This window comes from Armatimonadota bacterium, assembly GCA_036504095.1.
GTDB lineage: Bacteria > Armatimonadota > DTGP01 > JAKQQT01 > JAKQQT01 > DASXUL01.
Genome location: DASXVS010000026.1, coordinates 57,672 through 115,342, shown reverse-complemented (window position 1 = coordinate 115,342; position 57,671 = coordinate 57,672). Strand labels below are relative to the sequence as shown.

46 protein-coding genes and 2 pseudogenes (2 of these 48 cut by a window edge) are annotated in these 57,671 nt (G+C 62.0%); 22 read left to right on the top strand and 26 right to left on the bottom strand.

Annotated features, from left to right (window positions below; translation table 11 throughout):
* The 3 genes from gltB to VGM51_05710 all read left to right on the top strand — a co-directional run.
* On the top strand, positions 1-225 hold the end of the coding sequence (gltB, locus tag VGM51_05720; GenBank protein ID HEY3412545.1) for a glutamate synthase large subunit. Its footprint begins 4,368 nt before the window's first position; the window shows 225 of its 4,593 coding nt (coding positions 4,369-4,593); its start codon lies off the left edge, out of view; it ends in the stop codon at positions 223-225.
* A gap of 80 nt (positions 226-305) precedes the next feature.
* Positions 306-1,787, top strand: coding sequence for a glutamate synthase subunit beta (locus VGM51_05715; GenBank protein HEY3412544.1), 1,482 nt, complete (start codon positions 306-308; stop codon positions 1,785-1,787).
* Between the two features lie 141 nt (positions 1,788-1,928).
* A complete protein-coding gene (locus tag VGM51_05710; GenBank protein HEY3412543.1) occupies positions 1,929-2,462 on the top strand; it encodes a hypothetical protein in 534 nt (177 codons plus the stop codon).
* Here VGM51_05710 and VGM51_05705 read toward each other — a convergent pair.
* On the bottom strand, positions 2,422-2,967 hold the full coding sequence (locus tag VGM51_05705) for a GNAT family N-acetyltransferase (GenBank protein ID HEY3412542.1): 546 nt from the start codon (positions 2,965-2,967) through the stop codon (positions 2,422-2,424). The genes VGM51_05710 and VGM51_05705 overlap by 41 nt on opposite strands.
* A 95-nt stretch (positions 2,968-3,062) precedes the next feature.
* Here VGM51_05705 and VGM51_05700 point away from each other — a divergent pair, with 95 nt between their 5' ends.
* Together VGM51_05700 and VGM51_05695 are read left to right on the top strand one after the other, a co-directional pair.
* Entirely contained in the window at positions 3,063-3,590 is a 528-nt protein-coding gene (locus VGM51_05700) for a tail fiber protein (protein HEY3412541.1), read from the top strand.
* Between the two features lie 45 nt (positions 3,591-3,635).
* Positions 3,636-5,339, top strand: a complete 1,704-nt coding sequence (locus VGM51_05695) for a choice-of-anchor Q domain-containing protein (protein ID HEY3412540.1) — start codon at positions 3,636-3,638, stop codon at positions 5,337-5,339.
* Positions 5,340-5,369: 30 nt separating this feature from the next.
* Here VGM51_05695 and VGM51_05690 read toward each other — a convergent pair whose 3' ends face one another.
* From VGM51_05690 to VGM51_05675, 4 genes are read right to left on the bottom strand one after another with little or no spacing between them, the layout of a single operon-like run.
* Positions 5,370-6,800 carry a TolC family protein gene (locus VGM51_05690; GenBank protein HEY3412539.1) on the bottom strand — a complete coding sequence of 477 codons (1,431 nt, stop codon included), beginning with the start codon at positions 6,798-6,800 and terminating at the stop codon, positions 5,370-5,372.
* Between the two features lie 8 nt (positions 6,801-6,808).
* On the bottom strand, positions 6,809-7,300 hold the full coding sequence (locus VGM51_05685) for a MarR family transcriptional regulator (GenBank protein ID HEY3412538.1): 492 nt from the start codon (positions 7,298-7,300) through the stop codon (positions 6,809-6,811).
* Between the two features lie 11 nt (positions 7,301-7,311).
* Positions 7,312-10,494: an efflux RND transporter permease subunit gene (locus VGM51_05680; protein HEY3412537.1), complete on the bottom strand. Its 3,183-nt coding sequence runs from the start codon at positions 10,492-10,494 to the stop codon at positions 7,312-7,314.
* A 12-nt stretch (positions 10,495-10,506) separates the two neighbouring features.
* Positions 10,507-12,123, bottom strand: coding sequence for an efflux RND transporter periplasmic adaptor subunit (locus VGM51_05675; GenBank protein ID HEY3412536.1), 1,617 nt, complete (start codon positions 12,121-12,123; stop codon positions 10,507-10,509).
* Positions 12,124-12,311: 188 nt separating this feature from the next.
* Here VGM51_05675 and manA point away from each other — a divergent pair, with 188 nt between their 5' ends.
* Positions 12,312-13,616, top strand: a complete 1,305-nt coding sequence (gene manA / locus VGM51_05670; protein HEY3412535.1) for a mannose-6-phosphate isomerase, class I — start codon at positions 12,312-12,314, stop codon at positions 13,614-13,616.
* Positions 13,617-13,689: 73 nt separating this feature from the next.
* Positions 13,690-14,385: a hypothetical protein gene (locus VGM51_05665; protein ID HEY3412534.1), complete on the top strand. Its 696-nt coding sequence runs from the start codon at positions 13,690-13,692 to the stop codon at positions 14,383-14,385.
* Positions 14,386-14,568: 183 nt separating this feature from the next.
* Here the strand turns inward: VGM51_05665 and VGM51_05660 are convergent, their stop codons facing one another.
* A complete protein-coding gene (locus tag VGM51_05660; GenBank protein HEY3412533.1) occupies positions 14,569-15,342 on the bottom strand; it encodes an ankyrin repeat domain-containing protein in 774 nt (257 codons plus the stop codon).
* 64 nt (positions 15,343-15,406) lie between these two features.
* Positions 15,407-16,588, bottom strand: a complete 1,182-nt coding sequence (locus VGM51_05655; protein HEY3412532.1) for an enolase C-terminal domain-like protein — start codon at positions 16,586-16,588, stop codon at positions 15,407-15,409.
* A 206-nt stretch (positions 16,589-16,794) separates the two neighbouring features.
* Between VGM51_05655 and ilvD the strand changes: the two genes are divergently transcribed.
* Positions 16,795-18,471: a dihydroxy-acid dehydratase gene (gene ilvD / locus VGM51_05650; protein ID HEY3412531.1), complete on the top strand. Its 1,677-nt coding sequence runs from the start codon at positions 16,795-16,797 to the stop codon at positions 18,469-18,471.
* Positions 18,472-18,500: 29 nt separating this feature from the next.
* Here the strand turns inward: ilvD and VGM51_05645 are convergent, their stop codons facing one another.
* Genes VGM51_05645 through VGM51_05635 form a run of 3 tightly spaced genes read right to left on the bottom strand, consistent with a single transcriptional unit; the run spans position 18,501 to position 19,600 of the window.
* Positions 18,501-18,917 (bottom strand): DUF3788 domain-containing protein, encoded by a 417-nt coding sequence (locus VGM51_05645; GenBank protein ID HEY3412530.1) that lies wholly within the window; start codon positions 18,915-18,917, stop codon positions 18,501-18,503.
* Position 18,918: 1 nt separating this feature from the next.
* On the bottom strand, positions 18,919-19,356 hold the full coding sequence (locus tag VGM51_05640; GenBank protein ID HEY3412529.1) for a PIN domain-containing protein: 438 nt from the start codon (positions 19,354-19,356) through the stop codon (positions 18,919-18,921).
* Complete coding sequence (locus tag VGM51_05635) at positions 19,343-19,600, bottom strand: AbrB/MazE/SpoVT family DNA-binding domain-containing protein (GenBank protein HEY3412528.1); 258 nt, start codon at positions 19,598-19,600, stop codon at positions 19,343-19,345. The genes VGM51_05640 and VGM51_05635 overlap by 14 nt, the downstream gene beginning before the upstream one ends.
* A gap of 293 nt (positions 19,601-19,893) precedes the next feature.
* On the opposite strand from VGM51_05635, the gene VGM51_05630 reads away from it, so the two are divergent.
* Positions 19,894-21,033 carry a citrate/2-methylcitrate synthase gene (locus VGM51_05630; GenBank protein HEY3412527.1) on the top strand — a complete coding sequence of 380 codons (1,140 nt, stop codon included), beginning with the start codon at positions 19,894-19,896 and terminating at the stop codon, positions 21,031-21,033.
* Between the two features lie 270 nt (positions 21,034-21,303).
* Here VGM51_05630 and VGM51_05625 read toward each other — a convergent pair whose 3' ends face one another.
* The 3 genes from VGM51_05625 to VGM51_05615 are packed head-to-tail and all read right to left on the bottom strand — an operon-like array spanning position 21,304 to position 24,594.
* On the bottom strand, positions 21,304-22,266 hold the full coding sequence (locus tag VGM51_05625) for a glycosyltransferase family 2 protein (protein ID HEY3412526.1): 963 nt from the start codon (positions 22,264-22,266) through the stop codon (positions 21,304-21,306).
* A complete protein-coding gene (locus tag VGM51_05620; protein HEY3412525.1) occupies positions 22,263-23,093 on the bottom strand; it encodes a class I SAM-dependent methyltransferase in 831 nt (276 codons plus the stop codon). The genes VGM51_05625 and VGM51_05620 overlap by 4 nt, the downstream gene beginning before the upstream one ends.
* Complete coding sequence (locus VGM51_05615) at positions 23,083-24,594, bottom strand: hypothetical protein (protein HEY3412524.1); 1,512 nt, start codon at positions 24,592-24,594, stop codon at positions 23,083-23,085. Before VGM51_05615 ends, VGM51_05620 begins: the two co-directional genes overlap by 11 nt.
* A 935-nt stretch (positions 24,595-25,529) precedes the next feature.
* Between VGM51_05615 and VGM51_05610 the strand changes: the two genes are divergently transcribed.
* From VGM51_05610 to VGM51_05575, 8 genes are all read left to right on the top strand, one after another.
* The gene (locus tag VGM51_05610) at positions 25,530-25,691 is read left to right on the top strand and encodes a Flp family type IVb pilin (GenBank protein HEY3412523.1); all 162 of its coding nucleotides are present in this window, start codon (positions 25,530-25,532) and stop codon (positions 25,689-25,691) included.
* Positions 25,692-25,781: 90 nt separating this feature from the next.
* Positions 25,782-25,943, top strand: a complete 162-nt coding sequence (locus VGM51_05605; protein HEY3412522.1) for a Flp family type IVb pilin — start codon at positions 25,782-25,784, stop codon at positions 25,941-25,943.
* Between the two features lie 78 nt (positions 25,944-26,021).
* Complete coding sequence (locus VGM51_05600) at positions 26,022-26,183, top strand: Flp family type IVb pilin (protein ID HEY3412521.1); 162 nt, start codon at positions 26,022-26,024, stop codon at positions 26,181-26,183.
* A 44-nt stretch (positions 26,184-26,227) separates the two neighbouring features.
* Positions 26,228-26,398, top strand: a complete 171-nt coding sequence (locus tag VGM51_05595; GenBank protein ID HEY3412520.1) for a Flp family type IVb pilin — start codon at positions 26,228-26,230, stop codon at positions 26,396-26,398.
* Positions 26,399-26,438: 40 nt separating this feature from the next.
* The gene (locus VGM51_05590; GenBank protein HEY3412519.1) at positions 26,439-26,972 is read left to right on the top strand and encodes an A24 family peptidase; all 534 of its coding nucleotides are present in this window, start codon (positions 26,439-26,441) and stop codon (positions 26,970-26,972) included.
* Positions 26,969-27,469: a TadE family protein gene (locus VGM51_05585; protein HEY3412518.1), complete on the top strand. Its 501-nt coding sequence runs from the start codon at positions 26,969-26,971 to the stop codon at positions 27,467-27,469. The genes VGM51_05590 and VGM51_05585 overlap by 4 nt, the downstream gene beginning before the upstream one ends.
* Positions 27,470-27,495: 26 nt before the next feature.
* On the top strand, positions 27,496-28,644 hold the full coding sequence (locus tag VGM51_05580; protein ID HEY3412517.1) for a Tad domain-containing protein: 1,149 nt from the start codon (positions 27,496-27,498) through the stop codon (positions 28,642-28,644).
* Between the two features lie 140 nt (positions 28,645-28,784).
* Positions 28,785-30,110, top strand: a complete 1,326-nt coding sequence (locus VGM51_05575; protein HEY3412516.1) for an AAA family ATPase — start codon at positions 28,785-28,787, stop codon at positions 30,108-30,110.
* Positions 30,111-30,223: 113 nt separating this feature from the next.
* Here the strand turns inward: VGM51_05575 and VGM51_05570 are convergent, their stop codons facing one another.
* The 12 genes and pseudogenes from VGM51_05570 to VGM51_05515 form a co-directional block, all read right to left on the bottom strand.
* A complete protein-coding gene (locus tag VGM51_05570; GenBank protein HEY3412515.1) occupies positions 30,224-31,243 on the bottom strand; it encodes an arabinose ABC transporter substrate-binding protein in 1,020 nt (339 codons plus the stop codon).
* A gap of 51 nt (positions 31,244-31,294) precedes the next feature.
* A complete protein-coding gene (araH, locus tag VGM51_05565; GenBank protein HEY3412514.1) occupies positions 31,295-32,281 on the bottom strand; it encodes an L-arabinose ABC transporter permease AraH in 987 nt (328 codons plus the stop codon).
* Complete coding sequence (araG, locus tag VGM51_05560) at positions 32,278-33,792, bottom strand: L-arabinose ABC transporter ATP-binding protein AraG (GenBank protein ID HEY3412513.1); 1,515 nt, start codon at positions 33,790-33,792, stop codon at positions 32,278-32,280. The genes araH and araG overlap by 4 nt, the downstream gene beginning before the upstream one ends.
* Before the next feature lie 151 nt (positions 33,793-33,943).
* Complete coding sequence (locus VGM51_05555; protein ID HEY3412512.1) at positions 33,944-35,593, bottom strand: hypothetical protein; 1,650 nt, start codon at positions 35,591-35,593, stop codon at positions 33,944-33,946.
* A complete protein-coding gene (locus VGM51_05550) occupies positions 35,590-37,188 on the bottom strand; it encodes a hypothetical protein (GenBank protein ID HEY3412511.1) in 1,599 nt (532 codons plus the stop codon). Before VGM51_05550 ends, VGM51_05555 begins: the two co-directional genes overlap by 4 nt.
* A 136-nt stretch (positions 37,189-37,324) precedes the next feature.
* Positions 37,325-38,716, bottom strand: a complete 1,392-nt coding sequence (locus VGM51_05545) for a hypothetical protein (protein ID HEY3412510.1) — start codon at positions 38,714-38,716, stop codon at positions 37,325-37,327.
* A gap of 321 nt (positions 38,717-39,037) precedes the next feature.
* Positions 39,038-39,124, bottom strand: a pseudogene (locus VGM51_05540) (S-layer homology domain-containing protein).
* 264 nt (positions 39,125-39,388) lie between these two features.
* Positions 39,389-39,580: pseudogene (locus VGM51_05535) on the bottom strand (S-layer homology domain-containing protein).
* Positions 39,581-39,720: 140 nt separating this feature from the next.
* Entirely contained in the window at positions 39,721-40,521 is an 801-nt protein-coding gene (locus tag VGM51_05530) for an STN domain-containing protein (protein HEY3412509.1), read from the bottom strand.
* A 289-nt stretch (positions 40,522-40,810) separates the two neighbouring features.
* Complete coding sequence (locus VGM51_05525; protein HEY3412508.1) at positions 40,811-41,065, bottom strand: carbon storage regulator; 255 nt, start codon at positions 41,063-41,065, stop codon at positions 40,811-40,813.
* Between the two features lie 178 nt (positions 41,066-41,243).
* Positions 41,244-41,633: a hypothetical protein gene (locus VGM51_05520; protein ID HEY3412507.1), complete on the bottom strand. Its 390-nt coding sequence runs from the start codon at positions 41,631-41,633 to the stop codon at positions 41,244-41,246.
* Between the two features lie 113 nt (positions 41,634-41,746).
* Entirely contained in the window at positions 41,747-44,359 is a 2,613-nt protein-coding gene (locus VGM51_05515) for a family 78 glycoside hydrolase catalytic domain (GenBank protein HEY3412506.1), read from the bottom strand.
* Positions 44,360-44,478: 119 nt separating this feature from the next.
* Here VGM51_05515 and VGM51_05510 point away from each other — a divergent pair, with 119 nt between their 5' ends.
* The 5 genes from VGM51_05510 (at position 44,479) to VGM51_05490 (ending at position 52,876) form a co-directional block, all read left to right on the top strand.
* Positions 44,479-47,832: a PA14 domain-containing protein gene (locus VGM51_05510; GenBank protein ID HEY3412505.1), complete on the top strand. Its 3,354-nt coding sequence runs from the start codon at positions 44,479-44,481 to the stop codon at positions 47,830-47,832.
* A 9-nt stretch (positions 47,833-47,841) separates the two neighbouring features.
* On the top strand, positions 47,842-48,267 hold the full coding sequence (cdd, locus tag VGM51_05505; protein ID HEY3412504.1) for a cytidine deaminase: 426 nt from the start codon (positions 47,842-47,844) through the stop codon (positions 48,265-48,267).
* Positions 48,264-49,574 (top strand): thymidine phosphorylase, encoded by a 1,311-nt coding sequence (locus VGM51_05500; GenBank protein HEY3412503.1) that lies wholly within the window; start codon positions 48,264-48,266, stop codon positions 49,572-49,574. The genes cdd and VGM51_05500 overlap by 4 nt, the downstream gene beginning before the upstream one ends.
* A 90-nt stretch (positions 49,575-49,664) precedes the next feature.
* Positions 49,665-52,226, top strand: coding sequence for a DUF3376 domain-containing protein (locus tag VGM51_05495; GenBank protein ID HEY3412502.1), 2,562 nt, complete (start codon positions 49,665-49,667; stop codon positions 52,224-52,226).
* Positions 52,223-52,876 (top strand): hypothetical protein, encoded by a 654-nt coding sequence (locus VGM51_05490; protein ID HEY3412501.1) that lies wholly within the window; start codon positions 52,223-52,225, stop codon positions 52,874-52,876. Before VGM51_05495 ends, VGM51_05490 begins: the two co-directional genes overlap by 4 nt.
* Before the next feature lie 78 nt (positions 52,877-52,954).
* Here VGM51_05490 and VGM51_05485 read toward each other — a convergent pair whose 3' ends face one another.
* A protein-coding gene (locus VGM51_05485; GenBank protein HEY3412500.1) for a right-handed parallel beta-helix repeat-containing protein crosses the window boundary here: on the bottom strand, positions 52,955-57,671 show its 3' portion. It continues 3,734 nt past the right edge of the window; 4,717 of the gene's 8,451 nt are visible here — the last part of the coding sequence; its start codon lies beyond the right edge, outside the window; it ends in the stop codon at positions 52,955-52,957.

Here is a 57,671-nt window from a genome sequence, read left to right as displayed (position 1 = left end):
ATCATCCGCCGCCACGTCGAAAACACCTGCAGCGCGAGAGGCGCGGCTGTACTTGAAAAGTGGGACGAGATGTGCCCGCGTTTCGTGAAGGTCCTGCCAAACGACTACCGCCGAATGGTCGACGCGATCGAGCGCGCCGAGGCGTCCGGTTTGAGCGGCGACGAAGCAATCATGGCGGCGTTTGAAGAGAACAAGCGCGATCTGGCGCGCGTCGGTGGTAACTAGCCCGGCGAACAGATACCATGCGCGCGCCGCCGGACGGCGCGCGCGAGGGTTGAGAAACACTTCCTGGAGATACTAAGCAGATGGCAAAGCCAACCGGCTTTCTTGAATTCAATCGCGAACTCCCGATTTACCGCTCACCGGCCGAACGGGTGAAGGACTGGAACGAGTTCACGTCGCACCACTCGGACGAGATACTGCAAGAGCAGGGTGCGCGGTGTATGGACTGCGGCACCCCATTTTGCCATACCGGCGCCATGCTGAAAGGCATGGCTACCGGCTGCCCCATCCGGAACATCATCCCGGAATGGAACGATCTGGTCTACCGTGGCCTGTGGCAACAGGCTCTGGAGCGGCTCGAGAGGACAAACAATTTCCCGGAGTTCACGGGGCGCGTTTGTCCGGCCCCCTGTGAGGCTGGGTGCGTCCTGGGGATCAACAATCCGCCGGTGACCATCAAGAACATCGAAGCCACTCTGGCTGACCGGGGATGGGAGAAGGGCTGGATTACCCCGGCTCCCCCGGCGCACCGCACCGGCAAGAAGGTGGCCGTGGTAGGATCCGGGCCGGCGGGCCTGTCATGCGCCGCGCAGTTGAATAAAGTGGGTCACCTGGTGACCGTTTATGAGCGTGCGGATCGCATTGGCGGCCTGCTGATGTACGGCATCCCGAACATGAAACTGGACAAGTCAGTCGTTCAGCGCCGGGTGGATCTGCTTGCCGAAGAGGGGGTGACGTTCATTACGGGCACCGAAGTCGGCAAGGACATCTCCGCGAAGCAGCTCACGGATGAATTCGATGCCGTCGTGCTGTGCGGCGGCGCGACAAAAGCGAGGGACCTGCCGACAGAAGGCCGCGAACTGGGCGGCATCCACCTGGCCGTGGACTTTCTGCGGGCCAACACCCAGCGCGTGCTCAATGGCGAGCCGCCCGCGGATTACACCTCGGCGGAAGGCAAAGACGTGATCGTGATCGGGGGCGGTGACACAGGCACGGACTGCGTCGGAACGTCCCTTCGTCAGGGCTGCCGCAGCGTGACCCAGTTCGAGATTCTGCCGCAACCTCCGTCGGAGCGGGCGCCCAACAACCCCTGGCCTGAGTGGCCGAAGGTGCTCACCACCGATTATGGCCAGGAAGAGGCCGCCGCACTTTTTGGCCACGACCCCCGTGTGTTCTGTATTCAGACCGAACGCTTCGTCGGGGACAAGAGCGGCAGCGTCTCAGAACTCCACACCGTTCAGGTTGAGTGGCAAAAGGACGAGACCGATCGGTTTTCGCCACGCCCCATTGCCGGATCCGAGCGCGTTTGGCCCGCGCAACTGGTGCTGCTGGCGATGGGATTCCTCGGGCCGGAAGGCGCCGCGCTCGATGAGCTCGGCATCGACCGGGATGCGCGTTCTAACGCCAAGGCGGAGCACGACTGTTTCGCCACGAACGTGCCGGGCGTGTTCGCGGCTGGTGACATGCGGCGGGGCCAGAGCCTCGTGGTATGGGCGATCAATGAGGGCCGGGGCGCCGCCCGTGAATGCGATCGGTACCTCATGGGCACCACCGAACTGCCGTAAGCGGGGCGACGCCGTCGGTGAATCCGGTGCAGGCGGGTTTCCGGAACTATCGATTATGGCAAGGGTTTGACAGACACAAGGCCGCTGTGTCGCCTTCGGCTCGAATTGTTATAATCGAACTGCGGAGGTACGGAACCAACCATGATTGACGATGAGGAAACTCAAGGCGAGAGCCGTCAAACCGTCACCGATCGGCGCGCGTTCCTGCGGAGAGCCGGGGGCCTGATGGCCGCTGGGCTGGGGGCCTATGCTACGGGACTGCCCCGCGCCCTCGCGGCCGTGACCATGGCGAAGCCCGCGTCGTCCGCTAATGTTGTGACCATCCCGCAACAGAGGAGGGCAAACCTGGAAACTCTGAGCCTGGACGCGTTCGCGCGCCACCTGAACACACATTTCTCGTTTCAAACTGGAGACGGAGTGGTTGAGACAGTGCTCGTTGAAGCGAAAGACCTCCTCGGCGGTGGACCTGGGCACGAGGTCATCAGGGACTGCTTCTCAGTGCTTTTCCGGGGTTCTCTCAGTCGACCGCTGCCACAGGGGATGTATCCAACGCGGCATCGGACCCTCGGCGCTTTCGATCTATTCATCGTTCCAGTTCGCGCGGACGCGCGGTACCTTTACTACGAGGCGGTATTCAACCATCTTCGGGAACGCGTAGACCCGTCGCGCCTGTAGCGTTGGGGGGATATTCCATCAGCAAGTGGGAACCGGCGTCCGCGATGGTCATGAAGCCCAGGCGTTCGTAAAGCCGGATCGCACGGGTGTTGGTGACGGCGACCATGTGGCGAAGGGGCACTGATGCCTCCGCGGCTTCGGCCTGCAACCGGAGCATCAACGCGGTGCCTATGCCTGTGTTCCGACGGGCTGCTGCAACGATGAAATCGAGAAGCCGGATCTGGTCTTCGGAGCGCCAGACCCATAGCAGCGCGACCGGCGTACCCTCCAGAAGCGCGAGGCGCTGCTCTGATCCGGGAAATCGCTGGTCGTAATCGGAACGTTGAGCGTCGAACTGACCACGGAGCAAGGCATCGAGGCGCTGGGCGTCCCAGTCCAGGGAAGCGAAATCGGTGGCGCGGGCGTCTCGGAACAGCGCGTAGAGCTGTTCGTTGTCCAGAACCGGATCGGCAATCCGCACGGTCAGTTCGTGGGCCGTGGCACTGGAATGGTTGGTACCGGGCATATATCTAGTGTCGCACGATGTTGACGCGTGCTGCAACTACCGGAAGAAGAGAGGCGCGCCGCCGGCGCGCATCGCGTAAGGGGGAGGTCAGGATCATGGCGGAACCGTTTATCGGCGAGATAAAGATGGTGGGGTTCAACTTCCCGCCGTTGGGCTGGGCAGGGTGCGATGGCGCAACCCTCTCGATCTCTCAAAACACGGCGTTGTTTTCCTTACTGGGAACCCAGTTCGGCGGAGACGGCAGGACCACATTCCAACTCCCGGATATGCGCGGGCGCGTTCCGATTCACCAGGGATCGGCGCCGGGACTGTCGCCGTTCGTCATTGGACAGACAGGCGGCGCCGAGGCTGTTGCACTGAACGCCGTTCAGATGCCACAGCACTCCCACAGTCTGCAAGGCACTTCGGCTGCCGGCAACACGCGGACGGTTTCCGGTGCGGCACTGGCCAGGGAGGCGGCGGGACAAACCGCGGTCTATAACAACGCCCCGACGATTGACAGCACGCTGAATCCTTCAAGCATAGGTATTTCGGGAGGAGGCCAGCCGCACGAAAACCATCAGCCGTTCCTCACGGTGAACTTCATCATCGCGCTGCAGGGCATCTTCCCGGCACGCGGATGAGTGAATTGTCCGGATCATGATTTCGCTGCAGGAGGGATGTGGGTTGTGAGCCAGAGCAATCGAATCGGAAGACGTGCCGCCAATCTTCTCGCGATCGCGGCCATATCCATTGCGCCGGCGACTGCCGCCACATTCACCGTCAACACCGTTGCGGACACCGTGGCGGTGAGCCCTGCAACGTCGCCGAACGATAGCACGGGCAACGTGTCGCTGCGATCCGCGATTATGGCCGCTAACGCTCAGTCCGGCGCCGACATCATTGAGCTCCAGCCGGGACTCACTTACCGGCTCACAATCGCTCCCCCTATCAGCGACGTGGATATGCACAACGATGCCAACGGCGACCTGGACATCAGAGGTCCTCTTACGATCAACGGCCATGGCGCGGTGGTGGACGCGGCCGGCATCGACCGCGTTTTCGCCATTGAGAGCATCGACGACGTCAACTTCGTCGTGTCTTTCAACGACCTGACCATAACGGGCGGCAGCCCGAAGGGCTTTGAGAGGGCGGGTGGCGGAATCAGCGTCCGGGCCGCAACGCTCAACCTGACGAACTGCGTAGTCAAAGGCAATACGACCCTGTCAACGACCGCCCCCAGCAACGGCGGTGGTATCGCGGCAAACGGCGTTGGCGTTCCCATTGCGGTGCCGGCAACCCTGAACCTGACGTCCTGCACCGTGTTCGGAAACAGCGCGAACAATGGCGGCGGTATCGCGGCAGCGAACTGCGTTCTGACGCTCGACTCTTCGACAGTGAGCACCAACACGGCCTCCGGCCTTGACGCCGGCACCGGCGGTGGCGGCATTTTCCTCGCGGGAAGCATCTCTACCGGTGTGGTCAGGAACGGCTCGGTGATCGTCGGGAACACGGGGTCGGCGGACGGTGGGGGCATATCGGTCCTGGCGTCAACCCTTTCAGTAGTGAACAGCAGCATATCGGGGAATACCTGTACGCTCAACGGCGGCGGTGTCTACAGCAGCGCGATCAGCGCGGAGAGCCTTACGTTCACCGCCTCCACGATCAGCGGCAACGCCGCCGACAAAACGCTTAACAGTAAAGGGGCCGGCGGTGGGGTCTTCTCGGCGGGTTCCTGCACTCTGGTCAACTCCACCGTGAGCGGCAATAAGGCATACGTTGGGGGAGGAATCTCGGGTACTGCGATTGTCGTCAGCAGCACCATCGCCGCCAATTCGGCGACTCAGGGCGGAGGTGTCTCCGCCAGCCCTGGAACGCTCAGCTTGTCCGGCAGCATCCTGGGCGGCAATACAGCAGCCACGGGACCGGACGGTCTCGGCGTGGTGGTATCCCAGGGCTACAACATCGTCAGCAACTCAGCGGCTCTTGTCTTGACGGGTGTGACCACCGGGAACCTCCTGGATGTGAACCCCCAGATCGGGCCCCTTGCGGGCAACGGCGGCCCTACGTATACCCACGCTTTGCTCTCGGGCAGCCCGGCCATCGACGCCGGACCGCTGACGGGTTTCCCCGCAACGGACCAGCGTGGCGTCGCGCGGCCGCAGGACGGCCGGAACACGGGCACTCCCAGATGCGACATGGGATCGTACGAATACGTAGCGGCGTTCAGCGTGGCTGATGTGGGCCGCGCGCTTCGCATCGCCGGCGGCATCCTGACCGCGACGCCAAACGACGCCGTCCGCCTCGATATCGCGGGCGCCGACGGCCGCATCACCTTGACGGATGCGACGAGGATCCTGCGCAAAGTGGCGGGCATCGAGCCCAACCCATAGTGGGGCCTGGCGCGTCCAGGTCGGCTTCGTCTACCTGAGGTTTGAGCCAATCGCGTGAGCCATCGTTGCACGCGCGACATCCACCGCCGCCTGTGCATTGACCTTGTTAGTCTGCGCGGCCAGGAGAGCCGATTGGGCGTCGGTCACCTCGATGAACGTGCCCAAGCCTGACCGGTATCTCCCCTCAGCCAGCCGGACGCCTTCCAAAGCGTTGGCGACTTCGGCATCCGCCGTAACGACACGTTGTTCAGCGGATCGCAGATTGAGGTATGCCTGTGTGACATCGACCGTAACGTTCTGGCGGGCGGTCACCGCAAGCGCCTGGGCAGTCTGCACATTTCCTTCCGCCTCTCGCGTCCTCCCGGACGTTGCGCCGGCATCAAACACGCTCCATTGTACCGTGGCGCCCACAGTCAGTGAATCGTTGTGCGGGAAGAAATTCGTATCGCGGCCAACCAGGCCAAGAGTGCCCACCACGCTCGGCGCGTTGGTGCTCCGGGAGGCGCGCAATGCCGCCAGTGCCGCATCCAGGTTGGCCTGCACCCCCTGGACTTCCGGACGGTCACGCAGCGCCGTATCAACCAGCGCATTGACGTCATCCACCGCGACGGTCGGTTCGCCTGAGTCGGCGGCTGTCAGCGGGGTTCGCACGTCAATGCCCATGGCGTTCGCCAGGGTTACGGCGGCAAGGGAAGACGCGTTTTGCGCAAGGTTCAACGCCAGCGCCGCCTCCGATATCGCCGTTTCGGCGCGGACAACATCGGACGGTAGGCCCATGCCGGCATCGAGTCGCGCCTTCGCCAGGGCAAGATGATCGTTAGCATTCCGGAGGTTCGCTTCGTTCACGGAGACGAGGCGCGCCGACTGAGCGAGCGCATAGAACGCCTGCTTCACCTGCAGCACGAGATCTGCCTGTACCTTTGTCAGATTGCTGAACGCGGCACGTTCCTCGGCGCGCGCCTGCCGGGCCAGGTTGCGCGTGTGCTGAAAGTCGAACAGCAACTGCCGTGCGGTCGCATTGGCCTGATACCCGGTCGACGTCGTCGAGGTAACGGTACCGGTCCCGCCGGTTGAGCCCCCGGAACCGGATGCACCGGTCCCGGATATTGTGTCCGCCTTTGTGTAGCCCATTGACAGGCCCAACGTTGGGAGGAGCCCGGCGTTTGCCTGCTGCGAGCGCCCGCGCGATGCATTCAGGACGCCACGAGCCGCCTCGACGGTCGCCTGGTGCCGAAGTGCTATTCCCACCGCTTCCGCGGCGGTCAAGGGCCCCGAAGGCGATTCAGGCGCAGCAACGGGCGGCGGTGGGAGAACCACCGCTGCCGGCAGCGGCGTCTCGGTGACCCTGGGGGCAATTGGAGGGGTTCGGTCTGCCTGGGCGAACGCTCCAGCCTGCGCCAGCGTGCAGAGTCCGAGCGCCACACCCCGCGCGACGCCGCGATTGATTCCGCTAGTTGTCATTTGTACCTTCATTTGCTCGATTGCGGCGAACCGCAGTCATCCTTCTGCGCTTCCTGTACGGCGAGCGCGGCTTCCGCTAGAATACCCAACGATTTCAGGAGCGCTTCCCGCTGTTTGCAATCGAGACGCGACAGCGCGAGGCACGCGCGGTGTTTTCGATGCTCGCGCCGGACTGCCATCATCTCCTCGCCGAGCGGGGTAAGCCCGAGAAAGCGAACGCGCCGATCATCCGCTTCCATCGTCCGCGCCACATACCCTGCGCGTTCCAGCCGGTCCGCAATCTGCGACATGGCGCTGGAACTGATGCTGAGAATCTCGCCGACCGCGGATAGCGTGAGGGGCCCGTTTTGAAGAATAGAGCATACGCGTATCTGCCCAACCGGCAATTCCGACGCCGGGTGTTCAGGCGTCAGTGTGAAGAGGCGCCGCGCGATCTCGGGCAGCACTTGCTCCAGCCTGCCCGCCTGCTCGTCCAGAGTGCAACATATAGGTTGATTCATGATTGTTCTCTTCAATCCTCCGTCCCTTCGATGGCTCCGACGGTTGGCTCAACAAGAATCGGCGCCGCGAGGTCCAGGTCATCCTTTCGGAAGAACCGGGCCGCGTCGTCGAACAGCGTGTAAACCGAAGGGACAACGAAGAGCGTCAGCAGGGTAGATGTGATCAATCCGCCGCAAACGGCCGTCGCCATCGGCGCCTGCGTCTCCGAACCTTCGCCAAGGCCCAAGGCCAGCGGAAGCATGCCCAGCACGGCAGCGCTGGCGGTCATCAGGATGGGCCGAAGACGGGTGGGTCCGGCGTTCAGGACGGCCTCATCCCGGGTCATCCCGCGGCTGCGAAGGAGGTTCGTGTAATCGACCAGCAGGATACCGTTCTTCACCACGATGCCCACCAGCATCAGCAGGCCGACAAAGGCGGTCAAGCCGAACGCTCGGCCGGTCAGGAACAGGGCCAGGATGACACCCACCGCGCAGAGCGGTACGCTGAGCAGAACTGTCAGCGGGTGCACAAACGATTCGAACTGGCTGGCGAGCAGCATATATATCAGCCCAACCGCAAGCACGACTGCCAGAAGCATGCCCGAGAATTCGTCCTGCTGGCGTTTCTGATTGGCGCCCCAGTCCCAGTAGTAGCCCTGCGGGAATTGCATGCCCGCAAGCGCCGTCTTGATGTCCGCCTGAACATCGCCCAGCGCGCGACCCTGCGGCTGGCCGGTAACGGAGATGTAACGTCGGCGGTCCTGCCGTGTGATCTGGCTCGGTCCAACCTCGTAACTCGGAGTGGCTACCTGGCTGAGCAGCACGTCATGGCCGGTCGCCGCTCCACTGGGGCTCACCACCAGGCCGGAGAGTTCCGCGATCGTTTTGCGCGTGTTCTCGGCGGTCTGAACGATGATGGGGTACTGGAAGCCGCCTTCGTGGTAGTAACTCGCGATGGTCCCGTTCGTCGCCGTGCTGATGGTGCCCGCCACGTCCGAGAAGGTAACGCCTTGTTGCAGCGCTTTCTGGCGGTCGACCTTCCACTGGATTTCCGGAGTGGCGTCCTGCCAGTTTACATCCACATTCTCGTACCCGGCAACGCCTCGGACCCGCGACATCACCTCCTTGGAGAGGCGCGTGAGCGTGTTGAGATCGTCGCCGAAGATCGTCACATCGATGCTCTGGTTGCCACCGGTCATGATCTGGGAAACGACGTCATACTGATCGACGCGTGGCTTGACTCCGGGAAGCCTGGAAAGCTGCTTCCGGATGTCCGCCATGACCAGCAATGTGGACGCCTTGCGATCCGGCTTCAGTTTCACGGTTACAGAGCCCTGATTGGGGTTCAACGCCGTCGTGTTACCCCGGTTCGAGAGTGTGGTGCCCGCGGCCGAGAACGCGATTTGAACGTTAGGGTTGCTGAGCACGATCCCCTCGACCTGGCGCATGACTTTATCCGTCTGCGAAAGGGCTGTCCCGATCGGCAGCTTTATGGACACGCGGAAGTCGCCGCTGTCTGTCTGCGGCATGAGCTCGCTGCCTACGAAAGGCAGTAGGGCGAAGCTGGCGGCCGAGAGGCCCACCGCCCCGGCGATGACCCACCAACGATGGCGCAGCGTCCAGTTGAGCGCGCGACGGTAGTTCGCATCCAATGCTTCCAGCCAGAGGCCAAACGTGAAGAACCGGCGGTCCAGCCAATTGCGCTCCCGATCCACTTCCAGCGCCTCGCGATGGGCTTCGCCGCTGATCAGTCGGCTGGCGAGCATCGGCACAACGGTCATTGCGTCCAGCCAGGAGACAGCCATCGCGAAGATAACGACCAGGGCGAATTGTGTATACATCTGCCCGGCCTGCCCCTTAATGAGCAGCAGCGGGAGGAAGACCACCATGATTGTGAGCGTCGAGGAGAAAACGGCCGTGGCGATTTCGTTCGTCGCGGACACAGCAGCCTCCGCCGACCGCTTCTTGTCTCGCTCAATATGCCGGAAGATATTCTCCAGAACGACGACGGCGTCGTCCACGATGAGGCCGGTCGCGAGCGCCAGCCCCCCGAGCGACATCGTGTTTAATGAGAATCCGCATGCGTACAACAGGGCGAATGTCGAGATGATCGAGATCGGGATCGAGAGCGCCACCACCAGCGTGCTGCGAATATTGCGGAGGAAGAACAGAAGGATCAGGACGGCCAGGATGCCGCCGAGCAGCGCGTTGTTCTTCACGTCTCTCACCGACGCCGCGATGAACCGGCTTTGGTCGTATGCGAGGTCGAACTTCAGTTCAGGGTAGAGCTTCTGGACTTGCTTCAGCTTCTCCTGAACGGACTGCGCGGCCTCGACCGTGTTGCCGCCGCTCTGCTTCGAGATCACGATCCCGGCTGCGGGCTCTTTGTTCAAACGCGTGTACAAACGCGTGTCGGAGTGGGAGTCGCGGACGTTGGCAACCTGGCCAAGGGAAACAAGCTGGCCGTTGAAAGACCCAACAGGCGTTGCGGCGATTTCTTCAGGGCTCCTGAACCAACCGAGGCTCCGGATCGTGTATTCGGTCTGGCTTTGTTTGGCGATCCCGGCCGGCAGGTTCGCGTTTTCCTGGGCGATCCGTTTCACCACGTCGTTGAGAGACAGATGAACGGATTGGAGCCGGATGGGGTCGACGTCGATGATGACGGCTCGCTGCTGGCCGCCGGTCACGACGGCCGAGGCTACCCCGTCCGCGCTTTCCAGAAGCGGCGACACCTCATTGTCCAGAAGCGATCGCAGTTTCACTGGGTCCTTGATTCCGGAAACGCCGTAGATCAGGATCGGAAGCTGGGATGGGTCAAACTTGAACACCAGCGGGGTCTGAATTGTGGGGTCGCTGGGGAAGCGGCTGGTGGCGCGCTGAACGAGTTGGAGGACATCCACAGCCGCCTGACCCACGTCCGTGCCCCATTGGAACTGGACCCGCACACTGGAGTTGCCCTCCGAAGTCGTGGAGCTCACCTGCTGCATGTTGGGGGCGGCGCTAAGTGCCTCTTCGAGCGGTCTCGTGATCTGGGCTTCAACCTCTTCCGGCGCGACGTTTGGCCAGTTGGTGGAAACCGCAACCGTTGGGATGGAAACCTGCGGAAGCAGGTCCACCGGCAGCTTCGTTACACAGATGGCGCCCAGCAGTACCAGCGACGCGATCCGCATCGTGACGGCCACCGGCCGAGTTACAGAAAACCGTGCGATATCCATTCTTTGTGCCCTTTACCCGCGACCACCGATTGGACCGCGCCGCCCCTTGCCACCACCCTTGCCGGCGCCGATGCGGACCTTCTGCCCGTCTCTCAATGGCGCCGCGCTCATCACTACGACCTTCTCGCCAGCCTGCAACCCGGAATCAATGGAGATGCCGCTGGAATCGCTTGCCCCCGTCGTGATCGGACGAATGGACGCCACATCGTCATTTACAACTGTCACCGTCGCGCCGTCAGGGCCGATGGTCACCGCTTCCCGCGGCAGAACCAACGCATCCTTGATGCGCCGTGTGACAATGGAAGCGCGGGCGAACATGCCCGGCTTCAGCAACCCCGTGGGATTGTCCACGACCAGGCGGACAGTGAACTGGCGGCTGGTTGGGTCCGCCGCGGCATTGATCTGCGTTACCTTGCCCACGAAGGTCTTCCCCGGCAGCGCGTCGATGCGCACGGTACCGTGGTCTCCAAGCGCCATCCGCGTGGCGACTTCCTCGGGCGCCGGCACGCTCACGAACACCTGTCGAACCGCCTGGACGGCCAGTATGGGCGTGGTGGGCGAAGCCATCGCGCCCGGATCGAGGTAGCGGCCCGTCACGTATCCGCTGACGGGCGAGATAAGCACTGCATCGGAAAGCTGAGCCTGCGCGCTTCGGAGCTGAGCCACACTCGCATCCACCGTTGCCTGAAGAGCCGCCAGGTTCTGCCGATAGGCCGGTTCCTGGACGACATTGGCGCGGGCCGTCGCCAGTGTTGCCTTTGCCTGTTTGACCTGCGCGGCAGCCGCAACGATATCGGTCTTGCCCTTCGTCGCAACAATGCGCGCTTGTTGTTGTGCGGAGTTCAGTTGCGCCCGGGCCGAATCGAGCTGCGCTTTGGCCACGTTCAGGCCGCCTTTGGCGACCTCAACAGCGCCTTCCTGCACGGTTACGGTGGTGCGCGCATCATCAACGTCCTGCGCCGCCGTAAATCCCTGCTTGTACAGATCGTTCATCCGGTTGAACTTGGAGCGCGCGTTCGCCAGGTTCGCGTCGGCGCTGCCAACCATCGCCTGAGCGTTCGCCACGGAAGCAACGGCGGAATTGACTTTGCCTTGCGCATCGGCAACGGCGGCTTCCGCAGCCTGCCGCTGGGCGGAGTCGTTTGAAGCCGCCTGCGCGTACGCCGCCCTGGCGCCCGCCAGAACCGCCTCCTGTTGACTCAACTGGGAGTGGACCGACACATTGTTCGGGGACTGGGTGATCTTCGCCTGGGCCAGCCGATAGCGTGCCTCGGCGACCTGCGCCTGCTGCTGCCGAACCTGTGCCTCGATCTCGGCTGTGTCGATGCGCGCCAGCACCTGCCCCTGGGTAACGCGATCACCTTCGCGGACCTCCAGAAACGTCAGACGCCCGGTGGTTTTGGGGGCGATTTTCACGTTGAACGGCGATTCCACGTTGCCGATGGACTCGAATCGCTGAACGATATCGCGGCGTGTCGCCGAGACCGTGGTGACCGGCACCGGAGCGTTTTTGCGTTGGTCTCGCGACTTCGCCTGGTCGGCGGCCGCGGCCGTCTTTTGCTCGAGGCGCCAGCCGACAAGGCCAAGAAGTACGGCGACCGGTATGACTATGGCGATCCATCTCTTCATGCGACACCCCTCAAAAGTGTTTCACTACCATAAGATACTTATGCATATTAGATGTCAATGCGCATGAAAAGGTTGCCGGACGTTTTACGCGCGAGCGTCGCGTGTCCGGAAGGGACGCTCGTTCACGCGCTAGACTGAAATTGCCCCATTTCAGGCGGCTCAATTTAGCGGGCAGCGGAGGACCACTTATGTCGGACAACACTTCAAGGAACGGCGTCGATCGCAAGTCGGCGGCGGCGCCGGCGGTGATGGAGATCGAAGGCGCCGTGCAGCATTACGATTGGGGCGGATATGAATTCATCCCCCGGCTCCTGGGCATAGAAAACACCATCCGCGAACCCTACGCGGAACTCTGGATCGGGGCCCATCCTGGCGCACCGTCCATCGCCCGCTTCGACGGCGAAGTCATCCCGCTCAACCGCCTGATCGAAACCTCTCCGGATGCGTACCTCGGCGACAGCACGGCGGCCCGGTTTGAAGATCGTCTGCCCTACCTGTTCAAGGTGCTGGACGCGTTCAAGATGCTGTCCATCCAGGCACACCCGAGCAAGGCGCAGGCCGAAGAAGGCTTTGCCCGCGAAAACGCGGCGGGGATACCGCTGACGGCATCCAACCGCAACTACAAGGACGACAACCACAAACCGGAGGTGCACGTCGCCCTCACCGACTTCTGGATGCTGCACGGCTTCCGTCCGTTGGATGAGATCGCGGGACTCGGCGCCACCACTCCCGAACTGGCGCCGGTGCTGGGCGATTTCGGGAAGCGGCTGGAGCGCGCCGGAACAGGGGCCGCCCGCAAGGATCTGCTGCGTTCGGTATACGGCGGCATCATGGCGCTGCCCCAGGGCGAAATAGACAGAGTGTTGAACCCCCTGCTGGCCCGCCTTGCGGGGGAACGTCCGTCGGATAAGGACTCGGCGGACTATTGGGCCCTCCGAGCGGCGGACAACTTCCCGCTTCCGGACGGTCATCGGGATCGGGGGATCGTCTCCATCTACCTGCTGAACCTGGTTCATCTGAAGCCGGGGCAGGGGACCTACCAGCCGGCCGGTATGCTGCACGCTTACCTCGAAGGCATCAACGTTGAACTGATGGCCAACTCGGACAACGTGCTGCGGGGCGGCCTCACGCCAAAGCATGTAGATGTGGCCGAACTGATGCAGACGCTCACGTTCGAAAGTGGTCCGTCGGCTGTCATCCTCGGTGACGCCGTGGCCAAGGTTAAGACCGTATACCGCACCCCGGCGGCGGAATTCGAGTTGAGCCAGATAGCCCTGGATGGCGGAACGGGATTTGACGCCGGCTCGATGCACGGGCCCGACGCCGTCATCGTGCTGGAGGGAGCCGTGACCGTGGAATCCGCAGGGCAGAGTCTCGATCTGAAGCGTGGCGGCATCTTCTTCGCGCGGGCGGGATTCCCTTACCGCGTTAAGGCGTCGCAACCCGCCGTACTGTTTAAGGCGTCGGTGCCGGCGAATTTACAGGTTCCCTGACGGGCTCGCGAACATGCGGCCCCAGCACGCACCCTGTAAGATGGCCACTAACGTCCATGAGGAGGAGAGCCAGTTGAGAGCAACAGTGACCGAGTGCGATGACAGCTTTATTTTCAGACTCTCGGACGTGGCGCCGGGGGACCTGGGCGCTATTCAGGCGGATTACTACACGCCGGATGGCGACGGCTACACAAAGACGTTTTCACGGAACGCACCGTATATCGACGACGCAGCGGCCAATTTCGTGCGTTACGCGGAGCAGTTGTACGGTGAAACGCTCACCGCCGGCAGCAACCTGTGGCGGGAAGGCCTGCTCCATTTTCTGGACACCATGGAGGGTTCGGGCATCGGTTGGTTCCTCATCGGAAGCTGTGTTCTGGCAGTCAAAGGACTGGACGTCGTTCCACGCGGGGTGGACGTGGTGTTTCCTCAGGTGTCCGACCTTCCGCGAGTACGTGATCTGTTCGGCCCCGACACCTTTCAACCGCTCATGGAATGCGAAGGCTGGGTGGCGGCAGCATATGGAGAGGCGTTTCACGGCTGCAGGATATCGATGGCGTTCATGACCCAGAACTGCCTTGACACCCCGGAACCGGATGGCTCCGGTCCCTCCGACTCCGGCCCTTACGCGGCATCGCACCTGGAAACGGCCATCTGGGAAGGCCGGGAGGTTCCGGTTCCCCCGATGCAGCTCCTGCTCAACATCAATCGCAGGCGGGGCCGCACCGAACGGGTCCGCCAGATCACGGAGTACCTGAGCAACCCCTGACAACGGGGGATCAGCCCGGTGGAAGCTTAGGTGCGCCTTAGGGCAGGGATAGGATCGCTGTTTGATACTCCACATTGAATGACATCAATGACGGAGGATCGGACAATGGAAACCCAGATGGAGATCCTGAGCCATCGTGTGGCGGCATTCAGGGCGGCGGTATCGGGTGAGGAAGCGCCGAGGTCAGACGGCCAGCGCGCGCTGAATCAGCCCGGCAATGTCAGAGTGCGTCAGGTACACCGCCCAGTCGAGGGCGGTCTTGCCGCGAGAGTCTTGCGCGGCCGCATCGGCCCCCAGGCGTAGCAGCAGATCGACGGCTGGGGCGTTTCCCAATGCCACGGCGAGCAGCAGAGGCGTCTCGCCATCCGTATTGCGCCCGTTGAGATCGGCGCCGTTTGCCACGGCGCGGTCAAGTCCCGGGAGGTCTCCCTCGATCAGCGCGCGACGCAGCGGGTCCGCCAGAGCTCGCGCGAGTGAATCATAGCAGGCGTTCGGCCACGGAGCGTCGTAAGGCTCCAGACCGTCCAGGCCAAGCGCGAAGAACAGCTCCGCGAGCTGCCCGGACTTATAGACCACGTGCTGGATCATGTGGTAGACGAACCACCGAACGTTCACCGCGAACGTACCGAACTGCGCGCGTGGCTCCGCCAGCCGTTCCGCAGTCATACCTCGCAAAAGGGACCGCCATGCCGCCGTCTCCTCGGTCAGCGCGAGGGATAACTCACCCTGAGCACCCAGTTCGGGAATCCTCTCGTGACGCGAACAGTCGGTCTCAAGAATATGTTGGCGATCGCAACGCAGCCAAGACCACGTATGCCGCGCAATCACGCGCGCGGACGGCACATAAACGGCAGGCGACCAGTCCCATTTATCCGCCGGAATGAGCTTCATCCGGTACACCATCGTATCCAGGTGCTCGCACAGGGCGTGCTCGTAGACTTGCGTTTCAGATGTCATGGGTGGTTTCTCCGACGCGTATCCCACCGACTTCAGTCGGTGGAATGCTCGCGCGCTCTTGTGTTCACGCCAGCAGATCGAACCTCGGATTCACGCCGGCCGCGAACCGTTCTTCGTCCAGCGCCAGGCCGAACCCCGGAGTCGCCGGGACCGTTGCCAGGCCGTTTTCCAGATCATAGCCCTCGGCGATCAGTACGTCCGTGTCCAGCGGATCGTGTTCCGCCATGTAGAAATTGGGAATTTCGCGGCCGATATGCAGGATCATGATGTAGCCGATAAGCGAGCCCCAATTGTGCGGCGCCACCTTCAGACCGCATTCCTCCGCCCAGGCCGCCTCCGTTAGGATGCCTTCGATGCCGAAACGCCGCATATCCGCCTGATAGATGTCCACGGCGCCGGCCTCCATGAGCGGGCGTAACGGCTCCAGGGTGTCCTGAGTCTCGCCATCGCAGACCAAGGCACCGAGGCCGTGCTCTTTGAGGAACGCCTGCAGTTCGAGGTTCTGTTCAACGTCCTCGGGAAACATCTCCTCAATGAACGCCAGATTGAGGTCGGCCGTTTCCGTAAGAAAGCGCTTCGTTCGCGCCAGGTCGTAGCCGTTGTTTGCGTCGACTCCGATGACGGCCTCCGGCCCGGCGTCCTCGCGGATCGTCGTCAGTACCGCCTTGTCGCGCTCGAAGCCTTCCTCGGCGGGCATCCATTTCGCCCCCCGGCCGATCTTGACCTTGAACGCCGTGTGGCCCTGCTTGCGGCCGAGGTCGATCTCCCAGCGGAACCGCTCCGGCCAGTTGCCAGCATATTCCGGGATCAGGTCGGCGAAGTAGATGGACCCATCGTACGCCGGCACGCGTTTCGGGCCGCGAGCGCCCAGCAACTCGTACACTGGTTTTCCAAGTGCCTTTCCGACGAGGTCCCAGAGCGGCATCGTCCCTTCCGCAAGAGGGTTCTCCACGCTTGGGTTGCGGAATTGGGCGAACGGATCAGTGCCAAGCATCACTGCAAGAACAGATTCGTCCGCCGCGCAGTAGCCCAGCCCCTCGACACCGGCGTTTGTGAAGAGGCGGACCATGCGATCAGTCGCCGTATCGCCGTGATCGCCCAACCGCGAGTTCCTGCCCACAAACTTGGGCCGCCGGCTCACAAGGTCGAACCCGATGATTCGCGTTATCCTCACATCGGTGGGCAGGTCCCCGGCCCACGGCCAGTTCCGAATCCCGTCAGCCCGACACGCAAGTTCTGATTCCAATAGCTGGACCTCCTGAGCTTCCGACTACCATCAGGCCATTACAGACAGCCCTAACGGTTATCTTGGCACGTGCAGCCCCATCCATCCCATACTGATTACATCAATGAAACGCAGAGTCGGGCGCGGAGGCCCGACCTACTGTGTCCGGCGGGACGCCGGTCGAACGGTGTCGGGCACGGAGGCCCGACCTATTTAAGGATGAGAATATGAGATCAGATACAATCAAGTCCGGACATGACCGTGCGGGACATCGCGGGCTTTTGAAAGCATGCGGGCTGACTGACGAAGATATGAAAAAGCCGTTCATCGCCGTCTGCAATTCGTACGTGGACATCGTTCCCGGACACCGGCACCTGAACGTGTTCGGCGCGTACGTGAAGGAAGCGATCCGGCAGGCCGGCGGAGTGCCGTTCGAGTTCAACACCATCGCGGTTGACGACGGCATCGCGATGGGGCATTTGGGCATGCGTTACTCGCTGCCCAGTCGCGAACTGATCGCGGACTGCGTGGAGACGATGGTCACCGCCCACTGCTTCGACGGCATGGTCTGCATCCCCAACTGCGACAAGATCACGCCGGGCATGCTGATGGGCTCGCTTCGCGTCAACATTCCCACCGTGTTCGTCTCCGGTGGGCCGATGCGGGCAGGCATCAAGCCGGACGGGACCAAGGGCGACCTTATCTCCATTTTCGAGGGGGTCGGCAAGTTCCAGGTCGGCGAGATCAGCGAAATCGACCTCAAGGCGCTGGAAGACTCGTGCTGTCCGGGTTGCGGCTCCTGTTCCGGCATGTTCACCGCCAATTCGATGAACTGCCTGATGGAAGCGATCGGCCTGGCTCTGCCCGGCAATGGCACGCGCCTCGCGGAAACCGAGGGGCGAATGGAACTGGCCAAAGAGGCCGGACGCCGTATCATCGATCTCGTCGCCAGGGACGTCAAGCCGCGCGACATCGTCACGCCGAAATCGCTGGACAACGCCTTCGTGCTGGATATGGCGATGGGCGGCTCCACCAACACCGTGTTGCACGCGCTGGCGCTGGCCAAGGAGGCCGGGATCGACTATCCGCTGGAGCGCCTCAACGAGGTGTCTGCCAAGACTCCGTGCATCTGCAAGGTCTCACCGTCCAAGCCGGACGTCCATATCGAAGATGTTGACTGGGCCGGCGGCATCGGCGCGATCCTCAAGGAGATCAGCCGGAAGCCGGGCCTGCTGAACCTGGACTGCCCCACGGTGACCGGCAAGACGCTCGGCGAGAATGTCGCGTGCGCCGAGATCACCAATCCGGATGTGATTCACACCATCGACAACGCATTCAGCGAGGATGGCGGACTGGCCGTGCTCTTCGGCAACCTGGCGCCCGACGGCGCCGTGATCAAGTCCGCGGGCGTCGAGCCGCAGTGCCTGGACTTCACCGGGAAAGCGATCGTCTTCGAGTCGCAGGACGAATGCCTCGCCGCTTTGGACAAGCACGAAGTGAAACCCGGCCACGTGGTCGTGATCCGCTACGAAGGCCCCAAGGGTGGACCCGGAATGCCGGAAATGCTCTCACCGACCAGCATGATCAAGGGGCAAGGGCTCGGGACCACCGTGGCGCTGATCACAGACGGGCGCTTCAGCGGCGGGACGGCGGGAACGTGCCTGGGCCACATCAGCCCGGAAGCCGCCGACGGGGGGCCGATCGCCCTCGTGAAGAACGGTGATACGATCCATATCGACATCCCGAACCGTACGCTCACCCTGGAAGTGGACGACGCCGAACTCTATCAGCGCAAGGAAGCGTGGGTGAGGCCTCCGTACAAGATCAACACGGGCTGGCTGGGACGTTACAGCCGCCTCGTGACCAGCGCCAACCACGGCGCGGTGCTGCGGCTGCCGGACTGAGGAAGGGTTGGGGAACAGGGGGCACGGACTCAGTGCGTCAATTTGATGGCGGCCAGCTTCATCACGGTGGCGACGTCGTCGGCGCCCATAACCTCGATGCGGACCGCTGTTCCCTCGACGTATCGCCTTGAACCGTTGATCAGATTGATGACGGTCGCAGGCAGGTCGCTCGAACGCGCCGCTTCCACCGCTCTGTCGCCCATGGCGAACGAAGCGAGGAAGCGGCCCGCGCTCGGGGACAGGTACACGATGTTCCGGCCGTTGTGCTTGAGTCGCAGCGCCCATCCCGCCTTGGCGGAGTAGCTGTTCCACTCCCGGTCCCCAGCGCCCAGCGCTTCCAGTCCTGCCACGAGTTGGTCCCAGAGGGGTCGCGCCGGCCCCAGGACGTCCGTTATGTCTTCCTCAGTGGGCGAATCCGGTCTTCCGATGAAGGCGTTTGGGGACACTTCACGGTTCCTCCGGCAAACCCTCAAGCCGCGCCACGCCCGGCACGCCGGACAGCGCACGGTCGAAGGAAAAGAGCCGGCCGTCGCACGACTCGAGCGCCGCGGCGCAGCAACAGGCATCACCGTAGCTTCTGAGCGAAGTGGCGAACAGGTTCAGCGCGATCAGATAGCGGTCTTTGTTCGACATCCGAAATCCGGAAGACTGGACGATCGGCAAGAGGCCTTCCTCAATATCCGCGTTTGAGATCTTGTAGAACGATTTCAGCACCCACACCACCTCAGCCAGAGTCACCGGATCGCATTCGACGACGCATTCCTCCCGGCCCATCGCCCGAAACAGGCTCCTTGCCTTCTCAAAGTGAACGGGGTCATCTTTCGCGACATATCGAAGGATGACGTTGGCGTCTATCTGTATACAGGCGGGCTCAGAGTCCTTCACGCGCCACCTCCTCAGCTACTGCCTTCATCGTCTCTTCGCGGATGGTTTCCCAGTCGGTTGTCTTTCCGATCGCGTAATCGTGGAATATACCGGCCACATCCGCGATGGTGCGCAAAGGCTTGAACACCACCTCGGAATCACGCTCTGTCACCACGAAGCGTGTATTGGCCTGGATATTGAGTTTCCGCCGTATCGCCGCAGGTATGGTTACCTGGCCCCTCTCCGAAATACCTGTTGTTTTCATCCTAAACTCCTCCTTTCAGTAATCTTACCACAAATCGGAAACACTGGCGATTTCTAACCAATTTCCGAATCCTTCACGCGATTCCGCCACCTGGGCCCGTACCGACCCCACAACATTACGGATAACCCGGGTGAGGCGCGGCGGGGCCTTGGCGGCGATCCGTTCGGGGGGTTCGCGGTATCTGTTCTGCTGCAAACGGCCGGCCGCGACGTTTTCCAGTTGATGAACGCGCCCCATTCCTCTAAAATGCAGTATCGCGTTTGGAGCACACACAGAAAGGCGGAACGGATACGATGGCTGACGGGAAGAAGAGCGCATCACAGGGCAAGGGGCTGCAGGACGTCGTCGCGGGCGAATCCAGCATCTGTTTCCTCGACGGGGAAAACGGTAAACTGCTGTACCGGGGCTACGACATCGCCGAACTGGCGGAACACTCATGCTTTGAAGAGGTGGCCTACCTGCTGTGGTACGAGCGACTGCCCGGCAAAACGGAGTACAACGCCTTTCTGGACACCTTCACCGGGAGTATGGAACTGCCGGTGGAGACCGTGATGATCCTGCGCATGTTCCCCAAGGCGGCCACGCCGATGGAGGTGCTGCGCACGGCGGTTTCCTCGCTGGGCCACTGGGATCCGGACAGCGGCAACACGCGCCTCGACGCCTGCCTCCGCAAAGCCATCCGCCTCACGGAACGCCTGCCGCAACTGGTGACGGCGCACCAGCGCCTCCGCAACGGGTACGAGCCCATCCGGCCGGTCCCGGGCCGGAGCATCGCGTACAATTTCCTCTATACATTGCACGGCAAGGAGCCGGATCCGGACTGGGTGAACACATTCGACGTCTCGCTGATACTGCACGCCGACCACGAATGGAACGCATCCACCTTCGCCGCGCGGGTGGTCGCGGCGACGATGTCCGATATGTACTCCTGCGTCACCAGCGCCATCAGCGCGCTCAAGGGGCCGCTTCACGGCGGCGCCAATGAGCAGGTGATGCTCATGCTGAACGAGATCGGCGCGCCGGAGAAGGCCGAGGCCTGGGTGACGGACGCGCTGAGCCGGAAGGTCAAAATACCCGGATTCGGGCACAGGGTGTACCGGACCGAGGACCCGCGCGCCGCCATCCTCCGCGGCTACGCCGAACGTATCTGCCAGGCCGCCGGCGACTCGCGACTGTACGATACCGCCCGCGAAGTGGAACGGACCGTCACCGCCAACACCAACGTCAACCCCAACGTGGACTTCTATTCCGGGATCATCTACCAGATGATGGGCATCCCGCCGGAACTCTATACGCCCATCTTCGCGGCCAGCCGCGTGGTGGGCTGGACGGCGCACATCCTGGAACAGTGGGGCAACAACCGCCTCATTCGCCCGCGCGCGGAATACACAGGCCCCGCGGAACGCAAGTACACGCCGATAAACAGGCGGTGAGGGCTGAGGGCCGAGGGCTGAGGGCAAAGGGCTGAGGGCTGAGGGCCGAGGGCTGAGGGCTGAGAGCTGGGGGCTGAGGGCCGAGGACTGAGGGCTGAGGGCTGAGGGTTGAGGGCTGAGGGTTGAGGGCTTAGGGCTGAGGGTTGAGGGCTTAGGGCTGCGCTCGTCGTCATCGGCGTGGGCGATCCTCGTCCGAAGGACGAATGGCCGAAGGCCCTTCAGACCGGTACGTCTTTGCCTGGTCGGGGCTGGGGACTGGATCGCGCCGGGCTAGTCGTCATCGGCGCCATCGGAATCATCGATGATGTAGAGCGGTCTGTTGCGCACTTCGTCGTAGACCCGTCCGATGTACTCGCCCAACATGCCGATCGAGAATAGCTGCACACCGCCCAGGAACAGGATAATCACGACGGTGGACGCCCAGCCTGGAACGGTCCTTCGGGCAATCAGCGCCTCATACAGCACCCAAAGCACCATACCCAGGCTCAGCGCGGATGCGATGAGACCGATGTGGACGGCAATCCGCAGCGGTACCCACGAGAACGAGGTGATCCCATCTGCGGCGAACCTCAGCATCCTGCCCAGGGTGTACTTCGTCTCGCCCGCGAAACGCTCTTTCCGCGTATACGGCACTCCCGTCTGGCGGAATCCGACCCAGGAGACCATACCGCGCACGTACCGATGTTTCTCCCGCATCGACCTCAACGCGACCAGCGCGGATCCACCGATCAACCGGAAGTCTCCCGCATCGACCGGTATCTCGACCTTGGTGAGATGCACCATGAGGCGATAATAGATGGAAGCCGAAAACCGCTTGAAATAGGACTCGCCGCGGCGAGACCGCCGTTGGGCGTAAACGACCTCATAGCCCTCGCGCCATTTGCGCGCCAACTCGGGAATCAGCTCGGGCGGATCCTGGAGGTCGGCGTCCATCACGACGACGGCTTGGCCCCGTGCCGCGTCAAGGCCGGCCGTAATCGCCGCCTGGTGGCCGAAATTCCGCGAGAATCTGATTGTCCGCACCCGGTCATCGCGGCACGCCAGCCCGCGAAGGAAGGACGCGGACTGATCGGTGCTGCCGTCATCGACGAAAACGACTTCCGCCTCGCCGTCGAGCGAATCGAGAACAGGGGAGAGCTGCTTGTATAGTTCCGGCAGCACCTGCTCCTCGTTGTACACAGGTATGACGATAGAGTATACGACTTCGCTGCTGCTACCCTGCGACACGCTCATTTCGATTTCCTCGCGATCACCGCGACGTTCCAGCAATAGCGCTTTAACCACGGACACCACTTCAGCAAAACGCTATCGACCTTTTCCAGTCTGTTGTATTGGGGTGTCAGCCTCTCGTGCTCGGTGATTATCTTCTTCCAATACCGTTGCGCACTCGGGTGGACCCTTTCGATCGCGAAAAACCTCAAGAAGAGCGCCAGGGTAGTGAGCCAGAAGAACTCCGTCCGAACTTCCGCGAAGAACTCGTCGAAGAGGCGAAGGTCGGACAGTTTAAGCGGATGCTCGCCTGGAGTCCTGACGCCGTTCGCTAGTCTTCTGTAGGCGTTGATCACCGGGTTGTGCGCCAGGGGGTCCCAACTGACCAGGACCCCGCCCGGTTTCAGTACATCGGAGATGCGCCTGAGCGTCGTCCGAACGTCAACATGATGGAGCAGATTGCCGGCGTATACCACATCGAAACTGCCTTCGGGCAGCAGAAGCGAATCGGCGTCGGCCCGATGAAGCTCCACATCCACGTGATGCAGCGCCGCTACCTGGGAAACGAGGTTCAGAAACTCGCTGCTCAGGTCACACGCCGTCACGTGCGCCCCTTGCTTGGCGAACCATACCGCGGCTTCGCCGGCGCCGCAGCCCAGGTCCAATATCCTCAGCCCTGCAACGTCCCCAAGCTGAGTCCGTATCCACCGGTGTTCCGGGCATGTGGCGGCGGACCAACTCTCATCGACCAGGACCTCTTCCGGTTTCAGGTGCAAGGCCCACTCATCGTGGAAATGCTCCTCAACCCGTAACCGGTCCGCTTGACGCCCCTGGTCTTCGTTACCGCGCATGCTCAGCCTGCCTCGCTGCCTGCGGGTCGAAGGTGCCCCGCCTGGCAAATACCGATTTCGCCTTGTCCGAATAGACCCGCTCCCACGTGCCTTCTTTGCCCAGCAATTGGGCTAATGGGGCGTCCCGGTCACAGAGAATCGTCTGTACGTTGTACTTACGCAGAACGTCCCTCCACGGCCCCCATGCCTGTTCGATCAGGGTGTAGTCGTCGAACACTTTGTCGCCATAGAAATCGGACCTGCCATCTATGAACACCCTGTACCGTGGGTACAGTAAACCAATTGCCATGCCGCCGATGTTGAAGTGGGTCCAGAGGTTTGGACCCAACGTGTGCCTGTCGAGATAAGTGAGTGCGGCATCGCTGGACGTTGCCTCGATGGGACGCCTCACCAAATGCTGTACGCCGTACAGGGTGTAGCCCAGGGCAAGGATGGCAATGCCGCATTGAAGCAGGGGGCTGGATTTGCTCTCGTCGCGGCTCAGTTTATCCGCAAAGAGGGAGGTCAGCATCACGCTGAGAATGGGAGCGGCCACCAGGGCCAAGAGAGCAACGTGCCTGACTGAGTAAAGGGTCATGCGGTACAGCACCAGCAGCAGGATGGCGTCCACCGGGCGCATCCGGTTCTTCCGATACATCAGCACAGCGACCACGGCGAGGAGAATCACTCCGACTGGTTGGTCCGATGTTTGATGCAAACTCGGAGACATCCAGTCTGTCGTGATGTGAGTGATCTTGGGCGGATTGAGAATTATCCAGAGGGGATACACCAAGGTGTTGATGCCATTTGGGTTGACCAGTGACGCCGCGACGCAGAGTGCCAGGACTGTCAGGAAGCCGCGGAACTTCGGCCTGTCCCAGATGAATGAACCCGCAGTGTAGACCGCCAGCAGGACCAACCCGAAGAAATAGCCGGCGTGCAGGTTCGACCAGAGCGTCACCAGCGGCACCAGGGGCCACAGCGCCCTCCGATTGCCCGCAAGATGTCGGTCGATGGCGAAGAGGGAAATGACCGTAAAGAGGAAGGTGAACAGTTGCGGGCGCTCACTCCAGGTGGGAGTGAAAGCCAGCATCGCAAACAGCGCGGTCAGCGAGGCGACCACGTAATCCCCGCAACGTGCCCAGCACAGTCTGCACAGCAGAAGATATATGCCTGTAAGGAAGATGGCTGTATAGGCGACGAGTCCCAACGGACCGAACGCGGACCAGAGGCCATGGGCGAAGACGTCCCACAACCATTCCTGGCTCACCCACGGCCGGCCCTGCGCGGTGAAGGAGTATGGGTCCACCTGCGGGACCATTCGGTGTGCCAGTATCCACTGCCCATTCCGCATGTGCCACCAGATGTCCGGGTCGTGGACAGGTCGCCCGAGACAGCACGCAAAAATCAGCAGGGCCGGTAGCCAGAGCAGGATTCGGTGGTGCGGCGCCGGGGCAGGAGCTTCGCCGGTAATCGTGGCGGCCTCGATTCTGGCGGACAGGGGTTCAGGCGATAACTGCAATTTCGGGCTCACCTTTCTGCGCTGCCATATGGCGGAGTCAGAACAATCTTGGTACTATCATATCATTGTTGGCCGGCAGGCCAGTGCTCCCCACCGGATTCGTCCAAGATGAACTCGCGACTGAGGCCGGCCCCCACGCTCACGCCCTCCAAAACCTACCCGAAAGGGTAGGTAAAAACCTAGCCATTTGGGTAGTACCGCTTACGCCAAAACCCTGATATCATGTAAATGAAGGGTATTAGCAGGCGAACGTGGACCGCCCGGTCTGGTTCCCCGCTCAAAACCCGGCGCGATGCCCGAGGTGTTCATTCGGGCGCCGAAAGTCGCAAACAATTGCGACCGCCATGCGCCGGCAATTGGGACTATAGGGACTCCCGCGGCGGTCCGGGACCCGTTTATATTGTGTTATACCCTTATAGGCACGGAGTTGTACAAAACCTGGTTCGCGTCGCCGCGAAACGGCTCACCCGCCGGATGAACCCGGCAGCCCGAAAAAAACCGGGAAAAGAGTGGTTTCCTCCGGGGCAGTGGGGTTACAATTCCGGAATCCAGCGTAGAGCGGGCGAAATCGAAGGAAACGTGCGGTACGGGCGGATTGGCCCGGATTGTGCAATGTGAAGGTCATACGGGCCGCTGAGCCCGGTGGGTGGCGCGCGGACGCATCCCGCGGCCCCCCGATACCGGGGAACGGTCAGCGGCCGGACGAGGCATCCTGCCTGGGCAAAACTGAAGAGACACAGAGGGTAGGCGGCAAGGGCAGCGCAGCGGACCACATCATAAGGCTTGCCGGCCTGTATCAACCCGGACGGAGGGCACCCATCCCTGGCCCCGCCGACCACATGACATCCGGTTCCCATCGGCGGTACTTACGGCTTATAGAAATACATATTCCCGTTATATGCCGCCACCAAACACGAAATACAGGAGAAATTGAAATGAAGGAACTGATCACCAAGTTGATGAAGGAAGAGGAAGGCGCCTCAATGGTTGAGTACGTCCTCCTTCTCGCCCTTATCGCGGTCGTTTGCATCGCGGCGGTAACAGCCGTTGGCTCAAAAGCGTCGAAACAATTCGACACGGTACAGGGTAAGCTGTAAGCTTCGGTAGCCCCTGTAGTGCTGGGTCGCGGGGCTCAAGCCATTGCTCCGCGCCCCAACTGGGGCCACGCTGAAACGGGAGATGTTGAAATGAAGGAATTGGTTAGCCGGTTGGCGCGGGAAGAGGAAGGCGCCTCAATGGTTGAGTACGTCCTCCTTCTCGCCCTTATCGCGGTCGTTTGCATCGCGGCGGTAACAGCGGTTGGCTCAAAAGCGTCGGCACAATTCGACGCGGTACAGGGTAAGCTCTAAGCTTCGGTAGCCCCTGTAGTGCTGGGTCGCGGGGCTCAAGCCATTGCTCCGCGACCCAGCGGATATGAAATGAAGGCAATGCTCGTCAGATTGGTCAAGGATGAGGAGGGCGCGGCGCTTGTCGAATACATGTTGCTGGCCACCCTTGTCGCCGTTGCCTGCGTCGCCGCCGTCACCGCAGTTGGTACTGCAACCGTTACGAAACTGAACGAACCCGCCATTTCCGCTGCCCTGAAGTGAGCGTGCGGCATGGGACGGGGATTGCATACCTTGGCAGGGAACGTATGAAGGAACTCATCGAGCGGCTGATAACGGAACAAGACGGCGGCACGCTTGTCGAGTACGTCCTCCTTGCGGCGCTCTTCGCGGGGGCGTGCGCAGGCGCGATCAAGTTACTCGAAAAGAATGTGAACTCCAGCTACGATGCGACTGCCGCCGGCGTTCCCCATGGCTGAGTAACTCCGTCGATATTTTACGGAACGCCTGCAACACACGATGCATTATACAGAAATAGCCAGAGCCATCCTTGTCCTCGCGCTGATCGTGGCCTCGGCGACGGACCTGCGCTGGAGCAAGGTGTTCAACTGGCTCACCTGGCCGGCGATCGGGTTGGGGATACTGCTGGGGCTGCTGGGCGGCCCGGCGTCCTCGATTACGATGCTGGAAGGCCTGGTTGCCGGTTTGGCGGCCGGGCTGATTTACATGGTGTTCTTCCGCTGCGGAGCGGGGGACGCGAAACTGCTGATGGTCGTCGGCTCGCTCTGCGGGCCGTGGTTTTTATTGGGCACGGCGCTGTACGGGGGGATCGCCGGTTTCCCTCTGGCTCTTTTCGTGATGTGGCGGCGCGGCGTAATGCGCTACACCCTCGCGAATTTCACGGCGAACAGCGTGCAGCGCGCTTCCGGCAACCGGGACGTGGATATCGCGTCCAATTCTAAGGCGGGCAAGATGCCGTACGCCCTGGCGATCGCGCTGGGCGCCGGCGCCACCTATCTGATTTACGGCTGGGCAGGCATGAAACTGGGATGACACTCACGGCATACGATAACCGGGGGAGGCGAGGGGCCGGGCGCGGCGCCGCGATCGTCGAGTTCGTCATCGTGTCGGCGCTCCTGATCTTCCTGCTTTTCGGGATCATGGAGATGGGCTTCATGCTCTCGAACTCCGCAACCGTCACGATGACCGCGCACCAGGGCGCGCGCGCCGCCGCGCTTCGCGGGACGAGCGCCGCCGTGACGGCCGCCGTGAACAACGCGGCCGCCCCTTTGCGCCACTCCACGGACCCGACTTACCTGTCGTACGTCACTAAATCGCGCCAGGCGGCGGACGCGGCGTGGTCGGACTGGACGCCGGGAACGGCGCCTCCGGGAGGGACGGACGCGCAGATACAGGTCATCGTTACCTACAAGTACGACTACATCACCGGCTCCCTGCTGGGCAGCATTGGCAACCTGCTGGGCGGTGGAGGCGGCTCCACATCGAGCCGGACCCTCACGGGAACGGCGATTATGCGCTACGGCGGTTAGCGGTTAGGATGAAGGAACCGGAAGTGATGGAAAACATTCGGCATCAGCGGCGCGCCTACGTTCTGGTCCAGGTGGTCCTTGTTCTGGTCGTCCTCATGGCTTTCGTCGCCCTCAGCGTGGATTACGGCACCATGGTGATCCGCCAGCGCCGCCTACAGAACGTGACCGACTCCGCGGCCCTTGCCGGCGGTCCGGATATCGGCAAGAAGAACGCCCCCGCGGTACAGGTGGCCCTGGACTACGCCGGGTACAATAATGCGCCGACGGCCACCGCCAGCGAGGCGAACTGGGCGCTTACTGTGGATGCGACCGAAGACGTCGCCACACCGTTCGCCCACGTGTTGAACTCAGCCTGGGGCACCAGGCCGGTCAGCGCAAGGTCCGTGGTGCAGGCCAGCGCCGATCTGACCGGCATCGCCAACCTGCTGCGCCCGTTTGCGCTCATGGCGGGCCAGGCGGGGCCATCCGGGGCGGACAAATATCTTGCGTGGAACGGCTGGGATGCCAACCTGAAACTCGTCCTGGATGCGCAGGGAAACGGGTATTCGAATAACTACGGCGTTTCCACCAGTGGAACGACCGTTACGATAGAGATTGCCCCGCTGGATCTGAACGGTTCAGGCATCTCCGCTAAGGCGGATGTAACCACCGCGGTAAATGCGTACATCGCCGGGCTGAAGGGGGATCCTCCCGCCGTTGCTTACAAACTCGCCGGTAATACGTACTGGCTCGCGTCGTTGCTGTTCGTGGCAAACGACAAGAGTTTTACGTGGGCGAATGACCTGGCCGCGTGGAAAGCAGCCACTGCCAGGGCTATATGTCGCGTCGCTGACGGTGGGGACACCGATTCCGTTCTTGAGCGTGTCCTAACCAAGGAGGCACAGCTCGGCCGGATTTTTCCAAATAGGAATGATCCGGGCTGGCCCGATGAGCAAGACCCCCGCCTCTGCGTCTTCGTCGAGTGCAACCGCCTCACGGGCAGCGGGCAGAAGAGCTTCGATACCGCCCTCCAGGGCTACGTAGGGTTCTTCATCACGGGGATGTCCGCGGACAAGTCGATGGTGACCGGGTATATCGTTGATCCGGTGATGCGCTCCAGGGTGCTGCAGACCGGCACCTCCACAGTGCCGGATGGGACGAATTACGGAATCCGCAGTTTCTACCTTGCGCAGTAGCCCGCCGCGTCCACGCGAGACCCATAATATATCGTTGACTTACGGCCGGCGCGCGCACTGGGCGGTTATGCGCGCCGCCATTCACCATTCTTTGCCGGCAGCCATGCTCCTCGATGGGGCATACCTGGGAACCATCATCGATGAGTAACGAATTCGCGTCACCCTCACACATCTGGCCCACCACCGAACCGAAACTGGAGCGGCGGCGCATCGTCATCGCCCAGCACGATCCGCGCGCGCGGGAGAACTCGCGCCACCTCCTGTTCGAGATGGGCATGGAAATCGCCGGGCTGGCGGGGGATGGGCAGGAGGCCGCGCAGATGGCGGGCCTTCTGGCGCCCGATTTCGTGCTGCTGGACGACACGCTGCCGGTCCTGGGCCCGCTGGAAACGGCCCACGCGATCCACACTTTCGCCCCGAACGTCGCGTGCATCGTGATGTCCGGCGGCGATAACCCCACTTTCCTGCGCGACGCCATGCGATACCGGGTGACCGACATCATCGCGAAGCCGCTGGACCCCCATGAGCTCCGGGAGTCGCTGGCCCGGCTGATGGAGATCGGAAAGGCCGAGGAATCGCCGACGGTGAGGGCGCTTCTGGACCCGTCGAAGCTGCCCCGCGTGATATGCATCACCGGCGGCAAGGGCGGCGTGGGCAAGACGATGGTGGCGACGAACCTCGCTTTGGCGCTGCGCGCCCGCAAGGAGAAGGTGCTGCTCGTCGATCTGTACACGCAGTTCGGGGACGTGGCCGCGACGCTCAACATGAAGCCGGAGCGGATCCTGGCGGAGCTGTCGTCCATGGTGGACGACATCGACTCCTCGCTGATCGCGAGTTACGTTCAGAAGCACCCCTCGGGCCTTCACGTGCTTTTCAGCTCCATCGACCCGCTGCCGCTGGACTCGCTGACGGTGGCGTGCCTCGACCGCCTTCTGGGCGTCGTCAAGAGCGAATACAAGTACATTGTGTTCGACACCCCGCCGTATCTGCACGCCACCACGCTGCACGCCCTGGCGCTGGCCAACGACGTCCTCTTGGTGTGCAACCTGTTCGACTACACGACCATCGCGGACACGAAGCAGTTGTACGACACCCTGGACGGCGCCTATGTGTCGAGCGACCGGCTGAAGATCCTGGCGAACCGCGTCGCCGGGTCGAACAAGTTCAAGATCGAGGACGTGGAGCACGCATTCGGGCACGAGGTTTTCGCCCAGATACCGAACGACCCGCGCGTGGTGGACCTCCTCAACACGGGGTACCCCGAGCACATGACGAACGCTTCCACCCCCATGGAATTGGCGATGGGCGCGCTCTGCGAAGCGCTGCTCGACCCTTCGAAGGCCCATCACGTTCCGGTGTCCGCGCCGCCGCCGCCGGCCGATCGCGGCTCCAGCCTCGTCAAAGGGTGGAAGCGGCTGATCGGGAGCGGGCAGGGGACGGCCGACGGCAAGCGTCCCGGCCTGTAGCCGGAGCCCGCAGGGCGTGTGCGCCGCCGGGCAGCCAAAAGAGGGAGAGGCGGGCGGATCGATATCCGCCCGCCTCTCCCGATTCTTCCGACCGCCCTTGCCCAGCTACTTCGTCACAGCAGCCCTTCGGCCGCCATCACCTTCTTGTAGTTGTCGCGGGTGATGAGGGTGCCGTTGGTGAGAGTGACCTTCGGGGGCTCCTTGCCATTCTTAATCCACTGATACATCAGGTCGCTCGTATTGTACCCGTGGAGGCGGGGGCGGATGAGGACCGAGGCGTAGAGTCCGGTGGGCTTGGGCTTGTCGAAGTCGGCTTTCGCGGTGCTGCCGCCGATTCCAACGCCGACCACGTCATTCGCCGTGAAGCCGCGGTTTTCCATCGCGCGCACGGCGCCCATCACGCCCTCATCATTGCTGCTGAAAACAAGCCAGTGTTTCACGTCGCTGTGCTGCCCCAGGACGATATTGGCCGCGGCAAAGGAGCCGGAAGTGTCGGACGTCTTGTTCGGCTTGTCGAACACACGGTCCATCGGGAAGCCCGCTTCCTTGAGACTGTCTTCGGCGCCCTGTATGCGCTTACGGGCGGTTTCCAGTTCCGGCACGGTCATGGCACAGGCCGCGGTGTCGGCGGCCGTCCAGCCACGTTTCTTCATTTCGTCCGCCAGAGTCTTTCCCACCATCTTCCCGATGTCGTAGGCGGAGATGCCCATGTATGGGATATCCAGCGGCTTGCCGTCGGCCCCCAGCAACTGGTCATCCACGGCGAAGACTTTCATATTGAACTTGGCGGCGTTCTTCAGGATGGCGGTCCCCATGGTGACGTCCGGTGCGCAGATGACCAGGCCCTTGACGCCCTTTGACCCAAGGTTGTCGATGCCGATCAGCACGTTCTGACCGCTGGTGCCGGGGATCGCGATGAGCTCGAACCCGTCCTTGTCCGCCGCCTGCTGGGCGAACTTCACTTCGTTCTGAAACCACGGTTCCTCAGGCTGCTTCACCATGAAGCCGATCTTGATCTTCTCGCCGGAGGCCGCCGTTGAGCCGTTTCCGCTTTTGGTCTTGTTGCATCCGGTTCCGAGCAGCGTCCCGAACGCGGCGAACGCCGCACACGCGAAGAGTACTTTCCTGGTCATCGATTGTCTCCTTGTCAAAGGTCTGAGGCGTTGGCCCCTGAGCCCCATATGCTAGACCGTGGCGCGGTTCTTGAGGCGGTCCAATAGCACGGCCGCCAGCAGCACCAGGCCGCTCACCACATATTGCCAGAATGGCTGTATGTTCAGCAGGTTCATAACGTTCTGGACGGTGCCCATGATCAGCACGCCGATGATAACGCCGAACATCGTTCCCACACCGCCGGTCAGTGATACACCGCCTAGGACGCAGGCGGAGATAACGCGCAACTCCAGGCCCATGCCCTCGTTCGGCTGGCCGGACGTCATCTGGGACGCCAGGATGATGCCCGCGAAACCGCCGGCGATACCCATCAGGGTGAAGATGATCACCCTGGTCCGTGCTACATCGATGCCCGCCAGTTTGGCCGCCTCGGAATTGCCGCCGATGGCCAGGACGTTGCGCCCGAAGATGGTCCGGTTCAGCATGAAGCCGAACAACAGGAAACAGGCAGCCATGACCCAGACGGGGAGGGGAACGCCGATGAACTGTGTGTTTCCCAGCTTGTAGAATGCGTCGTTTGACACGCCGACCGCGGAACCGTTCGAGCTGATGAACGTCAACCCCCTGGCTATCTGCTGAGTCGCCAGCGTGGCGATCATGGCACTGATTCCGAGGCGGGCGATGACAAATCCGTTGATGTATCCGACGATTCCACCCGCGCCCACACCGGCCGCCATGCCCATCACCACGTTGCCGGTCTTGTTGGTCACAACGGCCGCCACAACGCCGGCCAGCGCAACCACGGCGCCTGGCGAGAGGTCAAAGTCCCCGGAAGCAAGGCAGAACAGCATCGTACAGGAAACGACTCCCACCTGAACGACGGCCAGGGCCAACCCGCGCATGTTCACGGGGCTCAGGAAGTCGGGGACCATGATGGAGGAAATGATAAACAACAGACCGAAAATGATCGCCATGGCGGCGGAGTCCCACACTGCTTTGATAGCGGTGGACGCAGTGCGGCGCTGAGCCGGAAGTTCGATATCAGCAATTGGCTTCATGAGTTAGGGTTCACTTCCATATCAGTGGAAACGGGCAGCGCCAGTTTCAGAATGCCCTCCTCGGTTCCTTCAGACCGGGGGACGGAGGCGACGATTCGGCCTTGTCGCATCACGTCGATGCGGTCGCAGATGCCGAGGACTTCGGGCAGTTCGCTGGACACCACTACGACTCCGATGCCCTGTTCTGCGAGACGCTGGATGATCGCATAAATCTCGCTTTTTGCGCCGACATCAATTCCGCGAGTTGGCTCGTCCATCAGGATGACCTTGATGTCCTCACTGAGCCAGCGTCCGAGAACGACCTTCTGCTGGTTTCCGCCGGAGAGGTTGTTAATGGCCTGTTTGAGCGACGGGGTGCGGATGCTCAGGCTGTCCACCTGTACGACGGCATTCTTGCGTTCCCGCGGTTCGTTGATGACGAATCCCATGGACGAGAAGTGCCGCCGCGCGCTCAGATTGATGTTCTCCATCACGTTGCGCACCGGAACGATGCCTTCCTTCTTGCGATCTTCAGGGCACAACACGATCCCGCTGCGAATCGCCTGGGACGCATTACGGATACGCACCGGCGATCCGTTTACCCTGATCTCTCCCGACGTCGCCCGCGTGGCGGAGTACACCAATTTGAGCATCTCGGTGCGCCCGGCGCCCACGAGGCCGAAGAGCCCGACGATCTCCCCTTTGCGGACGGAGAAGTCGAGCGGCGCGGTCAATCCCGGACCGGAGAGACCGCGCACTTCCAGCGCGGGGTCTCCCAGTTCGCGCGGATGGTAGCTGAAAATGTCCGTGATGGAACGGCCGACCATCCGGTTCACGATAACGCCCGCGTCGATCTGCCGCACATCGGGGAAGGTCTCCACAAGCCGGCCATCACGAAATACCGTTACGCAGTCGCATATCTCAAAGATCTCGTCCAGACGGTGGCTTACGTACAGGATCACCTTCCCGGACGCTTTGAGGGAGCGTATGATCTGGAACAGGCTCTCCACTTCGCGGCTGCTGAGACTGCTGGTGGGCTCGTCGAACGCGATGACCTTGGCGTTCCGGCTGAGGGCCTTTGCGATCTCAACCATTTGCCGCTGCGCGATTGGAAGCGATCCAAGCTTCGTACGGGCGCTCACCTCCACTCCCAGTTCGTTGAGTATGGCCATCGCCTGGTCGATCAGCAGCGCCCGGTCCACCACACCGCCGGTGTTTGGCATATGCCCGAGGAAGAGGTTTTCCGCGACGCTCATCTCCGGAACGAGGTTCAACTCCTGATAGATGACGGCGATCCCCGCCGCAATGGCCGCGCTGGTGTTGGCAAACGATACGGGGCTGCCGTCCAGCAGGACGCGACCGCCATCGGGCCGGTATACGCCGCTCAGAATCTTGAGGAGTGTGCTCTTCCCTGCGCCGTTCTCACCGCATAGTGCGTGAACCGAGCCTTCCGCTGCGCTGAACGAAATGCCGTCCAGCGCCTTCACGCCGGGAAATATCTTGGATACGGAGTCAAATTGCAAATAGTCCATAGATAGGGTCTGGGAAGCCGGGGTAAGGCTGGCTACCGCATACATTGTTGTTCGACCGGGAGCCAAGTTCCAAGCAGACCTTCAATGTGAATGCAGTTTTTCGTTTTCGAGTGGAGGCGTCCACCCGCCGGATAGGCAGCGATGGCGGGCCCTACTGGAACCGCTTGCGTATCTCGTCTTCGCGCGCGGTGTCCTTAAGGCGGCCCGTTTCCGTGAGGATATGCGGTGTCACGAAGATCATCAGTTCCGAGTCCACCGTATTGGTCTTGGAGCTCCGGAACAGGTTTCCGATAAACGGCAATCCGCCCAAGAGGGGGACTCTGGTCTTCGTTTTGTATTCCTGGCGTTGGTTCAGGCCGCCGATGACGATCGTCTCGCCGTCTTTTACCCGCACCGTGGTCCGAGCGTTGCGCGTGGACAGGACTGGCAGGCCCGTTTCGCGCTCGAGTTCGCTGATGTTACTCACTTCGGGGGACAGGGTGCAGGTGATCTCGCCGTTTCCGCCGGTCCACGACTGAATTCCGAGTTTGACGCCGATATCCACGCCCTGTATTCGATCCTGGGTGTAGCCTCCGCTGTTGTACTGAACTTTGATGAACTTCGTTTCGCCAACGAAGAGGTCTGCGTCCTGGCCGTTGACCGCCGCAATTCTGGGGTTGGCGCGCACCTTCGCCTTGCCCTGCGCAACCAGCGAATTCAGGCGGGCCTGGAAATCGTTCGGCATCGCCCCGATCGTGCTGTAGGTGATTCCGCCGGTCGCGGAGTCGGAAGACAGCGTAAGGTCACCCTTGGTGTAGAAGAGATTCAATGCCGGCCCCGCATCGGCCGTGGAAGCGACTTCCACCGCAAGCGCCTCGATCATTATCTGCGACGGCGGCACGTCGATCTTCTGGAAGTCCGCACGGATCTTGTCCAGCATCTGCACCGGAGCTGTCACCACCACCGCGTTCTGTGCCTCGTTAACGTGAAGATAGCTGTAAAGGAACGTTGGCAACAGCCCGGACGCTGCTGACGCGCGGGTGTATTTCATCCGGAACGACTCCGTTGACGAGAGATGGTACGTGGCGAGGTCGGTCGGCACGCCGTCGGTCACCATATAGACCCCGCCCTCGTCACTAAGCGCCAGCCCAGTCGCGCCGGCGATCCCTTTCAGAACGTCCGCCACGGGAAGCGCATCCAGCGTCATGGAGACTTCGCGATCCTTAACGGAATCGTCCACCGCGATGTTCAGCCCGGCCTTATGCCCGACTTCGGCGAGAAGGGCAACCAGTTTTGCCTTCTCCGCATAGACGGTGGCGAGGCCGCCGTCGACCGTCACCGTCATCCCCGCGGCCGGAGGCGGCGTAGTTTCCGAGGAGGCCGCGCCCGGGCGTTTCGTCACCGTGCGCCTGCTGTTGACGGTGATGATGAGGCTTTGCATGTCGTTGCTCTGTTCGATACTGGTGCTTGCCGGTTCGTACAGCGATGCCGTCAGGGTGATGCCGACTCCCTGGGTGGCGCTCTGTGGGACATCCAACTGAATGTGACTGACCGGGTACTTACCGACGTCGATGAAGCTCTTGCCGATGGTGGATTTGGCGTTCGCCAGATACACCACAACCTGGGCGCCGCCCGGACGGGCGTTGTGCCACCGGAGCACGCCGTCGGCGCGCACGACTATCTGCACACCATTGCTCAATTGGGTTGCGCGCACCGACGTAATATTGCAGTAGGCCGAATCCTGCGCCGCCGCCATCGAGGGGGCTAGAAGCGCAGCCAGCACCGTCCACACCATCCGGTTCATGCCGTGTACTCCCGTCATATGATCGCCGCCGATACGCCAGGCCGCTCCGCGGCGTTGCGTACGTGTACTGAAACAAGAAAGACCAGTTCGCTGGAAGAATCCGAACGTCCGGGCAGGCGAAAAAGGCCGCCTATCAGGGGAAGGTCGCGTAGGAATGGTATACCCCTCGCCGATCGTCCGATCTGATGCAATCCGAGGCCCCCGACGACGAGCGTGTCCCCATCCTTGACGCGTAGAGTGGTCGAGAGTTTTCGGGTGTTCACGGTGGGCAAGCCGGTCACGGGCTCCAGCTCCGAAATAGTACTGACCGAAGGCTCAAGATGGACCGTGACGCCTCCGTCGCCCAGCATCAGGGGCTTGACCGTGAGCTTGGCGCCAACGTCAACCCCCACAAACTGCGCTGTCCATTCTCCATTGGAATAGTCGAAAGCCATCGTCTTTACGAACTTGCGCTGTCCGACGAAGAGGTCTGCCGTTTTGCCGAGCAGGGCGGTCCCGCTGGGCGTGGCGACCAGGCGCGCGCGGCCGGAGGCCCGGAGGGCTCGAAGCCGTGCGCCAAACGCCGCGGGAGCGGCATCCAATTGGCGGATCGAAATGTCACCGGTTCCCACATCGACTATTGCGCCGCGGGATCCTTTGCCAGCGTCCGCCCCCAACGCCATGTCCAGGTCTTCACTCGACGCAAACTCGAGAACCTGAGCGGACAATTCCACCTGGGGCGAGGGGCGATCGAGCACGGCAACGTCTTCGCGAACCTTGCGGGCGAGGTATTCCGGGCCGGAAACCGTGAGCGTGTTCTGCTGAGTGTCTGCGCTGGTGTATCGGAGCAGAAAATCGGGCAGGCAGTTCCTGACAGCGGCGGCCTCGATGCATCGCAGTGGGATGATCTCCGTCACGCTCATTCCAAAGGAAGGCACACTTCGCGCGTCCGCGTCGGCAAATTGCAGGATCGGCCCCGAATCATCCACGTTCAGGCCGTACGCGATGGCCACCGTGCTGAGCGCGACGTGTAGCGAAACATCGTCCATCCAGAGGCTCACCGTGTGATCGGCGGTGCCGTTGAGCACGATCTGGCGTCCGGCGGCAACAGCAACGCGGCGGAGCATGTCCTTCAGGTCGGCGTTAAGCGCGTGGATCGAGATGTTACCGCTTTGCGATGACACATCAAGTTGAACGGGCGCTCCCGGGGGCGCCGACCTTAGCACGGTAGGCTGTGCCGTTTGCCGGTCGCTGGTCACAACCACGATGAGAGTCGTTTTGTCGGGGGTCAACTGGACGTTCGCCACTGATCCCTTTCGTGACGGATCCACAAAATTGAAATCTTCGAGCATCGCGACCGATTCCGGCACCGAAGGGGCCAGCAACGCCACACGAATATCGACGCCGATGCCTTCGGGCGTGTTGGATGGCACGGACACCTCGACATGGCTCACCGGGTATAGGCCGATGTCCGTGAAACTGCTGACCCTGGACCGCGCGTTGACGACACGGAACGGAAGCGAGGAAACCGGCTTGGCAATATCCTCGAATCTGCCGGCCTGCAGCGCCTTCATATCGAAGAAGTCTTCAATCCTGGCGCTCAGACGCATCGCTCCATCGGCTTGAATGGTCACCTGAACGGCATTCGGCAGGCGTTTCGCCGATATTCGGGTGATGTTGCAGTACGCTGCTCCCTGAGCCTGAGCGTGTGAACACAGAAGGCCGGCCGCCAGCAGTGTGGTGCCAATGCGCGCAAGTTGGGCGGGGATCCTAATTGACCTTTGCCTTTCCCGCGTCATCCTGGAGTACCCGCTTCTGTATTTCCTTCTCCTGCTCGGCCGGCAGATGTCCTGTCTGCGAGAGGATGTGCGGCGTAATGAAGATAACCATGTCCGTGGTCGTCTCGCGGTCGTCACGCGAGCGGAAGGCGGAACCCACGAGCGGCAGATCGCCCAGAATCGGGATCTTCGTTCGCGTGGTCATGGTTTCCTTTTGCACGAGACCGCCGATGATGATCGTTTCGCCGTCCCGGACGTGAAGCGTCGTGTTTGCCCGCCGGGTGCTCTTGTCCGGGAGTCCGGTCTTCGGGTCCGGCGCGCTGAGCACGCTGATCTCGGGTTGAACGTCCACGATGATCTCGCCCTCACCGCCGGTCCAGGGCGTCATGTTGAGCGTCACCCCCGCGTCGATGTAGTTGCGGCCGCCATAGTAATCACCGCCCATGCTCACCGGTGTGGAGATGTACCTTTGCTTCCCGATGAAGATCCTGGCCGCCTGTCCGCTCACGGTTGCGATGCTGGGATTCGCCCGGATGCGCGCTTTACCCTGCGTGACGAGGGAGTGGATGTCCGCATTGAACCCGTTTGGCAGGGTTGACAGCGTTCGGTAGAGTATTTCCCCTACGGGCGAATTCACGGTGTATTCGCGGCCGCGGGTGGTCAAATCGAACTTGGCGCTGAACTCTTTCGACGAGGAGTCGGTGAACTCAACCATCAGGACATCCAGCATGATCTGCGCGGACGGGATGTCGAATTGAGCGATGTCCTGGCGGAATTTCGTGAGCACGTCCGGCGGAGCCGAGAGAATTACAGAGTTCTGCTCGGCGTTTGTCTTGACGTGGTCCTGCAGAAACACCGGAAGAAGAGACTTGGCGTTTGGCGCCAGCACGTACTGGGTGCGAATGGCGTCGATGTCGCTCAGCAGGTACGAGGAGGGGCTGGTCGGGATTCCCTCGCTCACGATGTGGATCCCATTCACCTCGCGGCTGGAAAGGCCGAAAGCCGCCACGATATTGGCGAGAATCTCCGGGCCGGACTTGTCGATGAGATTGATGGTGATGTTCCGGCGCACAGAATCATCGACAATCAACTTCAGCCCGGCTTCTTTGGCGAGACGGGTGAACAGGGCGTGCGCATCCGCCGAGACGGCATACACAGAAATGCCCTTATCCGATTTGCTGATCTGAATTGCATCCGCCGTCGGCGCCGCGGGCTTCACCGCCGCGGGGTCCGGACCGGGAGCGGGGGGCACGGTGGCCGCGGATGGCACCCGGGGCGCGGGCAGCGGTTGGGCCGGACGGGCGATGCCCGATGCAAGACATGAACCGATCAGCAGCGATACGCCCATTGCTCGCCGCAGAAGGGGATTTGTGCGCAGTGTCACTCGTGACTCCCATTAAACAGAAAATGAAACAGCGGCCCCATGCTATGACCGGGCTTTTGACGTAAGGCAACCGGGCACGGTCGCGCCTAACGGAAAGAATTTGCGAGAAGCTAGTTGAATTGTCCACAAACTTCGACGCGTCGACGGCCCCGGGAGTTCGCACCTGAACCATTGACGCCTCAAATCGCGGGTGACCGTCCACGTCAAGTCCCGCAGTGGTCGGGGGGAGAGGCACAAAACGCCTGAACCGTGGATCACGCGTGGAAGGGCTTTCTCAACGGGCAAATGTGAGAGGGCGACTCTACCGCGTTCGGGCTGCTAGTCCGGGTATCCCCCTATGATCCCACGATCGGCGAGGAAGCAGACTGCGTCATACGCCCAATGATTGCGCGGCACATCCGCGAATGGCGGGGGGACAGCCAGCGGGTTCTCACGCAGCGCCGCCGGCATCGCCGCGAATCGGAGCCGCCTGAGGGTCGCCTTCAGCTTTGGCACGTTCACCTGGAGGACCTTCAACTCCGGCGTGAACTCGTCGGCCAATGCAGTAAGGCACGCAAAATCATCCCGATCAGGCACAGGGAACGCCAGGGGGGCGCGATTGCCTGGCTTACCCTCGATACGCTGCTCCCACATGGGAACCGAACGGGCGACACAAACCGTGAACTCATAGCGCGTCATCAGCCGCTTGCTGCCAAACGTCCCATCGGGATACGGCAACAAGAGGGCTTTCGGGTAGAGCGATCGGACGCAGTCATAGGCCCAATGCCCTTTGGGAACGTCCGCGAATGGCGTCTGAGCAACGCAAGGTATCGAAACCGCGAGGAGGCTCGCGAGAATCGCCGTCGTCGCAACCTGATGCTTCATCGGTTTTCCCAAGGCCGGAATGTAGCCGCGATCCGGAAGATGCGACAGTTGAGGTTCCGTGACCGTCGTGTCTCTTCAAGAAAGAGGCGCCTCGGCCATTGGACGAGGCGCCTGTATGAGATAAAATGATCGGCCCAAAATCAGCGGCCAAATCCGCCGTATCCGCCGCCGAAGCCGCTGCTCCCGAAGCCGCCGCCGAAGCCGCTGTTTCCGCCGAAACCGCCGCCGAAGCCGCTACTCCCGAAGCCACCGCCGAAGCCGCTGCTCCCGAAGCCGCCGCCGAAGCCGCTGTTTCCGCCGAAACCGCCGCCGAAGCCGCTGTTTCCGCCGAAGCCGCCGCCGAAGCTGTTGTTGCCGAAGCTGCTGCCGCCGAAACCGCTATTGCCGCCGAAGCCTCCGCCGCTGTTCATCATATTGCCGGCCCGGTTGCTGCCCTGGCCCGTCAGCGTGCCGTAGATGTCCAGGGAGTCGGCGTAGTTCATCGGGATTTTTTCGATCTGCAGCGTTGGGGTATCTGGCGTTGTGGTAGAAGTGTCCGGCGTTGTCGGGGTACCGTTAACCGGCGTCGCCGCCGCGTCCGCGGTTTTCGGTTCGATCATATAGACGCCAGTATCACGGTCTTTCCGATAACGAAGGCCGTTGGACTTGGTGAGGATGCTCAGCGCCGCGTCCAAGGTCACATCTTGTAGATTGATGGTGACGGTGGGAGCTGTCTGGGCAGCTTCCGGTGTCAGCGCGTAGTTGAGGCCGGTCCCCCGGAAGAGCGCGTCCAACGCGTCCCGGATCGCCATATCCTTGAAGTCTATATTGACAACCTTGGCCGGTTTTGCCGCGGGTGCCGGTGCAGGAGTTGGCGTAGGTGTATTCTGCGCCAGGGCGCCAGTCAGAACGAAGCCGGCGAAACCGGCCATGACCAACGTCGAGAAGATGGTCCTTTTCATTGAATGCTCCTTCCGTGGCCTGAAGCCACACACTCTCGAAAACGTCATCGATTCCATTCTACTCAGTTGGATCAGATTCAGACCAAAAACCTTCAAAACGTCCGAAATATCCGGCGGCGGAATTATCGAACGCCGATATTCAACTCAGGAACCCCCGCGCACCCCGGGGCAGCCCGACAAGATAGATGCCCTTTCACAGGAATGACGAGTCGAGCGCCGGCATGGTTTCATCCCGTCGCGGGGGCGCATTTAGCCCTGGTAGACCGCGGTGTGTCGCGGTCATCCACACTTATTTTTCGTCGCATAGACCGTTGGACTTGAGCGTCACGCCGGGGTCGGGACGGTGCCCATCGTCCGTGTCGGGAACCGCCGCTTCACGGTCCGTTGCTGCGGTTTCTACGAGGACCTCGCGGCGAACCACCGGGACAGTTCGCGGAGCCTCGATTCCCAGTCGCACCTGGTCGCCTCGGACTTCCACGATAAAGACCTCGACGGAGTCTCCGATCACGATTGACTGGCCCTGTTTTCTTGTGAGTACTAGCATTTGGCGCCTTCCGTGGCTTCTGGATTGGCAATATCGGTTGGGGTTCGCTCCGCGGCGGTCCGCGGCGCCCCGATAGTATGACGTGCCAAGGTGCGATCCGGTCACCATCTGGCGCCAACAGGCCGAACAGCGTGTGGCTGTTCGGCCCGCAACGGCGCCTATTCAGGTGGTGCGTTTTCTACCGGCGGTCGCCGTCCTGATCGCGATCCTGCCACCGGTTGTTCTGGTGGCCGCGCCCGTTGGATTTGTACCATCCGCGATGTCTGCCACGGTTGTGTTTGGATTTGCCCCGAAAGCTATCGCGCTGTCGCTGCCCCCGCTCCTGGCCATAACCGCTCCAGTTCCCGCCATACGGGTCGGAGTTCCAGCCGTACGAATCGGAATTCCGGCCGTACGAATCGGAGTTCCGGCTATACGAGTCGGAGTTGCGGTTGTTGTGGCGAGATTCCTGTCTCTCGTCATCCCGGTCGCCGTGGTCCCGTGCTATTGCCTGCGGCGCGCCGATGAGGCCCATGGTACCCAGCGTCAGCCCGGCCACCGCCGTCGTCAAGAGTGTGCGTATCTTCATATCGGTCTCTCCTTTTCCCGGAAGCGATTCCTCCGGGTGCTACTGGGATAGACTCACCTCTGCGCACCAGGGGTCCGTGGGTCACCGGGCATAGCGGCGCCAGCATCATACGGCTACGTGTGGACGGCGAAATGCCACTTGCCGGAACCGACGGCGTAAACGCTCCGCGTGTGCTGCTCGCCAATGGCGATCGCCTTGGAAGGGGATTCAATGGCCTCCGCAGGCAGGCACACGCGCGCAGCGGCGTTCACCGGCACTGTGACGTCGAGGTGAATGGCCCCGTCCGCACGCGTCCATTCTGAGGCGACTTCGCCGCGCACTGTTTCGGTTTGCGCGCGGACGCTGATCAGCCGGGCCGGGAAATACGGATTGAACACGATCTCGCGGTAACCCGGCGCGGCGATGTTGATGCCGGCGAGGTATCTGAAGAACCACTCGTCTATCGAACCGAACATGTGGTGATCGAGCGAACGCGAGTTGAGGTCCCACGCCTCCCACAGCGCTGTCGCCCCCCGATCGATCCAGAAACCCCAACCGGGATACGTGCGCTGCGTTGCGATGCGGTAGGCCAGGTCCACGTGCCCGTTTTCGGTCAGCAAGGGCAGTATCCACTTCGTGCCGAGAATCCCGCAGTCCAGGTGATCGCCCTTTGCGTGGATGTCCTCGACCAGTCGGTCCACCACCCGGGGGACCAGATCCCGTGGTGTGATGCCAAATGCTGCGGCCAGCACATTGGGAGTCTGCCGGTAGCCCACCTCCGGCCGGTCCGTGCTGTACACGCCATGGCCCTTGTCGAGGAATCGCGAGTTCACGGCGTCACGGATGCGGTCGGCGAGCGCGTCAAAGCGCGCGGCGTCGTCCGGCATTCTCAGAGTGCGGGCCATTACGGCCAGGAGCCGGGAATCCGTAAAGGTGTATGCGGACGCCGAGACCGCCGGGCCTTCCGGATCGCGATTGTCGTATCCGGGAGGCAGCCAGTCGCCGAGGCAACTCGGGCTGATGCAATCAACCGCTTGCGAGGCCAGGAACTCCACATACCGGGCCATTCCTGCGAAATGCCGTTTCAGAATCCGGATGTCGCCAGTCGCCTGGTAGAGATACCACGCTACCAGCAGGTATGCGCTGCCCCATTCCGGCGAATCGGCATTTCCCCAGCCAGGGCAGGGGATGATAAGCGGGACGAGGCCGTCGTCGCGCTGGCTGTCCGCTATATCGTCCAGCCATTTCGCGTGGATGCGCGCGATGCCGAAGTTGCGCAGCGCGGGCTCCGCCGTGAGATGGGCGTCCCCGGTCCAGCCGTTCTTCTCGTAGACGGGCGTATCGGTGGGAATGCCGTGCAGATTGTTGAGGATAGACCGACCGGTGATGCGATGAATCGTGTTCAGCAACTCGTCTGATGATTCCCAGCCGCCCAGGGTTTCCACGTCGGAGTGCACGATGAAGGCTTCGAGGGTATCCAGCGTGGGTGTGCCCGGATAACCATCGAGTTGGATATAGCGGAATCCCTTATAGCTGAACCGGGGCTCCCAGCACTCCGGGCCGTTTCCCCGCAGCGTGTACCGATCTACCTGTATCTCTTCGTAGATGATGTCGTTGTCGTTGTTAACGGCGCCGTCCTCGCGCAGCCTCTCGGCGTACCGGATTTCAACCGTTGTGCCCGCAACGCCCTCGACGCGCAACCGGGCCCACCCCGCGATCATGACACCCACATCGAACACCCACGTACCGGGCCGGGGTGAGCTCACCGCAACCGGGCGGATCGCTTCGATACGACGGATCGGTTCGTGCCGGCGCGCGACGAGGTGCTGCGTCGGCGCTTCGACAACCTGCGCGGGCCGCCAGGCCGAATCGTCGAAGCCGGGAGCGTCCCAGCCGGGTTGTTCCAGACGGGCGTCGTACGTCTCGCCGGTAAGGATGGAGTCCCGTACCGAGGGCGAATCGTGGACGCGCCAACTCTCGTCCGAGACAATCGTCGTCCGAGAACCGTCCTCGTGCTCGATCTCGAGTTGGAGCAACAGGCAAGGCTCGTGATGCCAGACCGCGTGCGCATGGTCCCAGACACTGGGAGTCGCCAATCCCATCCAGCCGCGGCCCAGTGTCACGCCGGCGGCATTAGTCCCTTGTCTCAGCGCTTCCGTGACATCGTGGACGAGGTACTCCGCGCGCTTGTGAAATGGAGTGAAGGCCGGGGCGAGAACTTCGTCAGTGACCGGCCGGCCGTTGATCGAGACGTCGTGGTACCCCAAGCCGCAGACATACAGTCGCGCATTCCTGACGGGGCCGTCGATAGTGAATTCACGCCGCATCATCGGCGCGGGCGACGTCTTGCCGTCCGCGGGGCTCGGGGCGCCAATCCACTTCGCCGACCAGTCGGAAGCCTTAAGGAACGCCGTCTCAAACCAGGCTGGCTCGCTCCATGCGGACGGTTCATCTCCGCCGTCCCACACACGCACAGTCCAGTAGTACCGAGTGCGCGAAGACAGGACCGGGCCGCCGTATTCCACGCAGGCAGACTCGGCAGACATTACACGTCCCGAATCCCACGTTTGAGTTTCACCGTCCGCCAATTGGCGGGGGCTCGGCGCCACCCGAATCTGATATGCGGTCTGCGCCTGGTTCCGACGACCGGACTCCAGCCGCCACCCGAAGGCCGGAGCGCGTTCATCGATTCCGAGCGGATTGACGAGCCCTTCCGTCGAGACGCGTGTAACGCGCAAAGTGGACATGATATTCCTCCCAGGTGCGTGAAATGGCGGAGTCAGGTGAACAGCACAAGCGCCGTTCAAGCACAGGATTGACACTTGGCGATTCAACATCCAAACTGCGGATAGGGAAGGGTCAAACCATGAATGCATGCCTGATTGCTGCAGCGGCCGCGTTGGTGCTGTGCGCGATGCCCAGCCACGCCCAGCGCGTTGAGAAGGATCTGTCGGGAGCCAGATGGTCCTTGTGGCTCGACACAAAGGCGGAATGGCAGAACGACACGCTATACCTTCCGCCCGTCGACGTCAAGTCGCTGCCGGTGAACCTGCCAACCGGGGGGTGGGAAGCCATGGTCGCCGGGGGAGAGCGGGTGTCCGTGCCCGGGACCGTGGAGGAATACTGGCAGGACCGCCTGGGCCGAGACTACACGGGCGTTTCCTGGTGGTGGACGGATTTCACCCTGCAGGCGCAACAGCCCGGCCGCCGCGTAACCCTCCATTTTGCATCCGTCCGGCAGCGCGCAGAAGTGTTCCTGAACGGCGAACTGGTGGGGTATGATCTCATCGGCAACACCCCGTTCGACGTCGATGTTACGGGAAAACTCGCGCGCGGCAAGGCAAATCGACTGGCTGTTCGCATCACCGACCATGGCGGCAACTTCACCTGGTATGATCCGCTGGCCGACAGTTGGGGACGCTATACAATGCCGATCAGCCATGGCTTCGGCGGAATCAGCGGACCCGTTCGCGTCACCGTTACCGATCCGGTCCACATCGAGAACATTTACGTGCGCAATAAGCCGTCGATGCGGTCGATAGGCGTCGATCTCACGCTACAGAACGGAAAGCCCATCGCCGTTCACGGCAGCGTCCAGGTTCGGATTCGCGACGCGAAAACGGGCCGCGTCGTTCAGACAGAGAACGTCCAGGGAGTGCAGTTGAAGCCGGGCGAGAACAGGCTGACCCATGACCTGACCGTTCGTTCGGCCAAGCTATGGGATCTGGACCACCCGAACCTGTACTTCTGCGACGCCGAAATCCTCGTTGGCAACCGCGTTATCGACTCCGTTTCGCAGCGGTTCGGTTTCCGTTGGTTCGGACAAGACGGTGTCGGCAAGAACGCCGTGTTTCGCCTGAACGGCAAGCGGATCGTGCTGCGCACGGCCATTTCGTGGGGCTTCTGGCCGGTGACGGGCCTCTACCCGACGCCCGAACTCGCGCGCAAGCAGATATTGACCGCCAAGAAGCTCGGCCTGAACATGCTGAACTTCCACCGTTGCATCGGCCCGCCCATCGTGATGGATTACGCCGATGAGTTGGGCTTGCTTCAATATGAGGAGCCCGGCGGATATGTATCGGGCGGAGGCGACGCGTTCGCGTTCCGGTGGGCGCGTGAGAAGCTGCTGCGAATGGTCAAACGGGACCGAAATCACCCGAGTATGGTCATATACGACATGATCAACGAGGAAGCCAGGCCGCCACTGCCGCATCAGGGGAAGGACATGGCTGACGCTCACGCTATCGACCCGACACGCATCATCACGTTCACATCAGGTTCGTCGCAGAGCGAGACCGACCCCTGCAAGCTCCATATGCTCCCATACGATAGCAAGCCGCACATCACCGGTTGGTTCGATCATCACAATGCGGAAGGTCCCGGCAACTACCTCAGCGAGTTCTACAAAGGCCCGACCGACCATTACAACTACACAACCAACACGCGGGAAACCGTGTACTGGGGTGAAGAAGGCTCAATTTCCACGCCGCCCCGCCTAGACGTTATCAACAGCGAACTCACGCGGACCGGGAAGGACGGCTGGGATGGCGCCGAATACCGCAAGTGGTACCAGGCTTACGCCGACTACCTCGACAACAAGGGGCTGCGGAAGTACTTCCCGACCGTCGACTCCCTCACGCTGGGCATGGCGCGAACGCAGTACTACTACCATGGCCGCACCATCGAAACGGTGCGAATGGCCAACGTATCGGACGGTTTCGCGGTCAACGGGTGGGAATCCGAGATATACGAAAACCACTCCGGCATCGTGGACTGTTGGCGGAACCCGAAGGGCCCCGTGGATTTGATTGCCCGCTATAACCGTCCCGTGTACGTGGCGGTGAAGGTGCGGAACAAGGTGGTCGATGCGGGCGACACCGTGACGGTGGACTTCCATCTGGTGAACGAAGTGAACCTGCGGGGGAAGTACGAACTGCGCGTGTGGCTCACCGGCCCTGGCGGAGTGACGCAGTTCCTTCGCGGCCTGCCGGCGAAGGTTCGGGGCGGCGATGTATACGGCCAACCGTTGGTGACGAACGTAGAGTTCCACCTTCCGGCGTCCGCCGGCAGGTACACCGTTCACGCTCAACTACAGGATGCAAAAGGCATTGTGCGTGCCGAAGGCGACGATGAAATCCTGGCCCTGGACTGGAAATCGGCGCCCGTACCGGCGAGCGGCGCGGTGCTGGAACTTGACGGGCGGATCGCCGCCAACATCGCATCCACCAAGGGTACCACACTGCCGAAGTACTCAGAGGGACTCGGTAAACTAGACTACATCCTCATTGGCGACGCCGATCCGGACAAGAGCAACGCGATCCCGGCTGATGCGCTCCACGCGACTGACGGCCGATCGGGATTGCTGGGCGAGTATTTCAGTGACCGTGATCTGAAAACCCTCGCGGCCACACGCGTTGACCCAGGTGTGGCTTTCGTGTGGGGTGGCCCTCCCGCGGACGGAATGGGCGGGGAGAATTTCAGCGTTCGCTGGACGGGAACCGTCACACCGCCTGAAACCGGCGATTACACATTCGGCACACGTTCCGATGACGGAGCGCGCCTCTGGGTAGACGGCCAACTGGTAATCGACGACTGGATCGTGCACGCCCCCGAGTTGAAGAAGGCGATTCCGGTTCACCTGGAAGCGGGCCACGCGTACAGCATCAAATTGGAGTATTTCCAGGAAGGCGGTGGCGCCGAGATGACTCTGTCATGGTCAACCCCGACCGCCGTCGCGCATGAACAGCGCCGCGTTGACGATATCCTCAAGCGAGTGCGTGAGGACGGGACCACCGCGGTCTTTCTGGACGACACGGAGCGTTGGGCCAGGGTGCTGAGCGACGCCGGGCTGGTGAAATACACCGGCAAAATGGTCGTCGGGGACGTATGGCTCGGCGGCAATCTGTTTGTGCGCCAGCACCCTCTGTTCAAGGGCTTGCCTGTGAACACCGGCTTGGGTTGGGAGTACGCAGACCTGGCGGCGTACTCCTCGAAACGCTATGGGTTGATGCTGGAGGGGGAGCAGGCCATTGCCGGCGCGGTGAATACCAACGAGCCGCGGGTTTCGACCACTGTCTGCGAAATTCCGCTCGGCAAGGGCAGGATCGTCCTGTCGACACTGGACATCGTGAGCCATCTCAACGCGCAGAACGGCGGCGGCATCGTCGCGCGAAAACTCCTCGACAACTACATACAATACGCAGCCAAACCGAGCATGTAATACACACCTATGTCAGAAACCACTCAAACCAGCTCTCCCCGGGTGCAGGATCTGTACCGGCGCGCCGCAACGGCGCGAGGGAATTCCTATGCACCCTATAGCCGCTGCCATGTGGGCGCCGCCATACGACTGAGTGACGGCTCCGTGTTCACCGGCAGCAACGTCGAGAACTCCTCGTTCGGGGCGACCATCTGCGCGGAACGAAGCGCTATCGTGGCGGCCGTCAGCGCCGTTGGGACTATCGAGATTGTTGAGGTGATGGTCGTTACCGACGCGCCGTCACCTTGGCCGCCGTGTGGCCTCTGCCGCCAGGTGATCGCCGAATTTGGTCCCCATTGCACTGTCTATGCGGCGAACACAGCGGGGGATATTCTGACGCTCCCGTTCGAGGAGTTATACACCCACCCGTTCGGACCGGAGCAGATGCACCGATGAATTTCCTGCCCCTCATCGAAGCGAAGCGGGACGGCCACGAGTTGACAGCGGCGAGCATCCATGAGCTCATCGCCGCCTATACGGCGGAAAGCATCCCCGACTACCAGATGGCGGCCTTCCTGATGGCCGTGTATTTCCGCGGACTGTCAACGGCCGAAACGGCATCGCTCACGATGGCGATGCGGACATCCGGCCGTGTTCTCTCCTTCCCGGAAGACCCCCGTCCCGTGGTGGACAAGCATTCTACCGGCGGAGTGGGGGACAAGATCAGCCTGCCCCTTGCGCCGTTGCTTGCGTGCCTTGGGTTCCGCGTTCCGATGATTTCGGGCCGCGGCCTGGGCATCACCGGCGGTACGCTCGATAAGCTGGAGACCATTCCCGGCTATAACGCATTGCCGTCGGTTGAGCGGATCATCGAGCAGGTACAGGAGATCGGGTGCGTCATCTGTGGCCAAACGGAGGAAATGGTGCCGGCCGACAAACGAATCTACGCCTTGCGGGATGCGACCGGAACCGTCCCCTCAACGCATCTCATCACGGCGTCCATCCTGTCCAAGAAACTCGCGGAGGGGTTGGACGCGCTTGTGCTGGACGTGAAGTTCGGGGCCGCCGCTTCCATCTCGGATGAGGCCTCCTCCCTCAAACTCGCTCGCGCGATGGTCGCCTTGGGCGCCGAATGCGGTGTGAACACGAGAGCCCTCTGGACGGATATGGGCACCCCGATCGGACGGGCGGTAGGCAATTTCGTCGAGGTGCGGGAGTCGGTTGACTGCCTCGACGGCAACGGGCCGGACGATCTCCGTGAGCTTACTCTGGCGTGCGCGGCGTCGCTGCTGGTGCAGACGGGCACGGTGGCTTCCGATGCGGACGGCGTACAGATGGCGGCGAAGTGCCTTGATTCCGGCGCTCCCCGCCGCAAATGGGACGAAATGCTGATCGGACAGGGAGCGGATCTGAGCGCATTCAACGCCCGTCTGGCCCGCGACCATTCAGCGCCGTCAACCACGGAACTGAAGGCCGACCGGTCCGGGTTCGTGTCGGCGTGTGATGCGCGGATCGTCGGCGAGATAGTCCGCGATCTCGGCGGCGGCCGCCTGGCCAAAGACTCCGCTATCCACCCGGATGTGGGCATCGACAGGCTGGCGAAGCCGGGCGAAGAGGTCCGCGCCGGAGACGTTATCGCGCGCATCCACTCCGTCTCCGCCCGCGAGGCGGGATCCGCGCGCGAGAGGCTTCGGACCGCATTCGCCATCTCGGATGCGCCGCCGGTGCGGCGGCCTCTGGTTCGCGAAATCATCGACGCCTGAACCGAACCTTCGTTGAGCGTGGTCCTAGCGCTTCCCGTACGGCGCGTGATACAATTCGAGCTAACCACATGTTCTCCAGCACGGGAGTGAATGATGCTCGATACCACAGCAGGACCTTTGCGGCCATCGTCGGACGTTACCAGCGAAATACGGATGGGGTTGGCGATGAGCGGCGCCATTGCGCTCGTCCTGTATGAAGCGGGCGTTACTCACGAGGTGTTCAGGCTGGCCAAGGCCTGGGACGCGCATTGCGCCGGTCGCGAGAGCTCCAGCACCACAACGGAATCCGGTTCCGAAGGCTATTACGCCTGCCTCGCCAAGATCCCGATGCGGCCGGTTGTAGACATCCTCACGGGCGCTTCGGCCGGGGCCGTCAATTCCACTCTCCTGGCAAGCTGCCTCGCCGGCGGAACCGATTTCGTGCGATATCACGACATCCTTCTCATCCAGCTCGACGTGGAAGCGCTCAAATTCCGCAAGGGCGACGCCCCGGACGGCCTGATGGACAGCCGGATCCTTTTGGATGTCCTTGAAAATGAACTCAACCGCAACGTTGCGGCAGGCAGCGGGTCGCCGCCCGGAAAGGGGCTCGATCTGTGCATCCGCCTGTGCCGAACGCATCTGGCGGGGCACTGCGAGACCACACGCGACGCGATCGGCCATCAGATCGACGTGGAAACGCGCTCCGACGTCATCGAGTTTTCGGGGAAGGACTTCCTCGACCCCGGCAAGGTGGCGCAGATCGCGAGGGCGACGCTTGCCAGCGCGGCGTTTCCGGGCGCGTTCGGCCCTGTCTTCGATGAACAGGACCGCGTGTGGTACGTCGATGGAGGGCTGTGGGACAACCAGCCGGTGGATTGGGCGGTTGACGCTGTCAGGGACAAGCCCGCGTTTGTACGCACGCACCGCTGTATCCTGTTCGTCGAGCCGAATCCGCCCGGGCGACCGGTGGACCACGCGAATCCGGGCGGGGAAAGCGAGCCGGCGCTGGCGGACGTCCTGATGGCGGTGTCTTTCATGGGCGTGAAGGGGAACGTCTGGCCCTCCATCCGCGATCTTCTCGATTTCAACCGGCGGAGCAAAGTGTTTGGCAGGTTGGTACAGGAGAGCGGAATCCACGAACTGACGCGCCAACTCGGCGGCCAGTGGCTCCGCGACTCTTCGACGCAGATGGAGAATGCCGCCGGATACCCCGCGGCTTTGGCGGATGGATCATGGCGAGACCACGACGCCGTAGTTCCGACCATCCTGAATCAGGTGCGAGTTGAAACCGTGCTGCTGGACGACGATCCCGCGTTGATTCAGCGTTGGCACGCGATCAATGAAGCGTGGAACGCGTTGCACCTCCGCCTGAACCCAGGGAGTGATGCCGGCATCTTCTATCGGCACGGCAATGGTAAAGTACCGGGTCAGGACCCGACGCCGGTGGCGCTTGCCGCGCTCGCCGCGCTGGAGGCGGTGGGCTGGAACGATCTTCGGCGCCGCGCGGTGCGCAGGCGGCTTGACCGGATCAACGATTCACTCGGCCGGCCGCGCCCGTCACAGGATCCGGGCGGCGTTGACAGGGCGATCACGCGCCGCAAATATGCGCTCTACCTCCAACTCGAAAAGCTCAACGACTACCTCTACACCGCGGTCGACCCGTCTTCGGCGCCCCCGGTGGGCTCGGGGGGCCGAGGAGACCGCCCTCGCGACGCCGGCACGACCGACTGGCCGAGTTACCACTCGAGGCTCGTTCGCTTCCATAGCAGGTTCCGGACAGCGACGGTTCAAATGCTGAACGATCTGGAATTCGCGTTCCGCCTTCTCTTACAGGTTCCGGCAACCGCAACCTCCGCAGCGGACCAGAACAGCGCTATAGCCCGCCTGATGTCGGACTCCACCACGAATCCAATGACGGCGCTCGCCCGCTGGCTCGAGGCCATCGCTCAAGAGGCGGAGAGGGGTCGCAGAGAGTCCGGTCTGGATGTGGCCGGCGGGGCCGCACCGGGAGTCAACGGGTTCGCGGCCCAGGTTACGGCGCTCCTGAACTACACCCGCCCGCTTGGCGTGAGCTCCAACGATGACGGTGGCTTGGAGCCCGTCATTCGATGGGCCTCACAGACCCGGTTCACCAAGGTGGACGCGGTCAGGTACGTGTTGGGTGCGATATCGGATCTCGGCGGGAAGAGGCCCATCGACCTCGTCCGCGTCAGCCCAAACGATACCAATAACCTGTATCTGATAACCTGCGATGAGTTGGTTGACGAGACTCCCGCCGCGCGAAAACTGGCCGGCGAAGGCCTTGGCCACCTGCAGGGTTTTCTGGAGGAGCGATGGCGCAGAAATGATTACATCTGGGGACGCCTTGACGCCTGTGAGATTCTCCTGCGCACCATGCGCCTTTATTCCGAGCGGGAGGGGACTGGCTGGTCCGAACAGGACTACGAAGATGCGCTCTATGACGCTCAGAACGCGATTCTGAAACAGGAAGCCGATCTGTACCACGAACGGCTCGGCCGGATGGGAAAAAGGGCCGCGCGACAATGGGCGGTGGGCAATGCACGAAGCGGGGTGGGCGATCGTTCGGGGCCGGCGCCGGCGTACGAACCCCATATCGGAGCCATCCATCGTTCAAGACCGTTGGAGACCGAGGAAGGAGGCAACCAATGAGACCGGTGACCCCCGAGATGAAAGCAATTCAGCAGGCGAACGCCTCATTGATCGGTTTCGGCAAAGAGACGATTCTGGACGCCGATGAGCCAGCCTTCTCGAACAACGTCAACTACCTGTTCGGCACGACCGTCAGTTTGCTCGCCGGCGGCGCGGACAAGCCGCCATACATCCTGGAGCGGAGCGTCCGGATCACCAGAGTCCTGTCTTATGCCGTGCGCTGGATCGCTGCGTTTGCGCCGGTAGGGCGCGAGCAGCCGCATATGCGCCAGGTCTGGAAATGGATGGGCCAGGTAGCGCTCGTGATGCTCGGGGCCGGCGCAGTGGGCTGGATGCTTGGATCCAACCATGATGTTGTCGGCACCATTTCGGCGGCGCTCTACGGCGTTATTGTGGTTTTCGCTCTCGTCGCGCTCGGATGCGTTCTGGGGTTCCGGTGGGGCTTCGCCGCGGTGATCGCGACCGTCGCCGGGGCATGCATTGGCGCGGGCGCGGTTGTCTGGTGGTCACCGGTGCTGCGCGATCAGACGGTGCTCGTCTGGATATGGGATGTGCGTCTTCTGCTGGCAATTCCGGCTGCGGGGGTTATCGCGCTGATACCGTTAGCCCTTCTCACACGGGCGTTGTCAAGGGTACGAAACGTCCGTTAGTCGCGGGAAGTGTGACACCAAAAAGCGCGGGAGGCAGGTGGCGCGTACGCCACCTGCCTCCCGCAGCCTTGGTCCGGTCTACGGGTTCGGATCCTTGTTCGCTACCTTGCGCGCGAGGCGCACCGCATCCAGTAGATCGATCTTGCCGGGGTTGGCGCCCTCGATATTGAGGCGCGCCGCATCGGCCGAGCTGGCGTTGATCAAGCCTCCGGCAATCCGGAGAGCCTTCGCCACGTCGCCCGCGTTGAAGCCTGCCACCAGCACGTCAAACGCGCTGCTGTCCACGCTTCCCATTACCGGGTTGGAGAACGTCAGGACGTACCCTGTCCCGATCTTGTCGATGGCGAGGTCGGTGAACACGGCCACGCCGTTCACGGCCATCACGGTGGTCGTCCCGAGCAGGGTTGCACCGCTCGCGCCGGTTCCAGACTTGATGGAAACGGTAACCGGCCCGTTGAAGGTCGGGTCTGTCGTGAGGATAGCGTCGGTGGCCTTGATGATCGGCTGTGTGACGAACAGCGCGCCGGCTCGAGCGCCGGCAGGCTGGGTGCTGACGTTGAGTGTGATCGCGGAGCCAACCGTGTATTCGTCGGCGCCGATGTCTACAACACTTCCGCCGAGCCGCGGGTTGCCGTCAATGTCCACCCAGCCCGGCTGGATGGACCCGTTGTCTCCGGCGTCGATGCACGGAGAAGTGGACTTGAGGTGGTAGTTGCCTGCCGGCACGTTGAATAACTGGGGATCCACTTTGATGTTGGTGCCCAACGGGTCGGGAAGCCCCTTGTAGGCGTAGGTTGTGTTGCTGAACACATCGTTGTAGCGGAGCGTCAACACCGAACCGGCGGTCTTGCTGATTCCGCCGATCTGGTTGTAGGCGACGATGTTGTTCGCGAGGGTGGCGGTACACTCGTACGCATAGATGCCGCCCGCATCACCGCCCGCTGCCGTGACATTGGAGGCAATCGTGTTGTTGATGAGGTAAGCCGTGCCCCTGTTCAGGTAGACGCCGGCGCCGATCCCCGATCCGTTCTGGGTGACGGAGTTGTTGGCTATCAGGTTGCTGGCGGCGGTGAAGTTCGATTGATTGGAATACAACCCGGCGCCGTTCCCTGACGTGTTGCCCACGATGGCGTTGTTCAGCACCATTTGCTGGGCGGCCCCGTCCAGGTAGAGCGCCCCTCCGGTGCCCGGGCCGTATGTGTTGCTGTTGCCCGAGATCAGGTTGCCCTGGATGAGCGAGGTAGCGGTGCCTGTTACGTTGCAGTACACGCCCGCCGTCCCGTTGTACAGGTAGTTGCCGGTGACGGTGCAGTTCGTCACGTTTACCGTGTAGCCGGTGAGTACCGGATGGTCGCCTGATACGCTGATGCCGGTGCCGGAGTTGTTGAGCACTCGTGTATGGTCGATCGTCACGAATCCGATCGCATTCACACCGTAGTTTCCGCCCCGATTCACGGAATTGGAGATGACGGAGTTCGTCAGCATCAGGGTTCCGTTGGAATAGACTCCGTAGCCATTTCCGATGAACGTCCCTCCGTTGATCGTGGCTGAACCGGTCCAGTTGACGGCTCCGTAGTAGTTCGAGTTGGCGGTGAGATTGGAGGCCGTGAGTATTCCGCTATCCGAAAAGATCGCCTCCTGCTGGTTGTTATTGACCGTCACGTTTGTCAGCGAGAGCGAGCAGTTGGAGGAGCAACTTATGCCACGTCCATTGCCGCCGCCGCCATTGTTGTTGTTGCTGAACGACGAATTGGTCACCTGAACGACCGATCCGCTCGCGCTCATACCGTATCCACAGAGCTGGATCGTGTCGTTGGCGAGAACAACGGCCGCGTTGGAGCAGACCACCCCGGAGGCGCCGGTGCCGGATTTTTGAATCGTGAAACCGTCCACGGTTTCCGTGGCGCCGGCTCCCAGTGAAACCGTGACCACGTTTCCGGCCGAGCCGCCATCGATGATCGTCGAGAAGAATGTAATGCTGCGCTGAGTGCGGTTAGTTTCCGTTCCGCCGAACCCGCCGTACAACGACACGGCGGTTTTTACGTTAACCAGTTCGTTGTACGTACCACCCGCAACCCACACTTCGCCGCCGCCGGCGGCAGCTTCAACCCCTCCCTGTATGGTCTGCTTGGCCGTTGCCCAGGACAGCCCATCGTTTGCATCACTGCCGGACGGTTTGACCCTGATGATTACCGGCACAGTGGAGTAGTTCTCACCGTATGATTCGTCCACGCCGATGTCTACGGTTGTTCCCTGGACACGCGCTTGACCGTCCAGGTCCTTCCATCCGGTCTGCACAGCGGCTATGTCACCAGCGTTGCGGCACGGGGAGTTGGCCTGGATGTGGAAATCGCGGGCCGGAGGGCCGGCGAGCATCGGATTCTGGTTAATGCTGCCGGTGAGCACGAATCCGCTCGCATCGTAGTCCGCGTTGCCGAACACGTCATTATTCCCCATCGTCAATACGCCGGCGGTGTTCTTGTAGATGCCGGGCGAGTTGAACGCCATGATGGTGTTCTTGAGCGTGACGGTGGAGTTGTCGCAGTAGAGTGCGCCGCCGTCGAGGCTGGCACTGTTCGCCGTGACCGTGTTGTTGACGATAACCGGAGCACCCTGGCTGCAGTAGAATGCGCCGCCGCTGTATGAGACGCCGTTGGCCGAAACGATGTTGTTCGCGAAGAGCGCGTTCGTCCGGTCGAAGAATACGCCTCCACCATATCCCGCGCTGTTGTTCGAGATATTGTTATTGAGCACGACAGGCGCGCCGTACCGAAGGAACACGCCTCCGCCGGACCCCTGCGAATACGTGTTGTAGTTGTTCCTGATCGTGTTGCTCTGAATCAGGCCTGTGGCGGTGTTGTCCAGCTCGCAGAACACTCCGGCGGTGCCGTTGTTCTGGTTGTTTCCGGTGACGGTGTTGTTGGTGATGTTGATCGTGTAGCCGGTGAGAACGGGCTGCCCGCCCGTCGCCTGCAGGCCGCCCCCTCCGTTGTTCAGGATGCGGTTGTTGTCCACGGTGGCGAACCCGTTGACGTAGACCCCAGGCACGCTTGACCGTCCCACGTTGTTCTGGACCGTATTGTGAACGACGATCGTTGTGCCGCTTAGGTACAGGCCGTAGCCGTCGCGCTGAATGGTACTGTCAGCAACGTTTGAAACGCCGTTTTCCCACTGGATGCCGCTGTATGTATTGTCCTGGGACACGACCCTGTCGGCGTTCAGCGTGCCGGTTGTGGAGTAAATCCCGTGCCCACCGTTCCCGCTGAGCAGCGAGTCGGAGAGCGTGAGCGAGCAGTTGTTGACGCAGTAGATGCCCTGCTGGGAATTGTTCTTGAGTGTGGAATTGGTCACGACCAGAACGGCGCCGTCGCCGTACAGCCCGTGTGTGTTGAGAGTAAGGACATCGTTGTTCAGCGTGAGCGCCGCGTTCGCGCAGGCGATGCCGACATACTGGCTGCCACTGGTCTTATTGCCGATCGTGAAACCGTCCACGATTTCCGTTGCGCCGGCGCTGGAGGGGACCGTGACCACGTTGCCGCCGCTCTGTCCATCGATGACAGTGGGGTTGTTCACCGGGTCGCGCTGCGGGCGGGCGGTCTCATTACCGAGGAAGCCGCCGTAGAGAGCCACGCCGCTTCTCACCGTGATGCGTTCCGTGTATGCCGTCACCGGGATAGTACGGTTCCCCGCCACCCAGATCTCGCCCCCGCCGCCGGCGGCGTTGATGCCGGCCTGAATAGTGCGCTTCGCCAGCGCCCACGTGGAACCGTCGTTCGTATCGTTGCCCGTCAGGCCATTGACCCGGATGATGATTGGAACGACGACGTAGTGCGTGCCGTCCGATTCGTCACACCCGATGTCTACAATCCCGCCAACGGGTTGAACGCGCGGTTGTCCGTCGATATCCACCCACCCGGCAACCAGGACGGTGTTGTCACCGGCGTCTCGGCAGGGCGAAGTCTCTTGAATGTGAAGGTTTCTCGCCGTCGGCTGCACGAGCTGCGGATCGATTGCGATGTTGCCGTTGGAGCCTGTCGGTGGAGTGGCGTAGTTGCCATAGTCGTAAGGCAGGCTGCCGTACACATCATTGTGGCTGAGGTTGATGGCGCTGTTTGTAGACTTGAACAGCCCGCCGGAGGTGTTGAACGCGATGATGGTGTTCGCGATGGTAGCCGTCGTGCTATCCGCATAGATTCCGCCACCGTTGCCGCTTGTGCCTCCGCTGTTGGAAGCGACCGTGTTGTTGATGAGGGTAGGAACACCCTGGTAGAGGTAGATGCCGCCGCCGTTGGCGGATACAACGTTGCTGGACACCGCGTTATTGGCGATGAGGGGCGATCCCTTGTTAACGAAGATTCCGCCGCCGTAGCCCGCGCTGTTGTCCGCGATGAGATTGTCCTGAACTTCCGGTGACCCATCCAGGTAGAGCCCGCCGCCGGAGCCATTTGAGTACGTGTTGCTGTTTCCGGTGATCTGGTTTGATTGGATCAGTGCGGTGGCCGTTCCCGAGATACCACAGTAGACTCCTCCGACGGAGTTGTTGACGAAATTCCCGGAGACCTGATTGTTCGTGATGGTGGCCGTGTAACCGCTCAGAACCGGCTGGGATGCACTGACCGAAAGGCCGGTGCTGCCGTTGTTGATGATGGTGTTGTGATCTATCGTGACGAAACCATTTGCGGTCACAACGTTGTAGCCCGCCGCCCTGCCGTTGTTCTGGAAGAGATTGCCCAGCAGGCGCACCGTTCCGTTCGCATACAGGCCGATTCCGTTCGAATCGAAGGTGCTGTTCGTC

Bases quoted from the DNA above. Each gene is read 5' to 3' on its own strand.
- VGM51_05595 (HEY3412520.1), top strand. From the start codon at position 26,228: ATGAAGGAACTCATCGAGCGGCTGATAACGGAACAAGACGGCGGCACG.
- VGM51_05495 (HEY3412502.1), top strand. From the start codon at position 49,665: ATGATGCTCGATACCACAGCAGGACCTTTGCGGCCATCGTCGGACGTT.
- VGM51_05660 (HEY3412533.1), bottom strand. From the start codon at position 15,342: ATGACATCTGAAACGCAAGTCTACGAGCACGCCCTGTGCGAGCACCTG.
- VGM51_05700 (HEY3412541.1), top strand. From the start codon at position 3,063: ATGGCGGAACCGTTTATCGGCGAGATAAAGATGGTGGGGTTCAACTTC.
- VGM51_05585 (HEY3412518.1), top strand. From the start codon at position 26,969: ATGACACTCACGGCATACGATAACCGGGGGAGGCGAGGGGCCGGGCGC.
- ilvD (HEY3412531.1), top strand. From the start codon at position 16,795: ATGAGATCAGATACAATCAAGTCCGGACATGACCGTGCGGGACATCGC.
- VGM51_05525 (HEY3412508.1), bottom strand. From the start codon at position 41,065: ATGCTAGTACTCACAAGAAAACAGGGCCAGTCAATCGTGATCGGAGAC.
- VGM51_05680 (HEY3412537.1), bottom strand. From the start codon at position 10,494: ATGGATATCGCACGGTTTTCTGTAACTCGGCCGGTGGCCGTCACGATG.
- VGM51_05635 (HEY3412528.1), bottom strand. From the start codon at position 19,600: ATGAAAACAACAGGTATTTCGGAGAGGGGCCAGGTAACCATACCTGCG.
- VGM51_05715 (HEY3412544.1), top strand. From the start codon at position 306: ATGGCAAAGCCAACCGGCTTTCTTGAATTCAATCGCGAACTCCCGATT.
- VGM51_05510 (HEY3412505.1), top strand. From the start codon at position 44,479: ATGAATGCATGCCTGATTGCTGCAGCGGCCGCGTTGGTGCTGTGCGCG.
- VGM51_05490 (HEY3412501.1), top strand. From the start codon at position 52,223: ATGAGACCGGTGACCCCCGAGATGAAAGCAATTCAGCAGGCGAACGCC.
- manA (HEY3412535.1), top strand. From the start codon at position 12,312: ATGTCGGACAACACTTCAAGGAACGGCGTCGATCGCAAGTCGGCGGCG.
- VGM51_05515 (HEY3412506.1), bottom strand. From the start codon at position 44,359: ATGTCCACTTTGCGCGTTACACGCGTCTCGACGGAAGGGCTCGTCAAT.
- VGM51_05605 (HEY3412522.1), top strand. From the start codon at position 25,782: ATGAAGGAATTGGTTAGCCGGTTGGCGCGGGAAGAGGAAGGCGCCTCA.
- VGM51_05685 (HEY3412538.1), bottom strand. From the start codon at position 7,300: ATGAATCAACCTATATGTTGCACTCTGGACGAGCAGGCGGGCAGGCTG.
- VGM51_05500 (HEY3412503.1), top strand. From the start codon at position 48,264: ATGAATTTCCTGCCCCTCATCGAAGCGAAGCGGGACGGCCACGAGTTG.
- VGM51_05555 (HEY3412512.1), bottom strand. From the start codon at position 35,593: ATGACGGGAGTACACGGCATGAACCGGATGGTGTGGACGGTGCTGGCT.
- VGM51_05570 (HEY3412515.1), bottom strand. From the start codon at position 31,243: ATGACCAGGAAAGTACTCTTCGCGTGTGCGGCGTTCGCCGCGTTCGGG.
- VGM51_05580 (HEY3412517.1), top strand. From the start codon at position 27,496: ATGGAAAACATTCGGCATCAGCGGCGCGCCTACGTTCTGGTCCAGGTG.
- VGM51_05530 (HEY3412509.1), bottom strand. From the start codon at position 40,521: ATGAAAAGGACCATCTTCTCGACGTTGGTCATGGCCGGTTTCGCCGGC.
- VGM51_05690 (HEY3412539.1), bottom strand. From the start codon at position 6,800: ATGACAACTAGCGGAATCAATCGCGGCGTCGCGCGGGGTGTGGCGCTC.
- VGM51_05675 (HEY3412536.1), bottom strand. From the start codon at position 12,123: ATGAAGAGATGGATCGCCATAGTCATACCGGTCGCCGTACTTCTTGGC.
- VGM51_05710 (HEY3412543.1), top strand. From the start codon at position 1,929: ATGATTGACGATGAGGAAACTCAAGGCGAGAGCCGTCAAACCGTCACC.
- VGM51_05705 (HEY3412542.1), bottom strand. From the start codon at position 2,967: ATGCCCGGTACCAACCATTCCAGTGCCACGGCCCACGAACTGACCGTG.
- araG (HEY3412513.1), bottom strand. From the start codon at position 33,792: ATGGACTATTTGCAATTTGACTCCGTATCCAAGATATTTCCCGGCGTG.
- VGM51_05620 (HEY3412525.1), bottom strand. From the start codon at position 23,093: ATGCGCGGTAACGAAGACCAGGGGCGTCAAGCGGACCGGTTACGGGTT.
- VGM51_05520 (HEY3412507.1), bottom strand. From the start codon at position 41,633: ATGAAGATACGCACACTCTTGACGACGGCGGTGGCCGGGCTGACGCTG.
- VGM51_05625 (HEY3412526.1), bottom strand. From the start codon at position 22,266: ATGAGCGTGTCGCAGGGTAGCAGCAGCGAAGTCGTATACTCTATCGTC.
- cdd (HEY3412504.1), top strand. From the start codon at position 47,842: ATGTCAGAAACCACTCAAACCAGCTCTCCCCGGGTGCAGGATCTGTAC.
- VGM51_05590 (HEY3412519.1), top strand. From the start codon at position 26,439: ATGCATTATACAGAAATAGCCAGAGCCATCCTTGTCCTCGCGCTGATC.
- VGM51_05610 (HEY3412523.1), top strand. From the start codon at position 25,530: ATGAAGGAACTGATCACCAAGTTGATGAAGGAAGAGGAAGGCGCCTCA.
- araH (HEY3412514.1), bottom strand. From the start codon at position 32,281: ATGAAGCCAATTGCTGATATCGAACTTCCGGCTCAGCGCCGCACTGCG.
- VGM51_05575 (HEY3412516.1), top strand. From the start codon at position 28,785: ATGAGTAACGAATTCGCGTCACCCTCACACATCTGGCCCACCACCGAA.
- VGM51_05630 (HEY3412527.1), top strand. From the start codon at position 19,894: ATGGCTGACGGGAAGAAGAGCGCATCACAGGGCAAGGGGCTGCAGGAC.
- VGM51_05600 (HEY3412521.1), top strand. From the start codon at position 26,022: ATGCTCGTCAGATTGGTCAAGGATGAGGAGGGCGCGGCGCTTGTCGAA.